Annotated in this window: 57 protein-coding genes (2 of these 57 cut by a window edge); 24 read left to right on the top strand and 33 right to left on the bottom strand. The window is 73.7% G+C overall.

Annotated elements, in window-relative coordinates; translation table 11 throughout:
• The 4 genes from AQJ11_RS03555 to AQJ11_RS03540 all read left to right on the top strand — a co-directional run.
• Positions 1 to 623, top strand: the final stretch of a protein-coding gene (locus tag AQJ11_RS03555) for a beta-galactosidase (protein ID WP_059261809.1). 2332 nt of this gene lie to the left of the window's left edge; 623 of the gene's 2955 nt are visible here — the last part of the coding sequence; its start codon lies off the left edge, out of view; its stop codon occupies positions 621 to 623.
• A gap of 178 nt (positions 624 to 801) precedes the next feature.
• On the top strand, positions 802 to 1434 hold the full coding sequence (locus tag AQJ11_RS03550; RefSeq protein WP_175252138.1) for a toxin-antitoxin system, toxin component family protein: 633 nt from the start codon (positions 802 to 804) through the stop codon (positions 1432 to 1434).
• A complete protein-coding gene (locus tag AQJ11_RS03545; RefSeq protein WP_059261808.1) occupies positions 1431 to 2660 on the top strand; it encodes an MAB_1171c family putative transporter in 1230 nt (409 codons plus the stop codon). The genes AQJ11_RS03550 and AQJ11_RS03545 overlap by 4 nt, the downstream gene beginning before the upstream one ends.
• On the top strand, positions 2653 to 4047 hold the full coding sequence (locus AQJ11_RS03540) for an FAD-dependent oxidoreductase (RefSeq protein ID WP_208616426.1): 1395 nt from the start codon (positions 2653 to 2655) through the stop codon (positions 4045 to 4047). Before AQJ11_RS03545 ends, AQJ11_RS03540 begins: the two co-directional genes overlap by 8 nt.
• Positions 4048 to 4263: 216 nt before the next feature.
• On the opposite strand, the gene AQJ11_RS03535 is transcribed toward AQJ11_RS03540, so the two are convergent.
• A complete protein-coding gene (locus AQJ11_RS03535) occupies positions 4264 to 5109 on the bottom strand; it encodes an SMP-30/gluconolactonase/LRE family protein (protein ID WP_014672513.1) in 846 nt (281 codons plus the stop codon).
• Positions 5106 to 5879: an IclR family transcriptional regulator gene (locus AQJ11_RS03530; protein ID WP_014672514.1), complete on the bottom strand. Its 774-nt coding sequence runs from the start codon at positions 5877 to 5879 to the stop codon at positions 5106 to 5108. The genes AQJ11_RS03535 and AQJ11_RS03530 overlap by 4 nt, the downstream gene beginning before the upstream one ends.
• Positions 5880 to 5975: 96 nt before the next feature.
• Here AQJ11_RS03530 and AQJ11_RS03525 point away from each other — a divergent pair, with 96 nt between their 5' ends.
• Positions 5976 to 6575 (top strand): hypothetical protein, encoded by a 600-nt coding sequence (locus AQJ11_RS03525; protein WP_059261806.1) that lies wholly within the window; start codon positions 5976 to 5978, stop codon positions 6573 to 6575.
• 17 nt (positions 6576 to 6592) lie between these two features.
• Here the strand turns inward: AQJ11_RS03525 and AQJ11_RS49110 are convergent, their stop codons facing one another.
• On the bottom strand, positions 6593 to 7492 hold the full coding sequence (locus tag AQJ11_RS49110) for an ATP-grasp domain-containing protein (RefSeq protein ID WP_059261805.1): 900 nt from the start codon (positions 7490 to 7492) through the stop codon (positions 6593 to 6595).
• Positions 7493 to 7637: 145 nt separating this feature from the next.
• On the opposite strand from AQJ11_RS49110, the gene AQJ11_RS03515 reads away from it, so the two are divergent.
• The 4 genes from AQJ11_RS03515 (at position 7638) to AQJ11_RS03500 (ending at position 12310) form a co-directional block, all read left to right on the top strand.
• The gene (locus AQJ11_RS03515) at positions 7638 to 8738 is read left to right on the top strand and encodes a MerR family transcriptional regulator (RefSeq protein ID WP_208616436.1); all 1101 of its coding nucleotides are present in this window, start codon (positions 7638 to 7640) and stop codon (positions 8736 to 8738) included.
• 10 nt (positions 8739 to 8748) lie between these two features.
• Positions 8749 to 9354 (top strand): O-methyltransferase, encoded by a 606-nt coding sequence (locus tag AQJ11_RS03510; RefSeq protein WP_059261803.1) that lies wholly within the window; start codon positions 8749 to 8751, stop codon positions 9352 to 9354.
• A gap of 78 nt (positions 9355 to 9432) precedes the next feature.
• A complete protein-coding gene (locus AQJ11_RS03505; protein WP_059261802.1) occupies positions 9433 to 10917 on the top strand; it encodes an acyl-CoA synthetase in 1485 nt (494 codons plus the stop codon).
• Positions 10910 to 12310, top strand: a complete 1401-nt coding sequence (locus tag AQJ11_RS03500) for a carboxyl transferase domain-containing protein (RefSeq protein ID WP_208616425.1) — start codon at positions 10910 to 10912, stop codon at positions 12308 to 12310. The genes AQJ11_RS03505 and AQJ11_RS03500 overlap by 8 nt, the downstream gene beginning before the upstream one ends.
• Here the strand turns inward: AQJ11_RS03500 and AQJ11_RS03495 are convergent.
• Positions 12285 to 15896: a S8 family serine peptidase gene (locus tag AQJ11_RS03495; RefSeq protein ID WP_059261800.1), complete on the bottom strand. Its 3612-nt coding sequence runs from the start codon at positions 15894 to 15896 to the stop codon at positions 12285 to 12287. The two genes, AQJ11_RS03500 and AQJ11_RS03495, sit on opposite strands and share 26 nt — an antisense overlap.
• Before the next feature lie 207 nt (positions 15897 to 16103).
• On the opposite strand from AQJ11_RS03495, the gene AQJ11_RS03490 reads away from it, so the two are divergent.
• From AQJ11_RS03490 to AQJ11_RS03470, 5 genes are all read left to right on the top strand, one after another.
• The gene (locus tag AQJ11_RS03490; protein WP_107120780.1) at positions 16104 to 16601 is read left to right on the top strand and encodes a CU044_2847 family protein; all 498 of its coding nucleotides are present in this window, start codon (positions 16104 to 16106) and stop codon (positions 16599 to 16601) included.
• Positions 16601 to 18343 (top strand): VMAP-C domain-containing protein, encoded by a 1743-nt coding sequence (locus AQJ11_RS03485; RefSeq protein WP_175252141.1) that lies wholly within the window; start codon positions 16601 to 16603, stop codon positions 18341 to 18343. Before AQJ11_RS03490 ends, AQJ11_RS03485 begins: the two co-directional genes overlap by 1 nt.
• Positions 18344 to 18386: 43 nt before the next feature.
• A complete protein-coding gene (locus AQJ11_RS03480; protein WP_014672524.1) occupies positions 18387 to 19421 on the top strand; it encodes an AAA family ATPase in 1035 nt (344 codons plus the stop codon).
• On the top strand, positions 19421 to 23356 hold the full coding sequence (locus tag AQJ11_RS03475; protein ID WP_059261798.1) for an SAV_2336 N-terminal domain-related protein: 3936 nt from the start codon (positions 19421 to 19423) through the stop codon (positions 23354 to 23356). Before AQJ11_RS03480 ends, AQJ11_RS03475 begins: the two co-directional genes overlap by 1 nt.
• Positions 23357 to 23512: 156 nt before the next feature.
• Positions 23513 to 24550, top strand: coding sequence for a rod shape-determining protein (locus tag AQJ11_RS03470; RefSeq protein WP_014672526.1), 1038 nt, complete (start codon positions 23513 to 23515; stop codon positions 24548 to 24550).
• Positions 24551 to 24569: 19 nt separating this feature from the next.
• Here the strand turns inward: AQJ11_RS03470 and AQJ11_RS03465 are convergent, their stop codons facing one another.
• Both AQJ11_RS03465 and AQJ11_RS03460 read right to left on the bottom strand, forming a co-directional pair.
• Complete coding sequence (locus AQJ11_RS03465) at positions 24570 to 25532, bottom strand: sensor histidine kinase (protein WP_059261797.1); 963 nt, start codon at positions 25530 to 25532, stop codon at positions 24570 to 24572.
• The gene (locus AQJ11_RS03460; RefSeq protein WP_398780058.1) at positions 25529 to 25870 is read right to left on the bottom strand and encodes an STAS domain-containing protein; all 342 of its coding nucleotides are present in this window, start codon (positions 25868 to 25870) and stop codon (positions 25529 to 25531) included. Before AQJ11_RS03460 ends, AQJ11_RS03465 begins: the two co-directional genes overlap by 4 nt.
• A 166-nt stretch (positions 25871 to 26036) precedes the next feature.
• Between AQJ11_RS03460 and AQJ11_RS03455 the strand changes: the two genes are divergently transcribed.
• A complete protein-coding gene (locus AQJ11_RS03455; RefSeq protein WP_059261796.1) occupies positions 26037 to 26801 on the top strand; it encodes an ANTAR domain-containing response regulator in 765 nt (254 codons plus the stop codon).
• Positions 26802 to 26959: 158 nt separating this feature from the next.
• Here AQJ11_RS03455 and AQJ11_RS03450 read toward each other — a convergent pair whose 3' ends face one another.
• The 6 genes from AQJ11_RS03450 to AQJ11_RS03425 form a co-directional block, all read right to left on the bottom strand.
• A complete protein-coding gene (locus AQJ11_RS03450; RefSeq protein WP_059261795.1) occupies positions 26960 to 28234 on the bottom strand; it encodes a serine/threonine-protein kinase in 1275 nt (424 codons plus the stop codon).
• Between the two features lie 66 nt (positions 28235 to 28300).
• Complete coding sequence (gene asnB / locus AQJ11_RS03445) at positions 28301 to 30136, bottom strand: asparagine synthase (glutamine-hydrolyzing) (RefSeq protein ID WP_058080421.1); 1836 nt, start codon at positions 30134 to 30136, stop codon at positions 28301 to 28303.
• 69 nt (positions 30137 to 30205) lie between these two features.
• The gene (locus tag AQJ11_RS03440; protein ID WP_059261794.1) at positions 30206 to 31465 is read right to left on the bottom strand and encodes a nucleotide sugar dehydrogenase; all 1260 of its coding nucleotides are present in this window, start codon (positions 31463 to 31465) and stop codon (positions 30206 to 30208) included.
• Positions 31466 to 31522: 57 nt separating this feature from the next.
• A complete protein-coding gene (locus AQJ11_RS03435; RefSeq protein WP_014672533.1) occupies positions 31523 to 32929 on the bottom strand; it encodes an MFS transporter in 1407 nt (468 codons plus the stop codon).
• A 2-nt stretch (positions 32930 to 32931) separates the two neighbouring features.
• Entirely contained in the window at positions 32932 to 34815 is a 1884-nt protein-coding gene (locus AQJ11_RS03430; protein WP_059261793.1) for an NAD-dependent epimerase/dehydratase family protein, read from the bottom strand.
• Positions 34816 to 34917: 102 nt separating this feature from the next.
• The gene (locus AQJ11_RS03425) at positions 34918 to 35703 is read right to left on the bottom strand and encodes a phytanoyl-CoA dioxygenase family protein (RefSeq protein WP_078611742.1); all 786 of its coding nucleotides are present in this window, start codon (positions 35701 to 35703) and stop codon (positions 34918 to 34920) included.
• Between the two features lie 261 nt (positions 35704 to 35964).
• Between AQJ11_RS03425 and AQJ11_RS03420 the strand changes: the two genes are divergently transcribed.
• A complete protein-coding gene (locus tag AQJ11_RS03420) occupies positions 35965 to 36588 on the top strand; it encodes a hypothetical protein (protein ID WP_014672537.1) in 624 nt (207 codons plus the stop codon).
• A 43-nt stretch (positions 36589 to 36631) separates the two neighbouring features.
• Here AQJ11_RS03420 and AQJ11_RS03415 read toward each other — a convergent pair whose 3' ends face one another.
• On the bottom strand, positions 36632 to 36961 hold the full coding sequence (locus tag AQJ11_RS03415) for a hypothetical protein (protein ID WP_014672538.1): 330 nt from the start codon (positions 36959 to 36961) through the stop codon (positions 36632 to 36634).
• A gap of 145 nt (positions 36962 to 37106) precedes the next feature.
• Here AQJ11_RS03415 and AQJ11_RS03410 point away from each other — a divergent pair, with 145 nt between their 5' ends.
• From AQJ11_RS03410 to AQJ11_RS03395, 4 genes are all read left to right on the top strand, one after another.
• Positions 37107 to 37535, top strand: a complete 429-nt coding sequence (locus tag AQJ11_RS03410) for a hypothetical protein (RefSeq protein WP_059261792.1) — start codon at positions 37107 to 37109, stop codon at positions 37533 to 37535.
• Between the two features lie 254 nt (positions 37536 to 37789).
• Entirely contained in the window at positions 37790 to 40207 is a 2418-nt protein-coding gene (locus AQJ11_RS03405) for a helicase-associated domain-containing protein (RefSeq protein ID WP_059261791.1), read from the top strand.
• A 177-nt stretch (positions 40208 to 40384) separates the two neighbouring features.
• A complete protein-coding gene (locus AQJ11_RS03400; RefSeq protein ID WP_014672540.1) occupies positions 40385 to 40600 on the top strand; it encodes a type II toxin-antitoxin system VapB family antitoxin in 216 nt (71 codons plus the stop codon).
• Entirely contained in the window at positions 40597 to 41010 is a 414-nt protein-coding gene (locus tag AQJ11_RS03395) for a PIN domain nuclease (RefSeq protein WP_014672541.1), read from the top strand. Before AQJ11_RS03400 ends, AQJ11_RS03395 begins: the two co-directional genes overlap by 4 nt.
• A 524-nt stretch (positions 41011 to 41534) precedes the next feature.
• Here AQJ11_RS03395 and AQJ11_RS03385 read toward each other — a convergent pair.
• A complete protein-coding gene (locus tag AQJ11_RS03385; protein ID WP_059261790.1) occupies positions 41535 to 43163 on the bottom strand; it encodes a site-specific integrase in 1629 nt (542 codons plus the stop codon).
• Positions 43164 to 43370: 207 nt separating this feature from the next.
• On the opposite strand from AQJ11_RS03385, the gene AQJ11_RS03380 reads away from it, so the two are divergent.
• The gene (locus AQJ11_RS03380; protein WP_059261789.1) at positions 43371 to 43607 is read left to right on the top strand and encodes a helix-turn-helix transcriptional regulator; all 237 of its coding nucleotides are present in this window, start codon (positions 43371 to 43373) and stop codon (positions 43605 to 43607) included.
• 66 nt (positions 43608 to 43673) lie between these two features.
• Here the strand turns inward: AQJ11_RS03380 and AQJ11_RS03375 are convergent, their stop codons facing one another.
• On the bottom strand, positions 43674 to 44333 hold the full coding sequence (locus AQJ11_RS03375; RefSeq protein WP_059261788.1) for a class I SAM-dependent methyltransferase: 660 nt from the start codon (positions 44331 to 44333) through the stop codon (positions 43674 to 43676).
• A gap of 77 nt (positions 44334 to 44410) precedes the next feature.
• The gene (locus AQJ11_RS03370; protein WP_059261787.1) at positions 44411 to 44911 is read right to left on the bottom strand and encodes a glycine-rich domain-containing protein; all 501 of its coding nucleotides are present in this window, start codon (positions 44909 to 44911) and stop codon (positions 44411 to 44413) included.
• Between the two features lie 348 nt (positions 44912 to 45259).
• Between AQJ11_RS03370 and AQJ11_RS50710 the strand changes: the two genes are divergently transcribed.
• Positions 45260 to 45496 (top strand): hypothetical protein, encoded by a 237-nt coding sequence (locus AQJ11_RS50710; RefSeq protein WP_244218080.1) that lies wholly within the window; start codon positions 45260 to 45262, stop codon positions 45494 to 45496.
• Here AQJ11_RS50710 and AQJ11_RS50705 read toward each other — a convergent pair.
• From AQJ11_RS50705 to AQJ11_RS03315, 10 genes are all read right to left on the bottom strand, one after another.
• Positions 45493 to 46071 (bottom strand): hypothetical protein, encoded by a 579-nt coding sequence (locus AQJ11_RS50705; RefSeq protein WP_059261785.1) that lies wholly within the window; start codon positions 46069 to 46071, stop codon positions 45493 to 45495. The genes AQJ11_RS50710 and AQJ11_RS50705 overlap by 4 nt on opposite strands.
• A gap of 107 nt (positions 46072 to 46178) precedes the next feature.
• Complete coding sequence (locus AQJ11_RS03355; protein WP_059261784.1) at positions 46179 to 46379, bottom strand: hypothetical protein; 201 nt, start codon at positions 46377 to 46379, stop codon at positions 46179 to 46181.
• A complete protein-coding gene (locus tag AQJ11_RS03350; RefSeq protein ID WP_059261783.1) occupies positions 46369 to 46785 on the bottom strand; it encodes a DUF6302 family protein in 417 nt (138 codons plus the stop codon). Before AQJ11_RS03350 ends, AQJ11_RS03355 begins: the two co-directional genes overlap by 11 nt.
• A complete protein-coding gene (locus AQJ11_RS03345) occupies positions 46782 to 47513 on the bottom strand; it encodes a hypothetical protein (protein ID WP_159061640.1) in 732 nt (243 codons plus the stop codon). Before AQJ11_RS03345 ends, AQJ11_RS03350 begins: the two co-directional genes overlap by 4 nt.
• Before the next feature lie 281 nt (positions 47514 to 47794).
• Complete coding sequence (locus AQJ11_RS03340; RefSeq protein ID WP_059261781.1) at positions 47795 to 47989, bottom strand: hypothetical protein; 195 nt, start codon at positions 47987 to 47989, stop codon at positions 47795 to 47797.
• A gap of 2 nt (positions 47990 to 47991) precedes the next feature.
• Positions 47992 to 48408 carry a hypothetical protein gene (locus AQJ11_RS03335; RefSeq protein WP_059261780.1) on the bottom strand — a complete coding sequence of 139 codons (417 nt, stop codon included), beginning with the start codon at positions 48406 to 48408 and terminating at the stop codon, positions 47992 to 47994.
• Positions 48398 to 49018, bottom strand: a complete 621-nt coding sequence (locus tag AQJ11_RS03330; RefSeq protein WP_059261779.1) for a hypothetical protein — start codon at positions 49016 to 49018, stop codon at positions 48398 to 48400. Before AQJ11_RS03330 ends, AQJ11_RS03335 begins: the two co-directional genes overlap by 11 nt.
• Positions 49015 to 49251 (bottom strand): hypothetical protein, encoded by a 237-nt coding sequence (locus AQJ11_RS03325; protein ID WP_059261778.1) that lies wholly within the window; start codon positions 49249 to 49251, stop codon positions 49015 to 49017. Before AQJ11_RS03325 ends, AQJ11_RS03330 begins: the two co-directional genes overlap by 4 nt.
• A 297-nt stretch (positions 49252 to 49548) precedes the next feature.
• A complete protein-coding gene (locus AQJ11_RS03320; protein ID WP_244218079.1) occupies positions 49549 to 50787 on the bottom strand; it encodes a helix-turn-helix domain-containing protein in 1239 nt (412 codons plus the stop codon).
• An 81-nt stretch (positions 50788 to 50868) separates the two neighbouring features.
• Complete coding sequence (locus AQJ11_RS03315; RefSeq protein WP_059261776.1) at positions 50869 to 51069, bottom strand: hypothetical protein; 201 nt, start codon at positions 51067 to 51069, stop codon at positions 50869 to 50871.
• Positions 51070 to 51174: 105 nt separating this feature from the next.
• Here AQJ11_RS03315 and AQJ11_RS49105 point away from each other — a divergent pair, with 105 nt between their 5' ends.
• Positions 51175 to 51348 carry a hypothetical protein gene (locus AQJ11_RS49105; protein ID WP_159061639.1) on the top strand — a complete coding sequence of 58 codons (174 nt, stop codon included), beginning with the start codon at positions 51175 to 51177 and terminating at the stop codon, positions 51346 to 51348.
• A 120-nt stretch (positions 51349 to 51468) separates the two neighbouring features.
• Here AQJ11_RS49105 and AQJ11_RS03310 read toward each other — a convergent pair whose 3' ends face one another.
• The 7 genes from AQJ11_RS03310 to AQJ11_RS03280 form a co-directional block, all read right to left on the bottom strand.
• The gene (locus tag AQJ11_RS03310; protein WP_059261775.1) at positions 51469 to 51858 is read right to left on the bottom strand and encodes a hypothetical protein; all 390 of its coding nucleotides are present in this window, start codon (positions 51856 to 51858) and stop codon (positions 51469 to 51471) included.
• Between the two features lie 66 nt (positions 51859 to 51924).
• Entirely contained in the window at positions 51925 to 52248 is a 324-nt protein-coding gene (locus AQJ11_RS03305; protein WP_059261774.1) for a hypothetical protein, read from the bottom strand.
• A complete protein-coding gene (locus tag AQJ11_RS03300) occupies positions 52245 to 52553 on the bottom strand; it encodes a hypothetical protein (protein WP_244218078.1) in 309 nt (102 codons plus the stop codon). Before AQJ11_RS03300 ends, AQJ11_RS03305 begins: the two co-directional genes overlap by 4 nt.
• Positions 52541 to 53509, bottom strand: a complete 969-nt coding sequence (locus tag AQJ11_RS50700) for an N-acetylmuramoyl-L-alanine amidase (RefSeq protein ID WP_059261772.1) — start codon at positions 53507 to 53509, stop codon at positions 52541 to 52543. The genes AQJ11_RS03300 and AQJ11_RS50700 overlap by 13 nt, the downstream gene beginning before the upstream one ends.
• Positions 53509 to 53805, bottom strand: coding sequence for a hypothetical protein (locus AQJ11_RS03290; RefSeq protein ID WP_059261771.1), 297 nt, complete (start codon positions 53803 to 53805; stop codon positions 53509 to 53511). Before AQJ11_RS03290 ends, AQJ11_RS50700 begins: the two co-directional genes overlap by 1 nt.
• Positions 53806 to 53814: 9 nt before the next feature.
• A complete protein-coding gene (locus AQJ11_RS03285; protein ID WP_059261770.1) occupies positions 53815 to 54645 on the bottom strand; it encodes a hypothetical protein in 831 nt (276 codons plus the stop codon).
• A gap of 95 nt (positions 54646 to 54740) precedes the next feature.
• Positions 54741 to 55475 (bottom strand): glycine-rich domain-containing protein, encoded by a 735-nt coding sequence (locus AQJ11_RS03280; protein WP_244218077.1) that lies wholly within the window; start codon positions 55473 to 55475, stop codon positions 54741 to 54743.
• A gap of 335 nt (positions 55476 to 55810) precedes the next feature.
• Here AQJ11_RS03280 and AQJ11_RS03275 point away from each other — a divergent pair, with 335 nt between their 5' ends.
• Positions 55811 to 55841 carry the beginning of a hypothetical protein gene (locus AQJ11_RS03275; RefSeq protein WP_159061638.1) on the top strand. 269 nt of this gene lie beyond the right edge of the window, so the window shows 31 of its 300 coding nt (coding positions 1-31); it begins with the start codon at positions 55811 to 55813; its stop codon lies beyond the right edge, outside the window.

Raw genomic sequence — 55841 nt, 5'->3', positions numbered from 1 at the left:
TGCGTGAGCGGCTGCGCTCCCCCGGCCGGCACGTGCTGTCGGTCCTGGTCCGGCGCATGCAGCACGACCAGGACGGCAAGGCGCTCGACACCCACAAGGCGGCGCGGGGCCTGACGGCGGTCACCTTCAAGGGCGCCTCGCCGAAGGTGCGCTGGCGCATCCAGGGCGCGGGCGCCGCCGACCCCGTGCGCGGGCCGATGAACAACGGCGGTCTGTACGGCGAGCGGGAGGGCTGGCACCTGCCCGGCTTCCGGGACGGGGACTGGGAGAAGGCGACCTTCCCGCGCGCGGCGCGGTACCAGGGCGTGACCTGGTACCGGACGGCGTTCCGGCTGTCGGTGCCCGCCGGCGTCGACGCGTCGGTCGGCCTGACCCTGGACGACGACCCGTACCGCGCCTACCGCGCGCAGATCTTCCTCAACGGCTGGAACCTGGGCCAGTACATCAACAACGTCGGCCCGCAGCACACCTTCGTCCTGCCGAACGGCATCCTGCGCTCCCGGGGCACCAACACCCTCGCGCTGGCGGTCCTCTCGGAGTTCACCACGCTGTCGGGCCCCGGATCGGTGCGGCTGACGCTGCTCGGCAAGGCGGCGGGGGGCGTGCCGGTCACGCCGGTCTGATCACGTTCCAGGACAGCGGCTCCAGTACGGCGGTGACGAAGCGCTTTTCGCGTCACCGGGTCGCACACGAGCTCATAGGTTGTTCCTCGTTGAACAACGGTCGCCGGATCGCATGACGCGGACACATCCAGGCGCGTACGCTCGGACCAGCCGCAATCGTCGGTGGGAAGGGAGACAGATGAGTTTCGGGGGCGCGCGGAAGCAGGTGGCACGCCTGGCCTCACGACTGCGACGCTCCCGCTCCGGCCCGGCCCGCACACGGCGCTCCGGTCCCGGCTCGGCGATGCGCGCCCTGGCCGGCGACCTCGCCGCCGCCATCCGCGCCCGGCCCGAACCACCCCACGGCACGAGGGCGTTGTGCCGCGCGCTGTGCGAGGAGATGAGCGCGCTGCGGGGCGGACGGCCGGTGGAGCTGCGCTTCGAACGCTTCCCGGACGAGATCGAGGTCACCGGCCTGTGGGTCGAGTTCGCCGACTTCGACCTGGTCATCGTGGAGGAGCGGGCCGAGGCCGTGCAGCAACTGGTCATCCTCGGGCACGAACTGTGGCACCTGCACGCCGGGCACCGGCACCACCACCTGGCCGGGGCCGCCGCCGCCCGGGCCCTGACCGCCACGCCCGGCTGGCGGGAGGCGGCCCTCACCGTGGCCGCCCGTGACGGCTCCCGGGAGACCGACGAGGCCGAGGCCGACGACTTCGGGCACCGCCTGGCCACCCTGTTCCGGGGCCACCTCGACGGGACCCGCACCACCCCGCCGGGCCCGGTGCAGCGTTCCCTCGGATACCGGGGGCGTGGAGGAACGGCCCGGTGATCCGGCTGGCGCTGAACCCCTCGGGATTCCTCAGCGAGTTCTACATCTCCTTCTGGATCCCCACGGCCGTGCTCACCGCCGCCCTGGTGATCAAGCTGCCCACCATCATCCGGCTGTGGCGGGACCCGCTGCTGCGCGCGGTCGGCGGACTGCTGCTGCTCGCCTGCGCGGTGTTCGTGTTCTGCACCCCGTCCACCATCGCCTGGGTCAACCGGCTGACCGGCGTGCCCAACATCTCGGCGCCCTGGTGCTATTCGCTGATCACCGCGTTCTGCGGCTCCTGTCTGCTGCTCATCATCACCTGGCGCAACGGCCTGTCCGACCGCTCGGCCGCCACCCGCCGCGCCATGCGCTGGGTGATCTCGGTGTACTCGGGGGTGATCGTCGCCCTGTGGGTGCTGTTCCTGCTCGCCGACGCCCCCGAGGAGCGGCTGCGGGACCTGGACACCCACTACGCCACCACCCCGTTCATGCGCGAGGAGATCCTGCTCTACCTCGTCGCGCACGCCGTGGCCTGCCTGATCACCTCCCGGCTCATCTGGAACTGGGTGCGCACCGAGGGCCTGGACGCCTGGCTGCGCTGGGGCCTGAAGCTGCTGGGCGCCGGCTACGTGCTGAACCTGATCTTCGACGCGGTGAAGCTGATCGCCGTCGTCGCCCGCTGGGCCGGCCAGGACCTGGACTGGCTGAGCACCAATCTGGCCCCGCCCGTGGCCGCGCTCTCCGCCATCCTCATCGCCGTCGGCTTCATCCTGCCGCACGCCGGCCAGTACCTGCACGACCGCTGGCGGGTCCGGCTCGCCCACCGCGAACTGCGGCCCCTGTACCAGCTGATGCGCACCGCGAGCGGCGAAGGGGTGCCGTTCGTGCTGCGCGCCACGCCCGAACTGCGGCTCACCCGGCGCGAGACGTTCATCCGGGACGTGCTGCTGCCGCTGGCCCGGCACATCGACACCGGGCTCGGCCGGCGCGCGTACGGCGCCGCGCTCGGCCTCGGCCACCCACCGGAGCGGGCCCGCGCGCTGGCGGCGGCGGTGAGCATCCTCGACGCCGTCGAGACCAAGGCCCGTACGCCGGAGTCGCCCGAGCCGGCCGCCGGGCCGGACACCACGAACCTGCTCCAGGAGATCGGGGCCGTCTCCCGAGCCCTGCGCCGTCCCGACGACATCGCGGCGGTGCGCGCGCGTGCGGCCGTCCCGGCAGAGAGCGTTGCCGTTCATGACTGAGCACAGACCCAGCGCCGTCGTCCTCGGCGGCTCCCTCGCCGGCCTGCTCACGGCCCGTGCCCTGGCGGCGGGCGGCGCCCGGGTGACGGTGGTCGAGCGGGACGCGCTGCCTGACGGGCCCGCGCCCCGCAAGGGACTGCCGCAGGCCCGGCACGTGCACCAGCTGTGGTCGGGCGGGGCGCGGGCGCTGGAGGAACTGCTGCCCGGGGCGATCGGGCGGTTGCGCGCGGCCGGGGTGAGCCGGGTGCCGATGACCACGGACATGGTGGCGCTGTCCCCGTACGGCTGGTACCGGCGCTGGGCCGAGTCCGCGTTCATGCTGCCGGCGAGCCGGGACCTGCTGGACTGGGTGGTACGGGGGCTGGTGCTGGCCGACGGGCGGATCGCGCTGGTGGAGCGGGCCGAGGCGACGGGGCTCACCGGCACGGGCGGCGCGGTGACGGGGGTGCGCATCCGCGCCCACGACAGCGCCGAGCGGACGCTGACGGCCGACCTCGTCGTGGACGCGACCGGGCGCGGCTCTCGGGCGGCGGGCTGGCTGACCGGGCTGGGGCTGCCCGCCGTCGAGCGGCGGGAGGTCGACTCCGGGCTGGTGTACGCCAGCCGGCCGTACCGGGCGCCGGAGGCGGCGCGGGCCGGCTTCCCGGTCGTCAACATCGAGCCCGATCCGCGGGGTTCCGGGACCGGGCGCGGGGGCGTGCTGATGCCGGTGGAGGACGGCAAGTGGATCGTCACGCTGTTCGGGCGGCGCGGTGACGAACCACCGTCCTCCGCCGGGGAGTTCGAGCGCTACGCCCGTGACGGGCTGCGGCATCCGCTGATCGGGGAGCTGTTGGGCGGGGGCGCGGAGCCGCTCGGCGAGGTCGCGGTCACGCGGACGACGGCGAACCGGCGGCACTTCTTCGAGCGGATGCCGGTGTGGCCGGAGAACCTCGTGGTCGTCGGCGACGCGGTGTGCGCGCTGAACCCGGTGTACGGGCACGGCATGGCGGTGGCCGCGCGATCGGCGCTGGCCGTGCGGGACGTGGTACGGCGTCGGGGGCTGCGGAGCCGGGGACTGGCCCGGGAGGCGCAGCAGGCGGTCGGGCGGACGGTCCGGGCGGCATGGGACCTCGCCGTCGGGGCGGACGTGTTCTACCCCGGCGCGACCGAGGAGGGGCCGACGCTGCGGGACCGGGTGCTGGCCGCGTACGTCGGCCGCCTGCTGCGGACCGCCATGGGGAACGGGCGCGTGGCCCGGCTGGTGACCGACGTGACGGCGCTGGAGCGGGGCGCGGAGGCGTTGCTGGCGCCGAGTGTGGTGGTGGCGGCGGTGGCGGGACCACTGAAGCCGACGCTCGCGGCTCCGCCGTTGACCTTGGAGGAGCGTCGGTCTGCGGGGTTGTAGGGGGCCGTGGGGGTGGGAGCGGTGAGGGTGGGGGCGGTGAGGGTGGGGGGCGGTCTCTGCCGTCCGCCGGCCGCGGCGCCGTCGTGGCCGGTCGCGCAGTTCCCCGCGCCCCCTCCGGGGCGCCGTCGGGGTGGTCTCTGCCGTCCGCCGGCCGCGGCGCCGTCGTGGCCCGTCGCGCAGTTCCCCGCGCCCCTGGGGAACTGCGCTTCGGTGAGGTCAGCCCTCGAACGCCGGCTGGGGCAGGCCCTGTCCGGCGCCGGGCACCACGAGCAGGGAGCCCGACAGGGGGTCGGACGGCGGCAGGCCGGTGCGGGCCGTGGTGATGTAGAGGTCGGTCAGGGCGGGGCCGCCGAACGCGCAGGCCGTGGTGCGGGGGGTCGGCAAGGTGATCACCCGGTCCAGCTCGCCGGCAGGCGTGTAGCGGCGGACCGCTCCCCCGTCCCACAGCGCCACCCACACACAGCCCTCCGCGTCGACGGTCAGCCCGTCCGGGAAGCCCGCGCCCTCCTCGATCTCCACCAGCGTGCGGCGATCACGGATGCCGTCCTCGTCGTGGTCGAAGACGTCGACGCGCCGGGTGGGGCTGTCGACGTAGTACATCAGGCGGCCGTCGGGGCTCCAGCCCGTGCCGTTGCTGACCGTGACGTCCGGCAGGACCGTGCGCACGGCGCCGTCCCCCGTCAGCCGGGACAGCGTGCCCCCGCCGGGCGCCTCGTCGTACCGCATCGTGCCCGCCCACAGCGACCCGTCGGGCGCCACCGCCGCGTCGTTCGCGCGGCGCCCCGCGACCGGCTCGTGGTGCAGCCAGCGGAACGTGTCGTCGGGGTCCAGCAGGCCCACGCCGTCCCGCAGGTTGAGCACCAGGCCGCCGCCCGCCCGGGGCTTGGCCGCGCCGACGTGCTGCGGTGTCGTACGGATCGTGCGCCGGCCGGAGGAGGGGTCGTAGGTGTGCAGCCGCGCGCCCAGGATGTCCAGCCAGAGCAGCCGGCCCGTCGCCGGGTCCCAGGTGGGCCCCTCGCCGAGCGCGGCCTCCGCCCGCACCGCGACCTCGTACGCCGTCATACCGCGCTCCGGTGGCCCAGCCGCTCCGACAGTTCCGCCGCGCCCTTCGCGGCCAGTTGCTCCAGCTCGGCCCGGCGCTCTTCGCTCCAGCGGATCATCGGGACCGAGATGGACAGCGCGGCCACGACCTGTCCGGCGCGGTCGCGGACCGGCGCGGCCACGCAGGAGACGTCCGGGTTGGACTCGCGGTTCTCCACGGCGATCCCGCGCTGCCGGATGTCCGCGAGGACCTCGCGCAGGGCGGCCGGGTCGGTGATGCTGTTCGGGGTCATCGCGGCCAGTTCGGTCCCGTCGGGGATCCGCGCGGTCAGCTCCGGCTCGGGCAGCGAGGCCAGCAGCATCTTGCCGACGGAGGTGCAGTGGGCGGGCAGGCGGCGGCCGGCGGCCGAGACCATGCGGACCGCGTGCGTGGAGTCGACCTTGGCGATGTAGATGACGTCGGTGCCCTCCAGGATGGCGACGTGCACCGTCTCGTCGCAGGTCTCGGCGACGGAGCGGGCCACCTGCTGGCCCTCGGCGGCGAGGTCGAGCTGCTCGGCGTAGCGGCTGCCGAGCTGGTACGGGCGTACGCCGAGCCGGTACCGTCCGGGCTGGCCGGGCACCTGCACGATGTACGACCGGGCGGCGAGCGTGGTGACCAGCTCGTGCACGGTGGTGCGGGGCAGCTGGAGCTTGCGCACGATGTCGGGGGCGGAGAGCGTCCCGTCCCCGTCGAGGAACAGCTCAAGAATGTCGAGAGCCCGGGTCACGGCAGGCACGAGGCGTCCCACGTCCGGCCCCCTCCCTTGGTCTAGCGTCTGCGTTCGAGATTTCAACAGACGATCGGCATGACGAACACAGGCTAGTCATGGTGGGTGGCGCGGGCAATGGCCGGGAACGACCCCGTGGTCACAGGCACCATGGACACCATGGATCTCGACTTCCAGCTGGTCCTGCTGCGCCGCATGGCCGACCACAACCCGGACCTCGTGGCGGACGCCCGGCGGCGGCTGGGCGCCTCGATCGCGGACATGCGGGAGGCCAACAAGCGGTGGCAGGCCATGGTCCGCTCACCCCGGTCCCGGGGCGCCGCCGCCCGGTACCGCTCCGTCCTCGGCGAACCGGAGTCCGTGGTGCCGCGCCGGCTGGGCGACGTCGACTGCGAGGCCCGGCGGTGGGCCCTGCCGCTCTGGCCCGCCCTGCGCTTCGAGGTGCTCGTCGGGCCCGACGGCGGGGTCTGGAACGAGTGGCTGGTGCGGGCGCCGGGCGCGCCGGCGCCACAGCTGCGCACGCTGGAGGATCTGACCCCGTGGTCCTGCACGGTGGACGAGGCCGCCCGCGCCTTCGCCCCCGCCCGTCCGCTGGAGGGCACCGCCCCCACCCGGTGGGGGCTGGCCCTCACCGCGCCCGACCACGACGGCGTACGGCGGCAGGTGGTCGCCGAGTTCACCTGGGGGCTGCTCCAGCGGACGGCCGTCCTCACCTGAGCGCCGAATGCGCGGGGTCAGGTGACCGCCGGGTCGGCCGGGGCCGCGTCCTCGGCCGCCGCGAGGATCGCCTCCGTCACGCGCGGCAGCGAGTCCGGGTGCAGCCACAGGAACAAGTTCGGCTCGACCAGCTCCAGTTCCATCAGGCGGGGCTCGCCGTCCTCGCCGTCCACCAGGTCCACGCGCGCGTACAGCAGTCCGGGCACACCGGGCACGGCCGCCAACGCCTTCTCTGCGACGGCCAGTTCGGCGTCCGTGGGCTGCCAGCGCTCCAGATCGGGGTGGGCCACCTTGTCGGCGTCGTACGGGGTGCCGGGTGAGAGCACGGCTCCCTTGCGGCTGGCGTGCAGCAGCCGCCCGCCGAAGAACTGCAACGCCCGCTCACCGCGCACGTCGATGCCCGGCATGTACGGCTGCACCATCGCGGTGAAGCCCTCCGCGTGCATGCGCGCCAGGTGCCGTACCGCCGTGTCGTGCTCGGCGGGCGTGTACCGGGCGGCGAACCGGGCGCCCGCGCCCGAGGTCGGCTTGATCACGAACTCGTGCCCGGCCGGCAGGTCGGCCGGCTCGCCGGGGGCCAGGTAGCGGGTGGGGACGGTGGGCACACCGGCCGCCGCCAGCTCCCCGAGGTACCGCTTGTCGGCGTTCCAGCGCACCACCGGGGCCGGGTTGGCGAGCCGGGTCAGCGCGCCGACCCGGTCCACCCAGGCGGCGAACTCCGTGGCCCGCCAGCTGTAGTCCCAGGTCGAGCGGATGACGACGAGGTCGTAGCCGCCCCAGTCCACCGCCGGGTCGTCCCAGTAGCGGGCCTCCGCCCCGGCACCGGCGTCCGTGAGCGCCCGCACCAGCGCCGGCAGGTCCGCGTCCCTGCTCGGTCCGGCTCCGGGGTCGTAGGTGGCGAGGGCTATGCGGGGCACGGCGGACTCCCTGTCGTACGCGGGCTCGACGGTCGGTGCGGCTGTGAGGCTAACAAGCGCCGGGGGAACCGGGACAGCCCCGTTGACCTTCCCCTTCGGTCAGGCCCCAGCATCGGTGGCGGACGACGAGACGCGCGAGGTGCGCATGGAACTGCTGACCATCGGGGCGTTCGCGAAGGCGAGCCGGCTCTCACCGAAGGCCCTGCGCCTGTACGACGAGCTGGACCTGCTGCCGCCCGCCCGGGTCGACCCGGACACCGGTTACCGCTACTACGCCCTCGCCCAGTTGGAACGGGCCCGGCTCGTGGCCTGGCTGCGCCGCCTGGGCATGCCCCTGGCGGAGATCCGGGCGGTGTGCGCCCTGGACGCGGCGGACGCGGCCCGGGAGATCCGGGCGTACTGGGCGCGGGTGGAGGCGGAGACGGCCGTACGGCGGGACCTGGCCGCGTTCCTCGTCGAGGAGCTGACCGGCGAGTCGAGAGGGAGACACACCACCATGCTGGAACTGCGTCACGCGGCGCGTTCGGACCGCGGGCACGTCCGCCCGGCCAACCAGGACACGGTGTACGCGGGCCGCAGGCTGCTCGCCGTCGCCGACGGCTGTGGCCCGGCGGGGGCGCCCGCGAGCCAGGCCGCCGTGGCGGCGCTGAGGTTCCTGGACGAGCGGGAGGAACCGGCCACGGGCAGTGTGCTGAACCTGCTGGAGGAGGCGGTGCGCGGGGCGAACGAGGCCGTGCGGGACCTCGCGAGGGCCGCGGGCGGGGGCGGCGAGGAGAGCGGGACGACGCTCACCGCGCTGCTGTGGACGGGGTCGAGGCTGGCCCTGGTGCACATCGGGGACTCGCGGGCGTATCTGCTGCGGGACGGCGGGCTGTTCCGCATCACCCACGACCACAGCGTGGTCCAGTCGCTGATCGACGAGGGGCGGCTGTCGCCGGAGGAGGCCGAGAGCCATCCGCAGCGGGCCTTGCTGCTGAAGGCGCTGGGCACCTCCGGTGCGCCGCCGGTGCCGGACCTGCGGGTGCGGGAGGCCCGGGACGGGGACCGGTACCTGGTCTGCTCGGACGGGCTGACCCGGGTCGTTCCCGACGCGCTGATCAAGGAGCTGCTGGCCGCCGGGTCCGACCCGGAGGCCGTCGTGCGGTCCCTGATCGGCGCGGCCAACGCGGCGGGCGGTCCGGACAACGTCAGCTGTGCGGTGGCCGATGTGGTGGGATCCGCCCGCACCTCCGCCGTCGTCGGCTAGAACGGGCCGCATGACACAGGACGGCACCGACGCGTACACCGGTGCGGACGGGCTGCCGCCGCTCGTGCGGCACGCCCTGGCCGCCGCCCGCGCGCACGGCTTCCCCTTCTCCTGCCGGCCCGAACAGGGCCGCCTGCTGCGCGTGTTGGCGGGCGGCGCCCGGCTCCGGATCGGGGAGACCGGCACCGGGCTCGGCGTGGGCCTGGCCTGGCTCGCGTCGGGGGCCGCGCCCGGGGTGGGGCTGGTCAGCGTGGAGCGGGAGCCGGAGCGGGCGCGGCGCGCCGCCGAGGTATTCGCCGGCCGCCGCGAGGTCGCCGTGCTGACCGGCGACTGGCGGCGGATCGAGGAGCACGGCCCCTTCGACCTGCTCGTCCTCGACGGGGGCGGGCAGGGAAAGGCTCCCGGGGACGCGCTCGCCGACGTGGAGCGGCTGCTGACGCCCGGCGGCACGGTCGTCGTGGACGACTTCACGCCCGCGGCCGGATGGCCGCCGCTGCACGAGGGCCGGGTCGACCGGGCCCGGCTGCACTGGCTGGAGCATCCGGCGCTGCGGACGGTCGAGTTGCGGCTCGCGGCCGATCTGAGCGCGGTCGTCGGGACGCGGGTCCTGGTGTAGGAAGGGTGCTGTCGTCCCCGGCAGTCGGCACCGCCCGACCGTGCAGTCGGCACCGTCCGACAGTAAGGAGTGCGCCGCGTGTCCTCCCTCTTTCCCGCTCTGACGGACGGTCCAGGTGAGCGCAGCGAGACGGGGGTCCCCCCGGACGAGGTCCGGGGGAGGGTCGCCCTACGGTTCGGGCCGCGGACCCTGACGTACGGCGGGCTGGCGGGCGCCGCCGGTGCCCTCGCCGCGCGGATCGAGGGCACCGGCCGGGTCGCCGTGTGGGCCACCGCGGAGCTGGAGACCGCCGTCGCGGTGACCGGCGCGCTGCTCGCCGGGGTGGCGGCGGTGCCGCTCAACCCGAAGTCGGGCGAGAAGGAGCTGGCGCACATCCTGTCCGACAGCGCGCCGTCGCTCGTGCTCGCCGCGCCCGGCACGGAACTGCCGTCCGTGTTCGGCGGCTTGGCGCGGATCGACGTCGACGTGTCCGCCACCGGTGCCGTCCCGCCGGAGCGGGCCTCGGACGGCGACCCGGCGCTGGTCGTCTACACCTCCGGCACCACCGGCCCGCCCAAGGGCGCGGTCCTGCCCCGCCGGGCCCTGGCCACCACCCTGGACGCGCTCGCCGACGCCTGGGAGTGGACCGGCGACGACGTGCTGGTGCACGGGCTGCCGCTGTTCCATGTGCACGGCCTGGTGCTGGGCGTCCTGGGGCCGCTGCGGCGCGGCGGCTCGGTGCGGCACCTGGGGCGGTTCTCCCCCCAGGGCGTGGCCCGGGAGCTGAAGGCGGGCGCGACCATGGTGTTCGGGGTGCCGACGATGTATCACCGGATCGCGGAGGCGCTGCCCGGCGACCCGGAGCTGGCCGAGGCGCTCGCCGGGGCCCGGCTGCTGGTCTCGGGCTCGGCCGCGCTGCCGGTCCACGACCACGAGCGGATCGCGGCGGCGACCGGACGCCGGGTGATCGAGCGGTACGGCATGACCGAGACCCTCATGAACACGAGCGTGCGGGCCGACGGCCAGGCCCGGGCCGGGACGGTCGGGGTGCCGCTGCCGGGCGTGGAGCTGCGACTGGTGGAGGAGGACGGCACGGAGATCACCGCGTACGACGGGGAGAGCGTCGGGGAGATCCAGGTGCGCGGGCCGAACCTGTTCACCGAGTACCTGAACCGGCCCGACGCCACCGCCGCCGCGTTCACCGCCGACGGCTGGTTCCGCACCGGGGACATGGCCGTGCGCGAGAGCGACGGCTACGTCCGCATCGTCGGCCGCAAGGCCACCGACCTGATCAAGAGCGGGGGGTACAAGATCGGGGCCGGTGAGATCGAGAACGCGCTGCTGGAGCACCCGGGGGTGCGGGAGGCGGCGGTCACCGGGGAGCCGGACGCCGATCTGGGCGAGCGGGTCGTGGCCTGGATCGTCCCGGCGGACGCGGCGAGTCCGCCGGGAGCCGAGGAGTTGGCGGACCACGTGGCCCGGCGGCTGGCCCCGCACAAGCGCCCCCGGGTCGTCCGCTACCTCCAGGCGCTCCCGCGCAACGACATGGGGAAGATCATGAAGCGGGCCCTGGCCGATGCCTGAGCGGCTTGCGGCACGGGAGACGGTGGCGCTGGTCGCGGACGCGGACAGTTTCCGCGAGTTCGCCGCGCCCCCCAGGAGGTCGCCGCCGGACGGGCCCCTCGGCTGGCAGGGCTACGACGCCTCCCGCGCCCGTGCCGCCGCACGTACCGGCGAGCAGGAGTCGGTCGTCTGCGGCACCGCGCGCGTCGAGGGCACCCGGGCCGTCCTGATCGCCTTCGAGTTCGGCTTCCTGGGCGGCTCGCTGGGCGAGCGCACCGGGGACCTGCTGGAGGCGGCGTACACCCATGCCCGCGAACACCGGCTGCCCGTCGTGCCGTTGATCGCGACCGGGGGCAGCCGGATGCAGGAGGGCATGCTCGCGCTCACCCAGCTCCAGCGGGTGGCCCGGCAGTCCGCGCTCACCCGCGAGGCGGGGCTGCCGCAGATCGCGGTCCTGCGGGACCCGACGACCGGCGGCGGCTGGGCCACCCTCGGCGCGGGCGCGGACATCGTCCTGGCCCTCCCCGGCGCCCAGGTCGGCTTCGCCGGCTCCCGGGTCCGCCCGCCGGACGCCGACCCGGCCGCGTACACGGCGGAGTCCCAGCTCGCGGTGGGCTCGGCGGACGCGATCGTGACGCCGGCCGAACTGAAGGGGGTGCTGGGGCGGTGGCTGCGGCTGCTGGCCGGGCACGGGGCGGGGATCACGCCGGGTGTCACGCCGGCCGCCGCCCCCGTGCCGGGTGCGCTGGGCCGGGGCGGGGCGAGCGGGAGCGGGTGGGAGGCCGTCGAGCGGGCGCGGGCGGTCGGGCGGCCTCGGGCGCACGCCTACCTGGACGCCTACTTCGACGACCGGCTGCCGATCAGCGGCGACCGGTGCGGCGGCGCCGATCCCGGCGGGATGCTGTGCGGGTTCGGCGAGCGGGACGGCCGTACCGTGGCCTACGCGGCGCAGACCGGCACGGCGACCCGCCCCGCCGGGTACCGCACCGCCGCCCGGCTGATCCGGCTGGCGGACCGGCTCGGCGTCCCCGTGCTGACGCTGGTGGACACCCCGGGTGCCGCGAACGACGCGGAGGCCGAGCGGCAGGGCGTCGGCGCGGCCGTCGCCGAGGTGTTCGGCGCGGTGGCCGCCGCCCGCGTGCCGATCACCACCCTCGTCATCGGCGAGGGCGGCTCCGGCGGCGCCCTCGCGCTGGCCGCGCCCGGCAACACCTGGGCGACGCCGGACAGTTACTTCTCGGTGATCGCGCCGGAGCTGGCGGCCGCCATCCTGAAACGCCCGCCGGAGGAGGTCCGGCCGACAGCGGACCAGCTCCGCATCCGCCCCCGGGACCTGGTGGAGCTGGGCGTGGTCCAGGGCGTCGTCGCGGCGTCCGCGCCCCGGAGCGTCACCGGACCGCCACCGCCCGGATGATCTCCTGCGTCACCGCTCCCCCCTTGTCGTCCCGGGCCGAGGTCCGCAGCGACACGGAGGACGCGCCGCGCGGCACGGTCAGCGTGCCGCGCCAGGAGGTGTCCCGGCCGGTGCTCAGGGGAACCGTCCGCCAGGTCGTGCCGGCGTCGTACGACACCTCCAGCCGGCCCCCGCCGAGCCTGCCGGTGCCCGCGGCGTGCGCCACGTACGCGGCGCCGATGGCGACCGGTACCCGCTGCCCGCCGCGCACGGCACCGGCGAGGTCGGTGTCGAGGTCGTAGGCGAGGTTGATCAGCGGCAGGTACGTCCAGTGGTCCCCGGGGGTGGCCGCCGAGCGGAAGGTCCACTCGGTGTGGCCCCGGGTGGCGAGCGGCCACCGGCCGGCGTCGAGGGCGGTGTCGGTGACGACCTGGTAGGTGTGCTCGTCGGCGGGCGCGTCCCAGACGTAGGCGGCGGAGCCGGTGTTCTGGTCGACCAGGGTGCCGTCGAGCCGGACGGAGGTGGTCTGGCGCATCCCGCTGTCCTCGCTCCACACGTCGCCGAAGCCGGTGTGGTCGGGGCCGGAGTCGCCCCAGCCGGGCACGTTCATCTGGATCTGGTTCCCGGCCCGCTGCTGGCCCCAGCCGAGCCCGGTGCCCAGCCACGGGTGCCACACCGGCCGGAACCAGTGCAGCGCCGGCCGGGTCCCGCCGTCGTAGCGGACGAGCCCGCCGCGCTCCTCCAGCGCGCCGTCGCCGGCGGTGACGGACTCGTGCCACAGCTGGCCGGGGCCGGTGGAGACGTAGTCGGTGCGGTGGGCGGGCAGGGAGACGCGCTCCTGGAAGCCGAGGCCGATCGGGAAGGTGTCGGTGATCGAGTACCGGAACTCGCCGCCGCCCTGGGGCCGTGCGGCGTGGAACGTGACGCGCACGGCGGCCAGGTCCCGGGCGCCGGGCGCGTACGTGAGGTCCCGGTCCGGGATGGCTCCGCGGTGTCCCTCGGAGAGGTCGTACACGTACGGCGAGTCGGTGGTGCCGGTCATGTCGGCCCGGCCCAGCGCCCTGAGGCGTGCCGCGTCCGCCCGGTTCACGGTGGCGATCAGCAGCGGCCGGTCGGCGTTGTCGTCGGTGCCCCACCAGGCCATCAGCCGGCCGGGCGCGTCGTCCGTGACGAACAGGGCCTCGGCGCCCGCGTCCTGCGCGGCCCGCGCGAGCGCGGCCGGGTCGGCGCCGGGGGCGAGGCGGGCGAGCACGGCTTTGCCGGACACCCCGGTGACGGGCCCGTCGCCGACGTCCACCAGGGGCAGTCGCGTGCGGCCCGGGGGGAGGGTGCCGCCCGGCTGGACGGTGGCCTCGCCGACGCCCTCGACCTCCAGCCGCGGCTTGGCCAGCCGCCATACGGTGCGGTACTCGAAGGTGCCCCGCGTGACCTCGGGGGTGGGAGCGGCGAAGACGCTGTCGTAGGCGAGGGGCACCTGGACCGCGCCGAACAGGTCGGCTCCGTTCGCCTTCCGGTCGTACTCCATCACGAGCTGGTGGGTCTCGGTGCGCCGGTCCACGGCCGCGCGGACCTCGCGCAGCGTGCGGCCGTCCAGGGTGATGTCGCGGTCCCGGTCGAGGGTGATCTCGGGGGCGGCGAGGAAGCCGAGGCCGAGGGAGTCGGCGCCGTGGCTGCCGGGCACGTCGAGGAAGGTGGTGAGGGAGTAGGTGCCGGGTGCCAGGCGCAGCCGGAGCGTGCCCGAGCCGCCGACGTGGACGGGCTCGGCGTCCGCGCCCTCGGCGAGCCGCTGCACGGTGAGGTCGGCGGCGGCGGGCGCGCCCGACCGGTCCTTGACGTGGACGGTGAGCGTGTACCGCTCCTCCTCCTTGACCAGCCCGAACACGGTGTGCGCGACCGTGGCGCCGGCCGGGTCGGTGGCCACGATCTGCCCGCTGGTGTCGCCGACCGGTGCCTGGGCCGCGTCGCCGGTGACGGTGGTGGAGGCCGTGCCGTGGGCGGGCACGGTGAGACGGTCGTCGGCGAGGCGGGCGACGCCCTCCGGGGCGCCCCGCACCGACAGCCGCAGGTCGACCGGGGTGCCGGTGGAGTTGGTGTAAGTGACGGTCCGGGTGACCGGCTCGTCCGCCTCGTACGGCCAGGCGTGGAAACCGAGGTCGGCGCTGCCGGTGGCGGTGACCGTCGCGCGCACCGCGTCCGGCACGCTCACCCGGCCCGCGCCCAGTGTGTAGGCGGAGGCGTCGAGCTGTTTCGAGCTGGACATCAGCGCGTCCTTCAGCCGCGCGCCACTCCAGTCCGGATGCCGCTCCGCGAGCAGCGCCGCGACCCCCGCGACCTGCGGGGTCGCCATGGAGGTACCGCTCATGGAGGTGTAGGGGCCGGTGCCGCCGGTGAGCTGGGAGCGGGCGGCGAGGACGTCCACGCCGGGGGCGGCGAGGTCGGGTTTGAGGGCGTTGTCGCCGTACCGGGGTCCGGCGGAGCTGAACCAGGCGGCCTGGTCGGCGGAGTCGACGGCGCCGACGGTGAGGGCGGCGTCGGCGGCGCCCGGTGAGCCGATGGAGGAGGGGGCCCCGGTGTTGCCGGCGGCGACGACGAACAGCGCGCCGGTCTCCTTGGAGAGGGTGTCCACCGCCTGTGCCATGGGGTCGGTGCCGTCGCTCGCCTCGGTGGAGCCCAGGCTCATGGAGACGATCCGGGCGTGCACGTCCCGTGCCGCCCATTCCATTCCGGCGATGATCTGGGACTCGCTGCCCGAGCCCTGGTCGCCGAGCACCTTGCCGACGGCGAGGGTCGCGCCCGGCGCCACCCCCTTCTCCTTGCCGTCGGAGGCGGCGCCGCTGCCGCCGACGGTGGAGGTGACGTGGGTGCCGTGGCCGTTGCGGTCGGCGACCTCCTGCCCGTCGACGAAGCTCTTGGTGGCGCTCACCCGGTCCACGAGGTCGGGGTGGCCGAGGTCGGCGCCGGTGTCCAGGACGGCGACGGTGACGCCCTTGCCGGTCAGCCCCGCGTCCCAGCCCGCCGCTGTGCCGATCTGGGCGTTGCTCTCGGCGAGTTCGGCCCGCACGCGCCCGTCGAGCCACACCTTGTCGATGCCGGGCGTCCGGGTGAACGACCGCCAGAAGGCGCGCCCCTTGCCGGCCTGCACGGCGGCCCCGCGCAGACTGGGCAGCGCACGGGTCCGCTCGGCACCGGCCGGGGTCGCGGTCCGCGCGCTCCTGTCGTAGGTGACGATCAGCGGCAGGGCGTCGGCCTCGGCGTCGGTGAGTTTCTGCCGGATCAGCCCGGTGACGTCGAACAGCCGCCGGTCCAGGGTGCCGGCCCGCAGATACGGCAGCGCCTCGTCCGGTACGACGGTGAGGTGCCCGTCGCCGCGCTGCGTCCGTACGGCACCGGTGGCGCCGACGGGCCGTCGTACGGTGACCGTCTGTCTGCCGTGCCCGAGGTCGGTGACGGTCACCTTGTCGCCGGTGACGAGGGTGACGGTGGTGGCGCCGCTCGCGCCGGGGCCCTGGGGACGCGGTGCCGCGACCGCCGGGCCGGCCGGGAGCAGGGCGCTCACCAGCCCCGCGGCGAGCAGGGCGGCCCCGCGTCTGACTGGTCCTGTGCTCATCCACGCCTCTTCTCGTGTGGGGCGGGTCGTGTCGTCGGGTCGTGCCGTGCGGAGTGCGTCGCGTGCTGGGACGAGTGTGATGTGCCGTTCGCCGTCCGGGAGTTGACCGGTGCTGACGGAAAGACGCCCTGGCGGGTTCTCGCCGGCCCCGGAACACGTCCCGCCCCTCGGCGCCGTGTGTGTGACTCCCGCGGCACCGTCCGTAACATGGGGTGGTCACTGGTCGGGTACGACGGGGGAGCGGGCGTCAGCGTGGACGAGTTGGTGGAGTTCAGGACCGAGGACGGCGCGCTCGTCGTGGTGGAGGGTGCCGCCGGCACCCGGTCGGGAGCCCGCCTCGTCTCGCGCGGCGAGGGACCGGCGCAGGCCGCGCGCACCTTCGAGGGAGCACTCGACGGCGTACGGGCGGCCGCGGCGTCCGCGCTGCGGGTCTTCCGGGACGGCAGCCTGTGCCCGGACGCGGTGGAGATCGAGTTCGGCGTGCGGCTGACCGCGGAGGCCGGTGCCGTCATCGCGAAGGGGTCGGCGGAGGGCCACCTGGTCGTCAAGCTCAGCTGGTCCCCGGGGCAGGCGCCGGACCAGGCCGCCCCGGGGCAGAACCCGCCCGCGTGGGCCGCGTCCGCGCAGCACGCGTCACCGCCGGCGGTGCCCGGCCAGGCCGCGCCCGACCGGAGCGTGCCGGGCCCGGAGGCCGCCGACCGGTGATGCGCGGCGCTGCCTGGCAGGCCCGGATCGCCTGTGGCGACGCGGTCGGGGCGGGATTCCTGGTCACCGGCCGCCGGCTGCTCACCTGCGCCCACGTGGTCAGGTGGAGCGACCGGGCGGCGGTGACCGTCACCTTCCCGCACGCACGCGAACTGGGCGCGCTGTCGGCCTCGGTGGTCGCCCACGGCGGCTGGGCGGGCGGGGTCACCGACCCCGGCGATGTCGCCGTGCTCGAACTGGACCGTGACGTCCCGCTCGCCCCGGCCGGTTTCGCCCCGCCGGACACCGCGTACACCGAGCCGTACCCCCGGCTGGTCGCGTACGGCTTCCCCGAGGGCTACGACGAGGGCACGCTCGCCGAGTGCCAGCCCGTCTCCGGCCAGTTGATCGCCGGGGAGTGGCTGGAGCTGGTGGCGTGGCAGGGGCACGGGCAGCCGCTCGTGGACGGGTTCAGCGGGGCGGCGGCGACGCTCCCGGACGGCAGGGTGGCGGGCATGGTCACCGCGGCCGTGGGGTCGTCGCCGGACGTGCGCAAGGGCCGGATGCTGCCGCTGGACGTGCTGGCCCGGTACTGGCCGGAGCTGGGCGAACTGGTGCCCACCCCGGGCCACCGGGACGACGCCCGCCGGCGGCTGTACGCCCTGCTGCGCCGGGCCGCGGCCGCCGCCGGCCCGGTGGGCGACCCGAACCGGCTGTACGTGGACGCGGTGGGCGCCTTCGGGCCGCCCCTGCCCCCGGGTGGCTTCCCCTCCCTGTGGGACGCCGCCGCCTATGTGCAGTGGGAGGTCCCCGATCCGCAGGCGGTGAGCCGGTTCGCCGACCGGCTGCTGGAACTGCTGGACCCCGAGGCGGTGTCACGGGCCCCGGCGGCCCCGGACACCCCGGCCCCGGCCGGCACGCCGGCGGCTCCCGCCTGGTCCCCGGTGGTCGTGGAGATCGATCACAGCGGTGCCGGTCCCGACCAGGTGACCGTGGAGGTGTCCGCCTACCGCGACGGCCGGCGCCGGCCGGTGGGCGCCCGCCGGCTGCCGCGCACCGGGGTGCGGGCCTACGTCCAGAGCCGCATCGACGAAGCCGTCGCCCACCTCGCCCCCGACGCGGACGAGCTGGTGACGTTCGTCCTGCCGCGCGAGTGGCTCAACGAGGCGGTGGCGCACTGGGAGTGCGGCGCGGACGACAGCACGCCGCTCGGCTGCGCCTACCCCCTCGTGGTGACCGACCGGGCGCGCCACCACAGCGGCCGGCTGCGCCACCAGCTGCGCAAGAAGTGGCAGAAGCTGGACTCCGGCGGCGGGGTCGAGGTGCACCGGGTCGAGTGCGGCACCCGGGAACGGCCGCCGAGCCTGCGCAAACGGCTCTGGGACGGCGACGCCGGGGTGGCGGGCTACGCGGCCCCGCCGGCGGCGGCACGGCAGCACTTCGAGGTCGGTCTCACCGTGCCCGTCCCGGTCCTGCTGTGGCCGCGCACCGGCTCCCCCTGCGCCGGGCACGAGGAGGCGTCCGGCACGGACACCGCCCCCGGGGAACCGCCCTGTCCCGGCGCCGCGTTCCTCGACCAGCTCGCCGCCTCGGTCGCCGGCGTGCCGCCCGCCGAACTCCCGCGCCACGTCCTGTCGTTGCGGCTGACCGCGGACGCCGCCGAGGAGCCGGACCGGCACTGGGCGAGAGACCTCCAGCTGCTGTGGGACGACCCGCGCTGCTTCCCCGAGACCACCGCGAGCCTGCACTCGCCCGTCGCCTGACCCACCGCACGACCGAACCGCCCCCCACGGAGAAGAAGAGCCCATGCCCCTGTGGCCCGTCTACACCGGTACGAACGAGCCGCACGACGGCATCACCGAGCTGCCCCCGCCGCCGCCCTGGCGGGACTTCGACGGCGGGCCGGTGCTCCCGGCACCGGACGCGTCCGCCGACGCCTCCGCCGTCTCCCCCGACCGCACGCACCGCGCCGAGACGTACCAGGCCACGGAGGAGACGGTCCAGCTCGTCAACGCGGCCCTGTACCTGCGCCGCCCGCTGCTGGTCACCGGCCCGCCCGGCACCGGCAAGTCCTCGCTCGTGTACGCGGTCGCCCGTGAGCTGCGGCTCGGCCCGGTGCTGCGCTGGAACATCACCAGCCGCAGCACGCTCCACGACGGCCTCTACCAGTACGACCCGCTCTCGCGGCTGTACGCGGCCCGGCAGGAGGCCGCCCGGCAGGGCGGGGCCGAGGGCGCGGACGACCGGTCGGGCATCGAGCACCATCTGCGCCTGGGCCCGCTCGGCACCGCCCTCCTGCCGTACGCCCGGCCCCGCGCGCTGCTCATCGACGAGATCGACAAGAGCGACCTGGACCTGCCCAACGACCTGCTGAACGTGCTGGAGGAGGGCCAGTACGAGATCCCCGAGCTGGTGCGTGCCGCGCGGCTCGCGCCGGACGGCGTCGCCGAGGTGCTGGCCGACGGCACCGACGAGCGGGTCCCGGTGGCCCGCGGGCGGGTCCGCTGCCGGGCCTTCCCCTTCGTCGTCCTCACCAGCAACGGCGAGCGCGAGTTCCCGCCCGCCTTCCTGCGCCGCTGCGTCACCCTGCACCTGCGCCAGCCCGACGACCGCCAGCTCGCCGGGATCGTCCGCGCCCACCTGGGCGAACCCGACGCCCACGCGCGCACCCTGATCGACCGGTTCCTGTCCCGGGCGGGCACCGGCGACCTGGCCACGGACCAGCTCCTCAACGCGATCTACCTGGCCCGCTCCGCCGACCTGGACGCCGACTCCCTCGACCGGCTGGCCGAACAGCTGATGCCGTACCTGGGGCAGACCGCGCGGTCCGATGTCTTCTGATGTCCGCTGAGTCCTCCGGGGCCACCCCGCACCCCCGCTCCTCCCCGGACCCGCTGGTCCGGCTGGCCGACATCCTGGCCGAGGCGGCCCACGGGGTGCGCCCGACCCCGCTGGAACTGGCCGAAGTGCTCTGGCTGGCCCGGCAGATGACTCCCGACGCGCATGACGACGCCCCTGCCGCCCCTGCCCCCGCCGCCCCCGCTCCCGCCGGGCCCGGGGCCCCGGAGCGGGTCGCCCCGGCCCCGCCCCCGCCGCCGAGGGAGCCGGCAGGGGAACCGGAGCCCGCCGCCGGGCCGCCCTCCCGCGTCCCCCTGCACCTGCCCGCCCGCCGTCCCGCCCCGGCCGCGGACCGGTCCCACACCCCGCTGCTGGCCCCGGCGCCCCCGATGCTGCGCCACCCGCTCGCGCTGCAACGCGCGCTGCGCCCCCTGGGACGCCGTGTCGAGGCGCCCGTGGACCTGGAGCTGGACGAGCCGGCGACCGCCGACCGCATCGCCCGCCTCGGCGCCGACCCCGCCTGGTGGCTGCCGGTGCTGCGTCCCGCACGGGAGCGCTGGCTGCGCCTGAACCTGGTGTACGACGCCGGCCCCACCATGCCGGTCTGGCGGCCCCTGATCCGCGAACTGCACACGGTCCTGGCCCAGTCGGGCATCTTCCGCACGGTCGCCCTCCACCGCGCCGCCGCCGACGGCACCGTGCGCGGCCCCGCCCCGCACACCCCCGCCGACGGCCGTACCGTCACCCTCCTGATCAGCGACTGCATGGGCCCGCAGTGGCGGGAGGGCCCCGCCGGCACCCGCTGGTTCGCCACCCTGCACCGCTGGGCGCGCCACACGCCCCTGGCCGTCGTCCAACCGCTCCCGGAACACCTGTGGCGGGACACCGCCCTGCCCACCACCCCGGGCACCCTGTCGGCCCCGCACCCCGCCGCCCCCACGGCGACGCTCACGTTCACCCCGTACGAGCCGCCCGAGTCCGCCCCGACCGGCGGTGCGGTCCCGCTCCCCGTGCTGGAGCCGGAGCCGCGGTGGCTCGCGCACTGGGCCGGGCTGCTCGCCACCCCGGGCGGCGGGGGGTTCCCGGGCGCGGTCGCCCGGCTGGGGCGCCCGCTGCCGGCGGACGCCGAGGACCGTACGGACGTCGGGCTGCTGTCCGCCGAGGAGCTGGTCCTGCGGTTCCGGGCCACCGCCTCCCCGGAGGCGGTCCGGCTGGCCGGCCACCTCGCGGTGGGCCGTCCCGACCTGCCGGTGATGCGCCTGGTCCAGGCCGCCGTCGAACCCGATCCGCGCCCCCAGCACCTGGCCGAGGTGATCGTCAGCGGGATGCTCACCACCGCCCCGGGCGGTCCGCCCGGCTCCTACGCCTTCCGGGACGGCGTGCGCGAGCTGCTGCTGCTCGGCCTGCCCCGCACCGACCGCCACCGCACCACCGGATTCCTCGACCGCATGGGCGAGTTCATCGACCGCAGGGCGGGCCGGGCACCGGGCGAGTTCCGGGCGTCGGTCCCGGCCGCGCGGGGCACGGGGACGGCCACGGAGGGCGATCCGTTCGCCACGGTCAGCGAGGACAGCGTCCGCCGGCTGACGGCGGACGGTGCCGGGGAGCCGTTCGCGGGGCGGTACCGGCTGCTGCGGCAGGCCGAGGGCGCGGGCCGCACGGGCTGGCTCGCCCGGGACACCCGGGACGGTGACGCGCTCGTCGTGTTGCACCGGTATCCGCCGGGACACTCCCCCGCCGCCTTCCAGGACCTCGGCCGGCGCCTCGGCGAGCTGCGCCACCCCGGGATCGCACCGGTCCGCGACCACGGCGTCGCCGACGGATCCCCTTACCTGGTACGGGAGTTCGTCCCCGGCTCCACCCTGCGCCGGCGCCTCCGGGACGCTCCGGACGGCCTGCCCGCCGAGGAGGTCCGCGCGCTGCTCCCGCCGCTGGCCGAGGCGGTCCTCGCGCTGCACGCGCAGGACGGGCCGCGCGGTGTGCTGGACACGCACGCCGTCGTGCTCGGCCCGGACGGGCCGGTCCTGACCTGCCTGGACTCCGCGCCGGTGGTCCACGGGAGCCGGGAGAAGGCCCTCCAGGCGCTCGGGGGCATCGCGCGCGCCCTGCACCCCGACGACTCCGACGCGCTCGGGACGGAGCTGGCCCCGGCCGTCGCGGCGCTCCTCTCCGACAGCCCGGAGGCCCAGCGGCGCGGCGCCGAGCGGCTCGTGCGGCTGGGGCGGCTGGGGCGGGGGCGGCAGGACGGCCCCGCCGGTGCGGCTGCCGACCGGGCCGAGATCCGCTTCACGGCCGACGGACTCACCGGCCGCCCGGAAGCCCGCATCACGCTCGAAGCCACCGTGCACGAGATCCTCGCGCGCGGCTCCCTCGGCCCCCGGCAGTACGAGGCGGAGGTCCGTCCGGACGGCTACCTGGTGCGCACCGCGCCCGGCGCCTACCTCCTGCCCGTCCTCGTCGCCGTGCTGCGCGAACTCCCCCAGGCGCTCGCCCGGCTGAGCGACCCGCCGCGGCTGCGGGTGACGTTCGGCCGGCCGCCCGTGCGGCCGCCGGAGGAGGCCGCGGACGTGCTGGTCGTCGTACCACCCGCCCTGTACGACGACTTCGCCGCCAGCTCCGCCGCCCGGCGCTCGCAGCGGTTCCGGCCGCTGTTCGGCGACAGCGCCCCGGACAGCCCGCCGGCCGCCTGGTACTGCCCGCTCGGGCCGGGGTCCGCCGAACCCGGGGAGCGGGATCTGGTGCGGGGCCCGTTCATCACGCCCGACCTGCGCGAGCTGGGCGTCCCCGCACCGGGGCGCACGGCCGTCGTCCACACGCGGCCCGACGGCCCGCTGACGCTGCTCGACCCGATCCACCCCTACGGCACGCGTCCGCCCCGCCCGGAGACGTACTACACGGTCGACCTCACCCCGCACGAGACCCGGAGGATCGTGTCCCTGCCGAGTTCCGGCAAGGGCGCGTTCACCGCCGCCGTGAAGCTGTCCTGGCGGGTCGACGATCCGGTGGCGTTCGTCCGCGCCGAGGCCACCGGTGTCTGTGGGCTCCTGCTGGAGCATCTGCGCGGCGCGGCGGCCCCCGTCACCCGCCGCTATCCGCCGCGCCGGGCGGGCGCGGCCCAGCGGGCGGTGAACGCCGGGGTGGACGACTGGCCGGTCCCGGGACTGACGGTGTCGTACGCCGTGCAGCTGGTCCCCGAGTGGGCGCCCGCGCCGGCGGCGGAGCCACCGGTCCCGTCCCGCCGCCGTCTGACCGCGCTCCTCACGGGCGCCGAGACGGTGCTGGTCGGCTTCGACGGGCCCCTCGCCCGGCTGTTCCCGGCGCAGACGGCCCGGGAGGCCGTCCTCGACCTGCTGTCCGTCGTCGCCGACCACCGCGACCCGCAGGACGCGCTCACGGGCCGGCCGCTGCCCGTCGCGGGCGCCCCGGGCCGGGAGGCGTTCACCCACCCGCTGGACCTGCTGCGCGCCTTCGCCCACGACGGGCTCGGCCCGCTGCTGCGGGCGCGGCTCGACGAGCTGGAACTGCGGGCCGTACCGGACGCGCCCACGACGCACCGCTCCCTCGCGCTCGTCCGCGCCCTGCACCGCTCCGGCCGCCGGGTCAGCGTGGTGACGGACGTGTCCACCCAGGCCGTCCACCGCTACCTGGAGCCCTACCGGCTGCCCCTCGCGGGCATCCACGGCCGCCGCGCCGACCTCAGCCTGCTGACGCCCCACCCCGACTGCCTGGTGCGCGCCCTGACCACCGCCGGCACACCGGCCCGTTCCTGCGTGCTGATCAGCTCCTCGGTCGCCGAACTCACCGCGGCCCAGCAGCTCGGCCTGCGCTTCGTCGGCTACGCGCCCACCACCGCCGGCCGGCGCGTGCTGCGCGAGGGCGGCAGCGAGGTCACGGTCTCCTCCCTCGAACCGCTCGTGGAGGCCCTTCGCGCCCGCTGACCCGCCGACACTCCGGTACGGCCGGAAAATACGCCCGTTCGGCGGCACCCCGCCCGGCGGCCCAGGAAAGGCGCCCGCTCCCGGGCCCGCGCAGGATTCCAGTGAGCCCGCCGGAAGGCGGGGGACCCAAGGCCCGCGCACTCGGGAGGATCCGCCGTGACCGTCAGCCTGGAGCGGCTGCGCCGCTGTCACTTCGCCGTCGACCTGGGGGCGGCCCGCACCCGCGTGTACGTGAAGGGCTCCGGTCTGGTCGTGGACCAGCCCTCGGTCGCCGCCGTGAACACCCGTACCGGCGCGCTGATCGCGGTGGGCGAGTTCGCGGAGAAGATGACGGGGCGCACCCCGGACTACATCAGGGTCGTACGGCCCATCGCCGGAGGCACGGTGGTGGACATCGAGATGGCCCAGCGGATGCTGCGGCATCTGCTCGGCGACAGGATGCGCCGGGCGCTGCGCCGCAAGCCCCGGCTGCGGGCGGCGGCCTGTGCCCCGCACGACGCCGATCCGCTGGCCCAGCGCGCCACGATAGAGACGCTGGTCGGGCTGGGGGCCAGACGGGTGGAGCTGGTCGACACGCTGATCGCCGCCGCCGTGGGGTGCGGGCTGCCGGTGGAGCGGCCCGAGGCCACCATGGTCATGGTGTGCGGGGCGGCGGCGACCCAGGTCGCGGTGCTCTCGCTGGGCTCCATCGTCACCGCCGAGCGGATCCCGGTGGGCGGCGAGGCCGTGGACCACGCGATCGTGCAGCACCTGCGGCACGCGCACGCGCTGATGCTGCCCAGCCAGGCGGTACGGCCGCTGCAACTGGCCCTGTCCGGCAACGGGCTGACCCCGCACGGTCCGGCGTCGACCGAGATCCACGGCCGGGACGTGGCGACGGGGCTGGCGCGCAGTGTGCGGGTGGACACCGCCGCCGTGCGCGACGCGATCCAGACTCCGCTGACGGCCGTCCTGGACGCCATCGGCAAGGTGCTGCGGGAGTGCCCGCCGGACCTGGTGGCCGACCTCGCCGACCGCGGGATCATGATGGTCGGCGGCTCGGCGCTGCTGCCCGGGTTCGACCAGATGCTGCGGCAGGCCACCGGGATGCCGGTGCACATCGCCGAGCGGCCCGACGTGTGCGCGGCGCAGGGCCTGGGCGCCATGCTGGAGGGCCGGATCGAACCGCTGGTCCTGAACCCGCTCGCCACCTGAGCCCGCCCGGGCGGTGCCGTCAGCGGCGCAGGTAGGAGCGGATCGTCGTCCCCTCCGGGCCGGTGTGCGTGCGGACCAGGTCCGACACCAGGTTGACCAGCAGCAGTCCGCGTCCGCCCCGCTGGTCGCGAGCGGCGGGGCGGCGGCCGGCCAGCGGGTCGGCGAGGCGGCCCTTGTCGCGGACCTCGCACAGCACGTACCCGTCCTCGGGCCACACCGTGAGGGCGCCGGTGCCCCCGCCGTGGACGACGCTGTTCGTGGTCAGCTCGGCGGTGATCAGCGTCAGGTTCTCCAGGGCCAGGCCGGTCAGGCCCAGCCGGGCGCCGTGGTCGGTGGCCTGGTGCCGGACGGCGGACAGGGAGTCCTCGTCGAAGGAGAGGCGCAGCAGGCCGGGGCCGGCGCCGGGGGCGGGCGGCAGCGGCTCGTTGTAGCGGGAGACCACGCCGTCGGGGTCGTAGGCCGCGCTGGTCCGTTCGGCGCCGGAGCCGGCCGGGATGACGACCGGGTGGGTGGCGTACGCGTCGGTGAGCGCCCGCTCGTCCAGGCGGGCGGTGTCGTACGGGCACAGGATGGTGACCTCGCGGCCCTGGAACGCCGCGTTGATGAGCGCCTCGTGCTGGGCGCAGGCCGGGTACTCGGCCGGGCTGCGGCCCGCCCAGACCGGCTCGCCGATGATGTGGACCCGGCGGCCGGGCGGCTGGGCGTCGGCGAAGGCGCGCAGCACACCGGGGATGATCCGGCCGGGGTTGCGTCCGGCCTCCCGCATGTCCAGGAAGCGCACGGCGGCGCCGTCGGCGCCCAGCTCGTCCTGGATCAGCCGCAGGTTCTCGCCGGGGACGGCGACCGCGACCGGCTCGCCGGCCGTCAGCGCCGCCCGGACGAACGGCACGGTGCCGGCGACGTACTCCCGCGCGTCGGCGTAGAAGAGCGCGGGGTGTACGAACGGGCCCGGGGCCCGCACGGATTCGGAGGTCGCGGTCATGACGTCCGCACCTCGATCCCCGGCAGACCGGGCCACAGCAGGTCCAGTATCCGTGGCAGGGCGTCCGGGGGCCGGTACAGCACCAGACGCCGCCGCCCGCCGAGGTCGCGGGCGGCGTCCGCCAGTGCGCCGGCGCCCGCGACGTCGACGAAGGTCAGCGCGGAAAGCTCCAAGTGATACACGTCCTCGCCCTCGCGAACGGCCCGCTCCAGCGCGCGCTCCCAGATGCCGCGCGTGCCCAGGCTCACCTCGCCCGCCGCCCGGAATCCGGTCCGCCCGGCCAACGGGGACACATCGAGCCGTGGCGCCGAGGGCGCCGGCACCGCCGGCCTCGGCACGACGGCCGGCCGGGGCCGCGCCGGTTCAGCTGCGTTCACGCCGTCTCCCAGCCGCACGGGTACATGAGTGCCCAGTATGCGCCCCGGCTCCCCCGGACGGTGTGTAGGTCCGGGCGCCCGGGGCAGGCGAGCTGGGAACGACCGACGGCGGAGCGAGACGAGAGACATGATGTCAGCTGCACGCGCACCGCACACCGGGCGGCTGGACACCCTGGCCGTCGACGGCGCCGCGGAGGGCGACCGGGTGGTGCTGACCGCGCGCGGTGAGCTGGTCCACGGCTGTACGCAGCCCCTCCCCAGGGCGCTGGCGGCCCTGCCGGCGGGCGTGGCCGGGGTCGACCTGGACGCGTCCGGGGTGACCTTCCTGGACACGGCGGGGCTGGCGGCCCTGGACACGCTGAGCGCGTACGGCCGCCGGCACCGGGTGCCGGTACGGGCCACCGGCTGGCGGGGGCAGCCGCGCCGGGTGCTGGAACTGGTGGGCCTGGACCCCGTGGACCCGCTGGGCGCCGCCCTGCCGGCGGGGCTTCCCGCCCGTACCGCCTCGGCGGTGGCCCGTGAGCACGCCGAGCAGTCCGAGCAACTGCACGTGCTGCGCCTGGAGGTCGAGCAGCTGCGTCGTGCCATGGACTCCCGGCCGGTGATCGACCAGGCCCGGGGCATCCTGATGGCGGCGCACGCGTGCACCCCGGACCAGGCGTGGGAGATCCTGCGGGAGGCGTCCCAGCGGTCCAACACCAAGCTGCGGCAGGTGGCGTCGGCTCTCACGGCGAGCGCGGCGCCGGACGGCCCGGTCCCGCCGGAGCCGCTCCGGACGGCTCTGGCCGCCGCGGTCCACCGGGCCGGTGCGGCCGTCAGTACGGCAGGACGCGCCCCGAGGGGGTCCTGCGGTCGATCTCCTGCCCGCGCGGCGCGGCGGGCCGCCGGCTGACACGTACCCGGATCCGACGGTCCATGACGCCCTCCTGCTGCCGACACCAGCCGGCTGCACGCCGGTAGGAGGTCCGTGCCCAGGAGCCGGGCGGTTCAAGCCTGGACCGCTCAAGTCTTCTGTGCGGCGCGGTGGTTGGCGGTGGCCGGACGGACCCGCTAGCGGGTCAGGTACCGGGCGAGGACCGGGTCGAGCTGGGCCAGCCAGGCGGTCAGCCGGGCCCTGCGGCGGGCGTTCAGCTCGCAGGAGTACACCCCGCCGTCCCACAGCCGCACGGTGAGGGTGAGGCGGTTGCCGCGCCAGTGGCGTACGACGTGCGCGATCTCGGCCCAGGGGAAGTCCGCGGTGACTCCCGCCACTTCGAAGAGCACGCCGGTGGCGTTGACGACCGCGCCGGACTGCGCGTCGGCGAGCACGACCTCCGGGGTGCCGTAGGGCAGGGGCGGCCCGAAGCCGTAGGGGGGCGGCGGGGTGGCGGGCTGCGCGGGCAGGTGCGGTGGCGTGGCGGTCTGGACGGGGTGCTGGTACAGGGGCGCCGCGGCCTGCGGGGGTGTCGCGGGCGGCGGGGGCGGGGTGAACGCCGGCGGCGGGGTGGCCGGTACCGGGGACGCGGTGAGCGTGGGCGGGTACGGCGGGGCCGTCGGCCGCGCCGGGTCCGGTGCCGGGTCCGTCAGCCGGTCCAGCAGTGCGGCGGGCGTCGGCCGGTCCGCGGGCTCCTTGGCCAGGCACGCCGAGACCAGGTCCGCCAGGCCGGCGGGTACGGCGGACAGGTCGGGCGGCTCGTGCACGGAGCGGTACATCAGCCCCATCGGCGTGCCCTCGCCCCAGGCGCTGCCGCCGGCCGCCGCGACCAGCACGGCGCCGAGGGCGAACACGTCGGCGGCGCCGGTCACATCGTGGCCGAGGGCCTGTTCGGGCGCGAGGAAGCCGGGGGTGCCGAAGGCGGTGCCGGTGGCGGTGAGCCGGGTGGACTCGGCGGCCCGGGCTATGCCGAAGTCGAGGACGCGCGGCCCGTCGACGGCCATGATGATGTTGCCGGGCTTGAGGTCCCGGTGCACCAGGCCGCAGGCGTGGATGGACTCCAGCGCCTCGGCGAGCGCGGCGCCCAGGGACCGCAGCCCGGGCTCGTCCATGGCGCCCTCGGCGGCGAGCCGGGCCGCGAGGGTGGGTCCGGGGATGTAGGCGGTGGCCAGCCACAGCGGGTCGCCGTCGACGTCGGCGTCCACCACCGGTGCCGTGTGGAAGCCGCCGACCGCGCGGGCCGCCTCGACCTCGCTGCGGAACCGCTCGCGGAACACCGGGTCGGCGGCCAGTTCGGCCTTGGCGACCTTCAGGGCGACGGCCCGTCCGCCGCGCGTCCGTGCGAGATAGACCGTGCCCATGCCGCCCTCGCCGAGCCGGCGCTCGACGAGGTATCCCCCGATGCGTTCCATGCGGTCCAGTATGGCCGCCGGACCCGGCCCGTCCGTGTCCGGCCCGGATCCGGCGGCCGGTGCGGCTCAGAGCACGACGTCCACGTCGTACGCCCGCAGCCACGCGTCCAGTTGGAGGGTGGTCTCCAGGGCGGCCCGGCTCATGCCCGCCTCCAGTGCCGCGGCTCCGTCCCGCCGTACCCGCGTCTTGAGGTCGGGCGAGAAGAAGGGGTCGAGCGGGCCGGTGCCGGTGCGGACGAGGTCGGCGAGGCGCTCGCGCAGGGTCCGGTTGTAGGCTTCGGCCCGGATGGAGGGGTAGGGCGTCTTGACGCGCTGGGCGACGGCCGTGGGCAGCAGGTCCTTCATGGCCGCGCGCAGCAGGCTCTTCTCCCGGCCGTCGAAGCTCTTCATCGCCCAGGGGACGTTGAAGGTGTACTCGACCAGCCGGTGGTCGGCGAAGGGCACGCGGACCTCCAGTCCGCAGGCCATGCTCATGCGGTCCTTGCGGTCGAAGAGGACCTGGGCGTGGCGGGTGAGGGCGAGGTAGGTGACCTCGCGGTAGCGGGCCTCGGCGGGGTCGTCGAGGTGCCGGCGGGCGTCGATCTCGGCGACGGCGGCGCTGTGGCAGTCGCGTTCGTAGGTGTCGAGGTCGAGCTTGGCGAGCAGGTCGGGGGTGAAGACGACGTCGTTGCCCTGGTAGTTGTGGCGTCCTTCGTGGACCCAGGGGAACGTGGTGGAGAACACCGCGTCGGGGTCGCGCTGCCAGCGGTAGCCGCCGAACACCTCGTCGCCGCACTCGCCGGACAGGGCGACGGTGGAGTGCTGCCGGACGATGCTGAACAGCAGGTGCAGGGAGGCGTGTTCGTCGCCCTTGGCGATGGGCAGGTCGTAGGCGCGCAGCACGGAGGCGCGCAGTGCCGGGTCGAGCAGGTCGGGGGCCTTGAGCGGGAGTTCGCTGTGGTCGGAGCCGACGTGTTCGGCGAGCAGCCGGGCGTAGACGTGGTCCTCGTTGGCGTCGGGGCCGGCGGTGCCGTCGAGGTCGGGGTCGCTGACCGAGCAGGAGCGGATGCGGCCGAGCCCCTTGGTGCGGGTGGCGTGCGCGGCGAGCGCGGTGAGCGAGCTGGAGTCGAGGCCGCCGGAGAGCAGGGTGCACAGCGGTACGTCGGAGACCATCTGCTGTTCCACGGTGGACGCGAGGAGTTCGCGCACGGTGCGGATGGTGTCGTCCAGGGAGTCGGTGTGCTCGGCGACCCTGAGCTGCCAGTAGCGTTCCTCGGTGAGGCCGGTGCGGTTCACGCGGACCAGGCAGCCGGCCGGGACCTCGCGCATGCCGCGGAAGATCGCGTGTCCGGGCACCTTGGCGACGGAGAGGATGTCCCGCAGGCCGTCGGCGTCGAGCACGGGCCGGAACGCCGGGTGGGCGAGGACGGCCTTGGGTTCGGAGCCGAAGAGGACGCCCGTGGGGGTCGGCGCGTAGTAGAGGGGTTTGACGCCCATGCGGTCGCGGACGAGCAGCAGTTCGTCGCGGTCGCGGTCCCAGATCGCGAAGGCGTAGATGCCTTCGAGCCGGTCGACGAACCCGGCGCCCCACTCCAGGTAGGCGCGCAGGACGACCTCGGTGTCGCTGCGGGTGGTGAAGCGGTGGCCGAGGCCGGTCAGCTGGGTGCGCAGTTCCTGGAAGTTGTACGTCTCGCCGCTGTAGGTGAGCGTGGCGCGGGCGCCGGGGCCCTCGTCGGCGGCCATGGGCTGGCAGCCGCCTTCGAGGTCGATGACGGACAGCCGCCGGTGGCCGAGGGCGACGTGGTCGTCGGTCCAGAGCCCTTCCGCGTCGGGGCCGCGCCGGGCCATCGTGTCCGTCATGGCGCGCGCGATGTCGTGGTCGACGGGGCGGGCGTAGTCGACCCACCCGGCGATACCGCACATGGAAGCACTCCTGGGGTGTGCGGGGCGTCATGCCCCGGGGCGAGGGAACGGGGAAGAGCGGGGCCGGTGTCAGAGGCGTTCGACGTGCGGCTGCGGGCGGGCCGCGCCGCGCGTGTCGAGGAGCAGCGGGGCGCGCCGCTGGATCTCGTCCAGGTCGAACACCCGGTGCCGCTGGAGGAGGATGGCGAGGTCGGCGGTCTCCAGGGCGGCGGACAGGTCGGCGGCGGGCGGGACGGCCGTACCGTCGACGGACCACCCGGGTACGTACGGGTCGTGGTAGGAGACGTCGGCGCCGCGGGCCCGGAGCCGTTTGACGACGTCACGGGCGGAGGTCTCCCGCTGGTCGGCGATGTCCGCCTTGTAGGTGACGCCGAGCAGCAGTACGCGGGCGCCGCCGAGGGTCTTGCCGGCCCGGTCCAGGAGGTGCTGGGCGCGCTCCACGACGTAGCGCGGCATGCGTGTGTTGATCTCCTGGGCGAGTTCGACCATGCGGAAGGGGTAGCCGAGCGTACGGACCTTGTGGGCGAGGTAGTTGGGGTCGATCGGGATGCAGTGGCCGCCGACGCCGGGGCCGGGCCGGAACGCCTGGTAGCCGAAGGGCTTGGTGGCGGCGCAGGAGATGGCGTCCCACAGGTCGATGCCGAGTTCGTTGCAGAAGATGGCCATCTCGTTGACCAGCGCGATGTTGACGTGCCGGTAGGTGTTCTCGATGAGCTTGGCCATCTCGGCCTCGCGGGTGCCGGTGGCCTGTACGACGGTGTCGACGATCTTGCCGTAGAAGGCCGCGGCGGCGGTGGCGCAGGCGGGGGTGTGGCCGCCGACGACCTTGGGGGTGTTGCGGATGCCGTAGACCTGGTTGCCGGGGTCGACGCGTTCCGGTGAGAAGGCGAGGTGGAAGTCACGGCCGGCGGTGAGTCCGGAGCGTTCGAGGAGCGGCCGGACGACCTCGTCGGTGGTGCCGGGGTAGGTGGTCGACTCCAGGACGACCAGGGTGCCGGGCCGCAGGTGGCGGCTGATCGCCGCGCAGGCGCTCTCGACCATGGTCAGGTCGGGTCCGCCGTGTTCGGACAGCGGGGTGGGGACGCAGATCACGACGGTGTCCGCGCCGGCGACGGCGCTCTCGTCGGTGGTCGCGGTGAAGCCCTGGGCGCGGACGCCGGCGACGGCGGCGTCGTCGATGTCGTCGACGTGCGAGACACCGGCGTTGAGCCGGGTGACGATCTCGGCGTTCTTGTCGAGGCCGACGACGGTCATCCCGGAGCGGGTGGCTTCCACCGCGAGGGGCAGGCCCACGTATCCGAGGCCTATGACGACAAGGTCACTGCGCACAACGGTCCCTTTCGGATGGGAGGGTGCGGAAAAGAGGAAGGGAGGAAGAGGGGGAGGTCAGTCGCCGCGGGCGCGGACGGCGAGCAGGGCGACCAGCAGGGTCGGCAGGAGCAGCAGCGCGAACGCCACGCGGTAGCCGTCGAGCGGGCCGGCGCCGGCGGCCAGGCAGGCGTTGAGGACTCCGGAGGCCAGGGCCAGGACGACGACCTGGCCGAGGTTCATGTTGGTCTGCATGGCGCTGGTGGTGTGGCCCTGCCGGTGCGGCTCGCTGTGCTTCAGGGAGAGCACGGTGACGCAGGGGTCGAGCAGCCCCATGCCGATGGCGGACAGCGGCATCGCGGCGGCGGCCGTGACCGCGGGCAGGCCGCCGGAGCAGCCGGCCGCCGCGAGGGCGGCGGAGGCCGTCATGACGAGGGCGCCCACGGTGACGAGGCGGTGCCGGGCCACGTGCTGGAGCGCCTTGCCCTGCACCCAGGAGGCGCCCGCCCACAGCACCGCGGAGGCGGTGAACGCCACGCCGACCACGACGGCGGCGACCCGGCGTTCGGTGATCAGCATCAGCGGCACCAGCGCCTCGATGGTGAAGTAGGTGCCGGAGGTCAGGCCGCGCAGCAGTACCGCGGTCGGCAGGCCCCGGGCGCTGCGCCAGGTCCCCCGCGGCAGGAGCCTCGGGGCGAAGGCGACGAGCAGGACCAGGCCGGCGGCGACGAAGGCGAGGTGGCGCGGGTCCCAGTCGGAGACGCCGTACTGGCCGAGCGCCGCGCCGAGGCTGAGCATGGCCGCGACCAGCAGCGGGGGGCGGGCGGCCCGTTCCGCCGCGGGGGGCACGCCGGCCGGGTCGCCGTCCGCGGGTCTGCGCAGGACGACGACGAGGGCGACGGCGGGCAGCGCCGTCAGGGCGGCCAGGCCGTAGAAGACCGCGCGCCAGGACCACCACTGGACGACCACACCGGCGAGCGGCGGCCCGAGCAGCGACGGGATGACCCAGCTGGCGCTCATCATGGCGAGCATCCGGGGCCGCAGATGCTCGGGGTAGGCCTGGCCGATGGCGGTGGTCACCGACACGGCGACCATGCCGGCGGCCAGGCCGTCCACGAACCGGCCGGCGGCGAGCTGCCAGACGGACACGCTGGAGGCGGACACCAGCAGGGTGAGCACCGACAGGACCATGCCGAGCGCCAGGGGCCGCCGGGCGCCCGCCCGGTCGGCCCAGTGTCCGCCGAGCACCCCGCCGAACAGGCTGGCGGCGACGAAGCAGCCCGCCACGACCGGGAACAGGGACACGCCGTCCAGTTCCCGGGCCGCGGTCGGCAGGGTGGGCACGACGGCGAGCGCGGCGAACCCGGTCAGGAACATCACCACGGCGAACGTCAGGGTGGCGGCGAGGTACGGCGGCGAGAAGATCCCGCCCTCCGTGCCGCCGCCCGTCTCGGGCGCCGCCCGGTTCTCCGCCTTCTCCGTCATCGTCAGGCCCGCCGTACGCCGGTGTCGTCGCCGGGGTCCGGGGTCCGCCACAGCCCGACGAGGTCGTCATGGGTGTCGCAGGCCAGCCACTGCGCCTGCGCCCGGGCGCCATTGTGCACCGGTGCCGCGGGCCGCCAGCCGGTTTCGGCGGTGATCAGGGCGGTGGACATGAGCGGGGTGTGCGGTCCGGGGGCGTCGGCCCGCTCCCAGGGGGTGCGGCGGGCCGTCTCCGTGACCAGTTCGGCGAACGCGGTCTCGTCGTAGCCGGCGGACGCGACGTTGCAGATCTCGGGGCCGGCCGGGCGGGCGAGCAGCGCGGCGAGCGCGTCGGCCATGTCGCGGTAGTCCACGATCTGGTGCCGGCGGCCCTCGACCAGGGTCATGGGGCGCCGGGTCCAGGCCCGCAGCATCCAGTCGGCGAGGACCCCGTCCAGCGGGGCGTGCGGGCCCACGGGCTCGGCGAAGCGCACGATCTGCACGGGCGTACCGGTCTGCCGGCCCCAGGCCCGGCACTGCTCCTCCGCGTCCCACCACAGCCGGGCCTCGGCGTCCTCGGGCCGTTCGCGCAGGGAGTCCTCGGCGCGGTCCTCGGCGGCGCCGCCCCGGTAGACGGCCGCCGAACTCGCGTGCACCAGCCGCCGCGCGCCGAGCTTCTCGGCGTCGGCGAGCAGGTCCGCCAGCGGGTACCCGGTGTCGTGCGGGCTGCCGAGGTGGATCACGGCGTCCGGCGCCCCGGGCACCGCGTGCGCCGCCTGGTCGAGCCGCTCGGCGTGCACGGCGGTGCGGCCCGCGTCGGTCAGCAGCCGCGCGAGCTGGGCACCGAAGGCGGGGTCGCCGCCGGTGACGACGACGCCGGGCGCGGGGGCGGGGCGGGGGGTGCCGGCGGTGGCGCGGTGGGCGGCCCGGCCGGCGTCGAGGGCGGCCAGGGCGAGGTCGCGGACGAGCGGGATCATCGGCACGAGTTCGGCGCCGGTGTACTCCTCGCACAGGCCGCCGGGGCCGAGGGACTCCATCACCGCCGCCGCCACGGCGGGCTCGGGGTCACGGTCCGTCAGGGCGGCGACGGCGACGCCGGTGGCGAAGGCGGTGAGCCACACCTGCCGGCACACGGTGTCGGGCAGGTCGGGCCGGTCCGCCGCGGCGAGGCCGTCCTCGCACGTGCCGAGCAGGCCGATGCGCCGCAGGTACCGGTCGGTGTCCAGGTATTCCCAGCGGTCCTCCTGCCGTACCGCGCATTTCGACTCGCCGTACTGGTAGAAGGGCACCAGGGAGAATGCGGCGCACGCGGTGTTGTCGTCGGGGGAAAACGCGGCCCGGTCGGTGAAGAATGTGGCGCGGCGCCATCCGTGGGTGCTGTTTCCGGCGATGCTCGGCACGTCGTCGTGGTCGACCGTACTGGGCACGGCGATCCGCACCGGAATGTCCAGCGCCTTGAGATACCGCTGGATCACCACGTCGTACGGCCAGCCATTGCCGTGTTCCGCCGCGAATCGCTCATATCCGCGGGCGGCGTCGGCGGGCAGCATCAGGGCCAGCGACGGCACGTGTTCGTCGATGGCATAGGCCCACTGCGCCCCCGTGAGGGCCCCGAGGCGTACGACACCGCTGTTCCTTCCTTCCCAGCCCTCGTAAAAGGCGACGGCCTCATCGGGAACGGCGGCGGCGACCTTTTCGACACAGGGGAAGAAATCCTCGGCGATGAGGACGTCGTCCTGGAAGACCACGTGGTGGGTGGCGTCCGCACCGACACAGCTCCAGGACGGGTTCGCGGTGCGCAGCGCGGTGGGCGGGCCGGAGGGGTCCGGGTCGGTGACGACGCGGACGCGGCCCCGCGGGTCCTTCGCCGCGATGGCCTCGGCCGCCGCGCGGCGTCGCGGGTGGGTCATGACGGCACCAGTCAGAATGACAGCGTTCACGGCTTTCCCATCTGGCTGTTGGGGCCGGGCCGGCGGTGGCCGGCCCGGCGGTTGCGGGGTGGTGCCGGGCGGTCAGTCCTCGGCGGCGCCGGAGTTGCGGACCTGCCGTACGTTCTCGTTGAGTCCGTGGTCCGCGCCCTGCGCCCGTTCGTGCCGGATCATCGCGGCGGGGCGGTAGTTGAGGATGTACGCGCGGCGTGTGCCGTCCGTGGTGTTGCCCCGCGAGTAGTGCAGCGTGAAGCCGGAGTGGGCCACTGCTTCCCCCGCCCGCAGTGGCACCGCGGTGGCTCCCGGCTCGTCCTCGGAGCAGTCGCACTCGATGTTCTTGCCGTCGCTGGTGGGCCGGTGCGGGCGCAGCGGCTGTTCGTGCGAGCCGCGCACGTACCACATGCAGCCGTTGTCGACGTCGGCGTCGTCCAGCGCCACCCAGATCGAGACCGCCCGGTGGTCGGGCATGTCGATCCAGTAGGCCGCGTCCTGGTGCCAGGGTGTGGGGACGGCGGTGTGCGGATCCTTGTGGATCATCATGTCGAAGTCGAGTTCCGCGTCGGCGCCGATGAGTTCCCGGGCGACGGCGAGCGCCTTGTGGTGGAGAGGGAGTTCGCGCAGCGGCGGGTGGAGGGCCGAGGGCCACATGATCTGTGTGATGTTCTCGCGTATGCCGTCCTTGCGGGGAACGTGGGAACCGAGATCGGACCGCTTGTCGCCCGCTTCGATGTCACCGCTCAGGAAACGGTCGTAGATGTCCCGGTAAACAGCGAGTTCACCGGGGGAAACAAGTTCTCCGACGGTGGCGAATCCGTCGGCTGTGAACTTCTGCGCAAGGTCCGTAAGCACCTGCGTCGTCAAGACAAACATCCCCTTCGCCCCTTCTCCCAGCAGCCTGAGAGCACAGCGCACCCCGAGAAGGGGGATCGTCGAATGGAAAGCCCAGCGAGCCTTTGGAGAGCTGGTCTGGACCATTGATCAAGACGGGACGGAAATCTACGGGGCGGTACGCCGCAAGGTCAACAGTGATCAGAAAAATGGTCCAGACCTATGGCCCGCGGATGATCAAGCCGCTACGGTGTGCCGGGCCGCGCCACCGGGTGCGGACAGCGCAGCAAGGAGGAGACAGGCGTGACGAGCACGGCCGGCACACTCCGCGTCGAGGCGGCGGTACGCCGCAACCCCTACACGTACATGCTCACCGACGGGGAACTGACCACCCTGCTGGCGGACCTCGGCCGCCGCCGGGCCGAGAGCATCCTGCGCAACCACACCGCCCCCGAGGGCAAGGCGCCGCGCGGGCCCTACCCGCGTCCCGCGATGGGCTTCGTCGTCCTCGACCCGACGGCGGAGGCGGGCGCCGCACCCGCCGACGCGGTCCTGGGCGCGATCACGGTCGGGGACGAGGCGCGCCGCTTCCTCCCCAAGGCCGCGGCCAAGGCGGCGGCACACCGGCGCCTCGGCGGCGACAACGGCACACCGGTGCACACCGACCCGCACCTGCTCGGCACCGGCGCCTTCCGCTACGGCCACTCGGCCGAGGTGCGCGGGCTGATCGTCGCCGCCAGCTCCCAGACCACCGACCAGGACCTCTACGAGGCCTCCCGGCTGGCCGCCGAACTCGTCGAGGAACTCGGCGCCCGCCACCGCGCCTACGAGTGGAGCCAGGGCGAGACCGACTGGCTCAACGGCACCGGGGAAGTCCCGGACGTGTACGCGGAGATGGTGTCCTGGTTCCCGGGGCCGGCGGCGTAGCGACGCGGGTGACGGCCGTTCGCCCCCCCCTGTCCGTCGGGACTCAGCAGTACCTGTCCTCGGCGCGCGAGTACCCGGCGGAATAGCCGTCGTCGTAGCCGTTCGCGTAGGAGTTGTTGCTCCGGTTGAAGTTGTTGTTGTTGTTCCTGCTCATCCGGCAGTCGTCCTTGGCGTCGGCCCACCCGGCACGGTACCCGGCCTTGAAGCCCTGCCTGTAGCTGTTGTCGCGCTGGACCGTGGTGGTCGCGCTCGTGTGCGTTCCGCTCGGCGTCGCCGCGGACGCCTGCTGGAGGCCGACAGGGCTCAGGGCGAGGGTGGCGGCGATGAGGGTCGTACCCAGGACGGCGGATCGCTTGCAGTGGCTGGCACGCATGACCTGCCCCCTTTGACATATAGGTCACTTTCTGTCACTTCCACCCTAATCACCCTGGTAACTCTCGCAACTGGCCGCACTCCAGTTGCAGGGGGGCGACCTTGACGCATGATGGCCACTCAGCCACACCGGACCAGGGGGGAACATGCGCACCCGTACCAACATCACCGCCGTCATGGCGGCGCTCGCCGTCTCGCTCGTCGGCTGTAGCGGCAGCGACAGCGACAGCGGCGAGGACGCGAAGCCCGGGGCGGCCAAGACCACGGCGGCGAGCAGTGCGCCCAGCACCGGCGCCGGCGCCACCGAGAAGGCCGCCGGCATCCCGCCGGAGCCGACCGTCGCCCAGCGCGAAGAGCTGCTCCGCGCCCTCGCCGCGGCGAACCCGGGCATCGTGAAGTACGAGGACAAGGCCATCGACGCCGCACGCAACCAGTGCTCCGCCATCAACGGCGGCAGCGCCAAGGCCGACTGGGCCGCATCCCAGCGCTTCACCTACGAGGACGTCACCACGACCGAGGCACAGGGCAAGCAGATCAACGAAGCCCTCAAGGGACTCGGCTTCTGCAAGCCCTGACCCGGAGGCCCTGACGGGACCGCCGCCACCGGGCCAAGGATCTTCAGAAGTTGCCGTAACCCCCTCCGCCCGGAGGGGGTTAACGCTGCGCGGCAGCCGAGAACGTTCCTGCGCCGAGGCGCCTCGGCGGGGCGGCTGGGACTCGAACCCACGGCCGACGGATGCGCCATGCTTGGAGACCGTACGGCACAGCGCGTCTCGCCCGGCCTGTCGGCGCGAAGCGTGGCGTTTCCCTCAACGAGGTGCACTGATCAGTGAAGTCCGGTAAGTCGACCCTCGCGGCATGGCTCCACCGCCTCGACGCCGAAGACTTGAAGCAGGTACTCGCGGCGCGGCCGGATGCGATGTCCCCGCCGGAGCCCCGCTCGTTGAGCGAACTGGCCGAACGTCTGCAACGCCCGGGCTCGGTCGCCCTCGCGCTGCCCCGGCTCACGCTGCCCGCCCTGCAGGCAGCCGAGGCACTGGCGACACTGAGTGTGCCGGCCTCTCGGCAGGTCCTGACGGACCTGCTGGATGCGACGGAGGACGAGACCGCCCGCGGCCTGGAAGCGGCGCTCCAGACGCTGTCCGCGTATGCGCTGGTCTGGCCGGACAGCGAGGGAACGCTGCGCATGGCCACGCCCCTGCGGCAGGCGTGGGAAACGCCGCTCGGACTGGATCAGCCGCTGGCGACGCTGTTGAAGGACACGACCTCCGAGGAGTTGCGCCGCATGCTCACGGCTGTGGGCGTGCGGCCTCCCGGCACCAAACCGCTGCGCCTCGCGACGCTCGTGGAGCACCACAGCGACCCGGCACGCGTCGCCGCGATGGTCGAACAGGCACCGGCCGAGACCCGGAAACTGCTGGGACGCAAGGCGGACCCCGCGTACCGACCGCAGGCATTCGTCCTCTTCGGGGGGCAGTCCGTCCCCGAACCGGGTGCACGCTGGGCGTTGGAGCGGGGACTGCTGGTCCAGGGCCGGCACGGCTACGGCCCGGTACGCATGCCCGCCGAGGTGGCGCTCGCGCTGCGCGGGCCAGACTGGCATGCCCCGTTCGACCCCGTGCCGCCCGTCGTACCTCTGGTACCCGTCTCCCCGGCGGAGGTCGACAGGGAGGCGTCCGCCGCAGCCACGGCCTTCGCCGCCCACGCCGCCTCGGTCCTGTCGGTGTGTGCGACCACTCCGCCCGCCCGGTTGAAGTCCGGCGGCGTCGGTACCCGCGAACTGGCCAGGATCGGCAAGGCGGCGCGATGCGGGGAGCCCGTCGTACGCCTCACCCTTGAGACGGCGTACAAGGCCGGTCTCATGGCCCGTGACGGGGACCGGGTCGCGACGACGGACGCCTACGACTCCTGGGCCGGGTCAGAGCCCGCAGAGCGACTACCGGTGTTGCTGCACGCTTGGTGGACGCTTGGACTCACCCCCTCGCAGGCCCGCGACGACGACAACAAGGCGCTGCCCGCCCTGACCGGAGCACCGTCCTGCGCCGGCTGCCTCCATGCCCGGAAGGGGCTGCTCACCGCCGCTTCCAGGCTCCCGGCCGGGCAGGGCGCGAAGAACGCGGCCGAACTGGGTCCTCTTGCCCACTGGTCACGGCCCCTCGCCGAGGTGCTGCCACAGGACGCGACGCCGTTCGCCACCGGGATCCGCGAGGCGGAGCTGCTCGGTGTCCTCGCTCGCGGTGCGCTGTCCCCGATCGGCGCCGCCCTGCTGGCCGAAAGCACCGAGGAACTGGCCGCCGCCTGCCAGCGCCTCCTTCCCGCCGCCACCCCCACGGCCCGTTTCGGCAGCGACCTGACCGCCGTGGTCACCGGCACACCCGCCGCACGGCTGGTCACGCTGCTGGACTCGGTCGCCGACCGGGAGACCAGCGGCACGGCCTCACTGTGGCGGTTCAACCCGGCGAGCGTCCGCCGCGCCCTGGATGCCGGCCGTAGCCCGCACTCCATCGAGGCCGACTTGGCTGCCATCGCCGCGGGCCCGCTGCCCCAGCCCCTGTCCTACCTGATCACGGACACGGCACGCAGCCACGGCCGGATCCGTGTCGCCTCGGCCGCCTGCGTCATCCACGGCGAGGAACCCGCCCTCCTCACCGAGATCGCCGCCCACCGCAAACTCTCCGGACTGGGCCTGCGGCACCTTGCCCCGACCGTCCTCGTCAGCCGCACCCCGCTGGAGAAAACCCTCGCCGCACTGCGGGCCGAGGGATACGCGCCGGTCGCGGAGGCAGCCGACGGAACCGTGCGCGTCGAACGACCCGGCAGCCCCCGGGCGACCGCGCCGGTACCAGCCCCGCGCAGAGCGGTCAGCAGGCCCAGCACCCCGCTCCGTACGACTGCCGCCCCGAAGCACGTCGACCTGGCCGCGCTGGCCGCCCGACTCGCGGGCGCCCCGCCGGCCGATCCCGCCCCCGACCCCTGCAACGGCGTCCCCTTCACCACCGACACCGAAGAAGTCATCGCCGGACACGCGACCCAGATCCCCCACGCCGATGTCCGTCAACTCGCCCACGCCGTCGACAGTGGGACGGCGGTCACCATCGAGTACGTCGCCACGACAGGCAGCCGCACGATCCGCACCATCAGCGGCCTCGACCTCGACCCTCCGTATCTGTACGCCTGGTGTCATCTACGCGATGCGGAGCGGGTGTTCACCCTGTCGCGGATCCACGGGGTGATGCCCCCGGCATAACGCCCGGGCGGTGGGCCGGGGCGTGCGAGGCGGCCGTACCCGTCCCGGAGGGTCGTCGGCACTCTCGTTCGGCTGTCCGGCCGGGACACCGAATGAGCGGTTCGCTGGAGACCCCCGACTCCTTATATAAGGGATCAGGTATACTGATATACGCCGTCGTATACACAGGGAGTCACCGTGAGCCGAACTGTCATCGACCTGGACGACGAGGCACTGGAAGCCGCCGCCAGGGAACTCGGCACCACCACCAAGCGCGACACGATCAACACCGCCCTGCGCGAGGTCACCGCTCGCTACCGGCGCCTGCGCGCACTCGAAGACGCCCGGCAACTGGTGGCCGACGGAGCCCTGGACATCGACGTCCTCCTGGACAAGAGCCAGTACCGGCCGTGACCGTCGCCGACTACCTCATCGACACCTCCGCCCTCGCCCGCGTCCTTCTCGCCCAGAACACGGCCGAGTGGGACGACAGGATCGCTGCCGGCCTCGTCGCGATCTGCGACATCACGGAACTTGAGGTCCTCTACTCCGCCCGCTCTTCCGCGGACCGCGCACGACTGAAGGCGGCACTCGACGCCCACTACGTGTGGTGTCCGATGCCGGACGGCACCTATCGCCGCTCCCGCGTGGTCCAGGAGCAGCTCACCGCGAAGGGCGAACACCGCAGCGCGGGCCCGGTCGACCTCCTGGTCGCAGCCGCCGCCGAAGAAGCGGGCCTCACCCTGCTCCACTACGACCGCGACTTCGAAACCATCGCCCGGACCACGGGACAGCCGGTACGCACGATCGACCTCAGACAGTGATCCTTTTCCCACCTCACATCGAGGCTTGGCAGGGGACGAGGACGGCCTCGACGATCGCGGTGACGCGGTCGGCTCTGCGGCAGACTTTCCGCAGCGGGCAGCAGCCCTTGCGGGTGGCGCCTGACCGCCGACACAGTGAATCCTGGCGCGAGCGCCGCCGCACGGGCGGCCGCACGCAGCCGGGCCCAATCAGCCCGGCCCGTCGGCAGGTTGGAGAGAATCCACTGGATCTTGCCATTCGTGTGCGTTGCTGGTGGGGCGGGTGGGACTCGAACCCACGGCCGACGGATTATGAGTCCGGGGTTCACTCACTCCCGCTCGTGACGCCTAATGACGCCTCGTGTCGCACACTGCCGAACAGTGCAGGTCAGAGGCCCTATGGGAGGCATCAGCGTACCGCGTTCGTGATGGCCCGTGACGCGGAATGCCGCCGCGTTACGGCGCGTTCGGGCGAGCACGGGGCGAGCAGAAGGGGCCCGCCACCTGCGGTGACGGACCCCTTCGACATGCGCTCGCTCGGCAGCTTACGCCGCCTCGCCGGGCTCGTCGCCATCGTCGGCGGCCTCGTCCTGGTCCTGCCCGGCGGGCGCACTCTCAGCGCTGCGCCGGGCGCGCGGCACCAGACCGGCGGCCTTCTCCGCGATGTCCCGGTCGACGTCTTCCAGTAGCTCGGTGTACGTGTCCGACGTCAGCTGCCCCGAGGCGTGCCGAAGCGTCTTCTGCACGGCGAAGATGTCGCCACCGCCGGCGTGCACGAGCGTCGCCGCGAGGTGGCGCAGGTCGCGCAGGTTGATGGGCGGCAGCCCGGCGCGCGCCACGATCCGACGGAACTCGTCGCTGACCTTCTCCGGGTGCAGCCACGACCCGTCGATGTCGGTGAACACCTTCCCTGTGTCCTGCCAGTCCGGGACGTCCTTTCCAGCCGCGCGCTGCTCTGCGGCGCGCCGGTTCCACTCGTCGCGCTCGGCAAGCTGCCGCTGCCGGTGCTCGCGCAGAACCTCGACATTCAGCGAGTCGAGCGCGATAGTCGACGCCGACTCCTCGGTCTTCGGGGCGTCCTCGAAGACCTCCCAGTTGTCCACGATCAAGTTCTTCGCCGGGGTGATGAGCCCGGCGTCGAGGTCGACGTGCAGCCAGTCTTGACCCACGCCCTCGCCGCGGCGCAGTCCGCGGAACGCGATCAGGTGGAAGAAGGCGTACAACCTGGACGGCTCGGCTTCGTCCAGGAAGTGACCGAGCTGCTCGGGAGTCCACACCATGACCGGTGACGGCTTCTCGCCCGTACGCCGCCAGTACTCGACGTTCTGCGCCGTCCACAGCCGGGCCTTGGGCCGCTTGCCCGAGTCGAGCTCCACCCACTGCGCCGGGTTGAACGTGATCAACTGCCGTCGGATCGCGCCGTTCAGCGCGGCTCGCAGCGTCGCCCTGATCCGCTGCTTCGTCGCCGGCCCCGTGATGTACCGATACGGCGGCATCGCCGCGAGCTTCTCCCGCTCGACCGCCAGTCGCGCCGAGACGTCCGGCGGCGGCGCCCCGGGCTTCCCCCACTTGCAGCGTGCTTCCTGCTCGCGGCGCGCCGTGTTCTCGGCTCGGATCACCTCGTTGCGCTCGTCGATGCCGTCGAAAAACGCCTGCACGTGGCCGATGTTCAGCCGGTCCAGGCGGTAGTGCCCCAGCCCCGGCCGCAGGTGCACGCGGATATGCGACTCATAGCTGGACGTCGTGCGGCGCTTCGTCTTCTTGGCCGCGAGCCAGGCGTCGAGCCACTCGCCGACCGTCATATCGCTGCTGAGCGCGACGCCACCGGCCAGGCGCCGCTTCACCTCGCCGGCGTCAGGGATGTCCGCGCGGTCGCTCTGCACCTTGGCGAGCAGGTCGCTGATCTGGTGGCCGTAGTGCTCGTCGTCGCCGATCAAGTCGAGGATCGCGCGCAGCTTGTCGAGGTCCGACTGCGCGTCACCGACCGCTGTGTACCCGGTGCGACGGAAGATGCGGCGCGTGCCGTCGGCGGCAGCCGGCAGTTCCTGCCGCAGCTGGTAAGTGCCGTGCGACCGCTTCCGCAAGGCGGGGCAGCTCTGTCCGAGTCGCTTCCCGTCCTCGCCTCGGCACTCGCACCTCTTCGTGATACTGCCGGCCCGTCTGGCTCCGGGCATGGTCCCTCCCCTGTGGCCCGCAGCGATCGCCACCGGGGGCCGATATGCGTCCACGCCGACGAGCGGCCGGCCACAGCCGTGCCGCGCGATCTCGTCGGATAGGTCAACGTAACTGCCGTGTTGTGCCGTGACAACTCATGCCGTACCGTGCGCAGTACTCCGCGCAGTGATGCGCAGTACGCAGTAGGAGACCACGGGAGCCACGCAGTGACCGCAACCGACGTCCAGGCCCTCACCACAGCCGACCTGCTCGACCTGCCTCCGACCATCGACGTCGAGACCGCAGCTCGGGCCTTCGGTATCGGCCGCACCCTCGCGTACCAGCTCGTCCGCAAGGGGCAGTTCCCCTGCCAGGTGATCCCGGCGGGCCGCGCCTACCGCGTCGTGACCGCCGACCTCCGCCGCGTGCTCCAGGTCACCGCGCCCGCAGACGACGCCGCCTGAGCCGAGCACACGACGGCCCCGGCGCCCACGCAGCAGCGGGCGGCCGGGGCCAGTGCCGTCCCACCGTCAGGCGGCGGACCAGGCCCGGACGAGCAACGTGCCAATGTGCCCAGGCGTCGGTGCGTCGACCACGTCGGCCTCCACCGACGTAAATCCAGCCCGACGCAGGTGACGCTCCCACACGGCGGGCTTGTAGCTGTATCGGTAGGTGAACATCGCCTTGCCCGCGAACCCGCCCTTGTACATGCCCTGCGGGCCGTACGCGCCGGGGATGGCCGGCGGCTGGGAGAAGACGAACACCCCGCCGGGATTCAGACGCGCCGCCACCAGGGGAAACAGCCGGGACGGATCGGTGAACCAGGCCGCGCCGAAGATGGAGTACACCGCGTCATAGGTGGTCTGGCAGTCGGCGAGCCACTCCAGTACCTCACCGCAGTCGAAGGTGGCGCCGGTGTCCGCCCAGCGCTCGCTGCACTTCTTCACCATGACCGGGGACAGGTCGACGCCGTGAGCCTCAACACCGCTGCGGGCGAGGAAGGCGAGGGCGCGGCCGGTGCCGCAACCGATCTCCAGCACGCTGCGCGGGTTGCCGAGCAGCTCGGGGCCGGGGCCGTGCCCGGCGTACTGGGTCCAGCAGAAGCTGGGTTCCGCATCGTCCTTGAAGGCGGACTCCGCGAAGGTGTCCCACAGTTCGGTCTCTGCCTCGATGTCGTGGGGTACGGGCACAGCGAGTTCCTCTGGTTCGAGTGGGCGGGGCCCCCGCCCTCCGGGCGGTAGCGAGGACGGGGGCGACTGTAGCGGGGTCAGTGGCTGTCGGGGACCTTGTCGTCACACGGCGAGCAGTCCGTGCCGTCGATGGCCCACAGCTCCTCGTCGATCGGCCAGCCCTGGGACCGCAGGAACTCCCCGGTGCGCAGGCACAGCCCGTCGCGTCGGCGCTCGATGAACGGGGCGTGGTGCTTGAACCGGCCGCCGTTGTACAGGCGGCAGATGCCCCACCAGACGGGCGTGTCGAGGATGAGCTGGTGCACGCCGATGTCGACGAGCTTGCCGACGCCGAGGTGGACGTCCGGGTTCTCGATGGAACCCATGACGTACATGACGGCGTTGCCGAGGATCCGTTCGGCCATGTCCCGGACCATCGTGTGGTCGCGCAGCAGCAGCGCGATCTCACGGTCCCAGAGGGACATCCCGGAGTCGAACACGTTCACGGTCAGCTCGGTGATGTGCGGTGCGACCGCGTTGAGCAGTTCCTTCGGGTCCCGCGTCGTCGTGCTCGCGGGCTGTTCCAGCGTGACGGTCATGACCTTCCCTTCGTCGGGTTCGTCGGTGCCGTGCTTGGTGGTGCGACCCGCCCCGGGGCTCGACTGTCCAGGTCCCGGTTCCGGGGCGGGGGTCTCTGAGGGGTCTTCTGGGAGAGGGAGCGACTGGCCCATGTCGGCTACCGTGCTAACCAGCAAGTGACGGGAGGCGATGCGGGGATGGCGGAGCAGGGCGAACCGTTCGCGCGGGACGGCCGGCCGGTGTGTGGCGTATGCCCGTCCCTACGCCTGCCCGGCGGCCGGTTCGACGTCGTCGAGCGCCCCTCACGAGACTGCCCTTTCGACCCCGCTACCGGCCACCGGTTCACCTCCGCCGGCGTCCCCGTATGCGTGCATCCCGAGCGCGTCGGGCTGCCCGCCGCTCCGTACGCGACGAACGGCCTGCCGCTGCCCTGGGAGACCCCGCCGCCGGTCCAGGCCGGCGAGGTCCCCGCCTGGGTACGCGCAGCGCTGGACGCGGCCCCGCCCGAAGCCTGCGACGACGTGATCCGTCAGGCGACGGACATCCTGCTCGCCGCAGACCCGGAGACCGACATCACGGCCGTTCTGCGCGCCGCGCTCGGCTAGGCCGCGGCCGGGGCGAAGGTGATGCCGTGCTCGCGCCCGGACCGGCCCATGCCGATGCTCTGGTACAGCCCGGCCAGCACGTCGCGGCGCCTGACGACTTCCTCGTGGTCGAGCCAGTACCGGGCCGGCGGCTCGCCCCACGCCGCGCGGTAGCAGTCGTGGGTGTACCCGCCCGCGCGGTAGTCGGTGTGCTCCTGGTCGGTCTGGTGGATGATGCTGACCCCGGAGCGGGCGGCGATCCGCGCGAGAAGCTGCGACTGGGCCAGCATCGCGTGCGTCATCTCGTCGACCGGGACGGCGATCGGGATTTCAGCCGCCTGGTCGTCGCCGGTGGCGCCCCAGACGGCGGCCTTGAGCGCCAGGGCCCGCAGGCCCTCCTCGAACAGCGGCGCCGAGTCCGCCTCCAGGTTCCACCGCTCGACGACGGGGAAACCCGTGAAACACTGCCAATCCTCCGAGTACTCCAGGCTGGCGGCCCGGAACGCCGGGAACTCGCGGTCGCTCTTGATGGTGTCCAGGATCTCCCGCGCGGCGCCGGCGACGGCGTCCACGGCGGGCATCTCGAACTGGGTCATTGCACTTCCCTTCATCGGTTGGGTGGTGCATGGTGCCTGCCCGACAGCCGGGGCTCAGTGGCATCCCGGCCGCCGGGCAGGGGTCTATGTGGCGGGGAGAGGCTCGTTCATTTGCCGCAGTCCTCACCCTCGTCCTCATCGGGGTCGTTGTCCTCTTCCGTCGGCGCACAGAGGCACCGCCAGCACCGGCCGGCGCCGTCGAGTTCAACGAACTGGTCGAACAGCCGGTGGAAGGCGCACACCGGCCGGTCGGTCGCCTGCGCCTGCCCGGCGTCGTCCCGCCCGGTCTCGCCCGGCTCACTGCTCACGGCCGTCCACCTCCTCCGCGTACTCGGCGATCGCCTCGTCGCTGTAGCCGTAGAACTTGCCGCGCACACGGTCATCGGGGGTGTTGGGCACTGGGTCGCCCCACTCGACGGCATGGCAGACGTCCGGGTCCGTCGACCAGCGCACTCGGACGTCCGGGAAGCGCGGCAGCGCGCGGAGCTGGTCGCACAGATGCCAGATGACCTCCGCGTCGTTGGCGCTCACATAGCCGCCGCGGCGCCGTCCGCAGCGCGGCACTACCAGGTATCCGGTGCCGTCGACCACGATCACCACCGCGTAGTCGAGCAGGGTCGGGTCAGCGAGCCGCTCCCGGTACCAGGACAGCTCCCATTCATCTCGCCGGTCCGGCTCCCGCACTTCCACGCGCAGGGTGGGGCGATGCTTCACGAGCCCTCCCCCGAGTGCACGACGAGCCGCCTCACATCGGCCGGCCTGGAGCCGTCGAGGACGTTGCGGTTCAGACGCTGGAGGAGACGGCCCGCCTGCGCCGGGGACAGGTACAGGGTCAGGCTCTCCCCTTCGTGGGCGCACCCCGGCTCGTAGACGTCGTCGACCAGGGAGCCCACGACGCCCGTGAGGAGGTACCGGAACCGCTCGGCGAGACGTCGCAGACCACGGGACCGCCCCAGCTCCAAGCCCTTAGCGATATGGGGAGCGCCGAACCGCTCCGCGAGAACCACCACCGCGCTCAGGTCGTCACCGCCGAGCCGCACGTCGATGACGTCCCGGCTCGCGTCCGTCACGCTGTCCACGCCGAGTTCGCCCAGTACGCGCCTGAGCCCGGCGGCGATCTTGTGCGCGCTGATCTGCGGCTCCAGCACCGTCATGAACTGGTATACCGCGGGCGCCTCATGGAGGTGGAGGACGACGATGCCCCCTTCATCCCACGTGGCGTCGCCCTGCACACCGGCCGTTCGCATCCACTCCTGGGCGGCCTCAGCTGTCGTCGGACACCACGGCACCCGGATGGTCAGGACGGACACCAGCAGGGAGTGACCGTCGACTGCGACGTCCGCTGCGAAATCCGCCTCCTCCAGGGCGCGCCTGAGGATCGGCTGCAAGGGAGCGGCCGGCCGCAGCGGGACCGGCGGCACAGCATCGGTGGGCGCGTTCACGAAGTTCTCTCCTGAGTAGCAAAACGAAGGGGGGGTGTGCCCGTGTCCGGGATCGGACCGGAGAGGCAGCCGACGCGGGCCGTAGGTATTCGCGACTCGGCTTCGCCGCACGGGCCCTCTGCCGGTCATTGGCTCGTCTCCCCCCACGTGAGGATCGCCCAACCTGAGAGCGACACCGGCAGAGCCGACGGCCCCGGCCCATCCACCTCGGGGGTTTAGCGGACGGGCCGGGCCGCCGTCCCGCACGGGGCAGGTCGCCGCCAAGCCCCGTGCGGGGGTCTTCATGCCCCGGCCGCGATACGCAGCCGGCTGAGCCAGTAGGCGCGGGCCTGGGCCATGAGCCGGGCCAGGCACGACGCGCACGACATGAACGGCGCGGTGTACCCGTCCCATTGGACCGGCCCCAGCCAGAGCACCCGGACGCCGGTCCGCCCGCAGCCGAGCCAGCAGTCCCCGATGACCCACGACCGTTCCACGGTCAGGTCCCCGCCCCGGCGGCGAGCCAGCCCGCAGCATCGGCCGAGCCGTTCTCGGCGTCCCCGCCGGCCGGCCGCTCCCCGCGGACCCGCCGACGTCCGAGGACGATCAGCTCGCTCAGCGCCCGCGCGACGACCGCGAGTTCGTGCAGCCGCAATTGCCCGTCCGTCAACGACGCGTCCGGGTGCAGCACCCTGTCAACGTGCCGCAGCACGAGGAGGGCCGTCTCACGGTCCTCGCCGCCCAGTTCCGGAACGAGCGCGGATACCTGCGGGCTGAGCGCCCGTACGTGCTCGTCGAGCTCCGCCAGCAGCTCCCGCGCCTCGTCGGCGCCGAAGGGCCTCATGTCCCACAGCACGCGGTGACACGCCGCCTTCACAGCCTGCTCGCTGCCCGGTTCGGCCTTCTCAGTGCCCACTTACGGCCTCCCGCGTGGTGAGCCGGTGCCGCCCGTGGGCGACAAACTGCGAGACGGCTTCCGGGTCGCACAGGTCCGCAGGGCCGTGCATCGGCACAGACCAGTAGCTGAAGTGGCCGGGGTGCGGCTCGTCCAGTCCGGGCCGGGGTACGCCGACGTAGCTGTCGCGCCCTCGGATCTCTGCATGCGGCGCGTGCCTCCGCTCGCGCCACTCGGCCCGGTTCGCGGTGCTCGCCGGAACCAGTGCGTAGTACCGGCCACTGTGCGTGTCGACGAAGACGGGGCCGCCGAACAGCGCGGCCGTCAGGACGTCGCGTACCTTCTCGGGCTCGTTAGAGCCGGCCGCCGCTTCGACCAGCTCGGCGGACATGCGCACCGTGGAGAAGAGGGCGCCGCAGCGCAGCAGAGCAATACCGTTCTCGTCCCAGTCGATACGCGAGGTGTCGGCGCTGGCGGCCGACAGCAGCAGCCACGAGCGGACGGCCGCCTCGCGCTCCAGCCGGGTGACGACCCGCGGTTCGGGCCGCTCGGCCAGCTCGTGCATCTCGCGCTTGATGAGGGCCCCGGCGTCTTCCGTCTTGCCGGGGAACATCTCGTCGACCTCGGTCACTTCACGACCTCCGGCCGGCGAACCGCGCTCTCGATGGACGCCGTCAGCGCGGGGCGGAGCTGCTCGAAGAACGTCTCGCCCTCCGTCCGCGACAGCACGAGGTCGACGTCCCTTATGCGCTCGTCGACGCTGAACAGCGTCAGCGGGATCCGGACCTCGCCGGTCTGGGCGTCGCTGTACGGCGCGGCGTCGCGCCGGGGGGACGCGTGCCAGGGGGCAGAGGGCGTGTCCACGATTGACCTCCGGTGACATACGGACGGTGCGAGGTCCGTCACCGTAGGGCGTCTACTGATCGGTAACGGGGCCGCACTGGGCCCCGGTCACAGTTTGGCCCCCTTCGTTTCAGACACCGTCAGTGACCGCTACTCCCCCGGCGCGTGACCAGCCAGCACGCGCCCCCTGCATCAGTCCTCAGCAGGTCGCCGACTTCCGCATATGCCAACGGCCGCCCCGTGGCCGCCTCCGCCCCGCCCTGCGACAGACCGGAACAATGGCGGAATGCGACTGCACGAAACGGCCGTCGGTGTGCTCTATCCGGCGTCAGCGACGACACCGACCTGCGCGGCGAGCTTCGCCGCCTGCGGCCTCAGCGCACGTGGCGCCTTCCGCCACAGGTCCGCCGCCACGGACCGGGCCGCCGGGGTGAACCGAACCGTCTCCGCGCCAGTCTCGTAGGCGAGTTGCATCACCATCAACGCCGCCGTCCGGTCACCGCGCTGGAGGTGGCCCCGCGCGACCTCAACCCACAGCCGGGCCCGCCGCTCGGTCGACGGCATTACATCGGGGTCGATCTCGTCGGCGAGCCCGAGGGCCTTCTGCGCCTTCTTCAGGTCGGTGTGCACGCTGACCTGGTGGAAGTCGACGTTGGCCCGGCCGAAGACCGTCGACGGGTGCACGTACGACACCGGCAGCGACTTCGCCACCTGGTGGCCCCTCTCCCAGCAGCGCCACGCGTCACCCTCGGCGCCCTCACGGGCGTGCGTCACCGCCGCGTGCAACTGAAGCGCGCCGTAGATGCCACGCCAGTCGTCGGGCGCCGACTCCAGATGCGGGCGGATCAGGTCGCTCGCTTCCACCACGACACGCAGCGCTTCCTCGGGGTACGAGGTCTCACGCAAGATGTTGCCCATGTTCCACGCCGAGGCGGCGATCGCGGCCGGGTCGTCGGCGTCCTGCGCTGCCGTCAGCGCCCGGTCGGCGACGACCCACGCGAGTTCAGCCGGCGCAATGTACGCCGTTGCCTGCCCGGTCAGCCGGTAAACGTCCGACAGGGCGACGAGCGCCGCGCGCCGCTGCTCGCCGTCGAGCACTCGCACGGTCGTCTCCGCGTCCCGGATCAGCCCAGGCAGCAGCGCCCCGACTTCAGTCCTGTTGTGCTCGCTGGAGTGCCACAGTTGCCAGGACTGATCCACGCGGCCCTGAAGCTGCGCCGGGTCCGGCGGCGTCGACGGCGTCCGGAAGACGAGCGGTCGGGTCATGACCGCATCCCAGATGCCCGGTAGTGCGGGATGGTTGAGCCGCCCGGTCGGGACCGTCGCCGCGACGTCGGTCGCGTTGCCGGTGATGACGGACAGGTCCGAAACGGCAAGCGCCGTCGCCAGCTTCAGCAACAGGGTGTGCGAGTTGAGTTCGCGCTCGCCTGTTTCGATCTTCTTGAGCCAGTCAGAGCCGCGGTTGCACATGCCGGCGAGGACGGCGCGGGACATGCCGCGCGATTCCCTCAGTGCCCGGATGCGCTCGCCCATGCTCAGTTCTTCGGGGAATTCCACGCTGCGCCCCTCACGTCCACGATGAGCCTTCGTGGCCAATGTACGGGCGCGGCGGCCGGGACGGCAGGCCGTCCGGAACGCTCAGGCGTTGTAACTCTTCTGCCGCACGCCGGGCCCCCACTGCGCGGCGACGGAGGCGAAGCAGTCCCGGCACAACGGGTTGCCGCCGCTGCCGTAGCGCTTGCACTTCGCCTGGCAACGCGAGCACGAGCCCGCTTCGGCCTCGGTCCAGATAGGCGCCGGGTAGCCGCTCAGCTCGATCTCTGGTGACGTCGTCGCCATCGGGGTGTCCTGTTCCACTCGCTCGCGGCTGAATCGGCCGCGTCGAACAAGAATAGGACAGCCCCGCCAGAACCGGATGTCGGTGGCCGCCTCTACCGTGCGGCCATGCCCACCACGTCCCGGCCCTGTGGCCCGCTGCGCGCTGCTCTCGAAGACGTCAACGCCCGTATCCGCCAGCTCATGGGCCAGCCGGCGGGCAAGGACCGGACGCAGGCGTACCACGAGCTGCTCGCCGAGTGGGCCGACCTCACGGCCGACGATGTCGAGCCCGCCGCGTGAAGCATGCCGCCCCCGCCCGGTAGCCGGGCGGGGGCGCAAAGTCCATCCAGAGCAACGCAGCCAGATGCACTTCTCGTACAGGACGCCACCACGCTACTCAGGGGGTCTGACATCGGCCGGTCAGCGGCCGGGGTGGGCCTGCTCGAAGTGGCTGGCGATCATCTGCTCGACGCGCGCCCGGAACGCTGCCGCGCGGGCGTTCGCCTGCTCGGTGAGGGCCTGGGAGATCCGGGCCGGGTCGACCGGCACGGCGAGGGGCTGCGCGGGGGCGTCGAGGTGCGACCGTTCGTCGTGGTACCAGCCGCAGCCGAGCGGGCACCAGAACCGGAGCGTGCCGGCGAGTGGGTGCCCCAGCGGGTACGGGTAGTCGGGCGCCGGGATCGTCGTCGGCTCGGGCGGCGGTGCCGAGGCGGCGGCCTCGCGCGCGGCGAGCAGCTCGGCGAGGGCCTCGCGCGGCGACGGCTTGGGCAGCCGGGCGAGCCACTCGTCGAGGTCGGATGCGTCGTCCATGCCGTCAGCATGGCAGAGCCCCGCCCCCTGGAGCGGGTGAGGGGGCGGGGCTCGGTCTCGGGACGGTCAGCGCATGAACAGGGCGGCGACGCCGGTCGCGACGCCGGCGAGTCCGGTCAGGGCGCCGAGCGCCGGCAGCGGCCACCGCCCGGACTCCAGCGAGGACAGCCGGGCGTCGTTGCGCTGCTGCCGCGGTGTCTCGCCTAGCTCCAGCGCACGGATACGGGCTTCGTGGTCGGACACGTCGCCCTTGATTTCCCGGCTCTCGGCGAGAATCCCGTCCAGCTTGCCGTCCATGCGGGAGACCAGGCGCGACACGTGCTGCACCTCCTGGTACATCTGCGGCAGCGAGATGTAGACGCCGGGATCGGGCGGTGGCTGTGTGGTCATGACCGGCTCTGGCGCACCAGCTCGGCGACGTCGTCGGTCGGCTTGTACCGGGGCGGCTGGGCCCAGCCGAGCAGCGCGCCGGCCGCGCCCTTGACCCAGGCGGGCCCGCCGAACTTCTCGACGGTCCGCTCGACGAGCCGGAACACCACGTAGTAGACGCCGGCCACCGCGAGCGTCACAGCCGCCTGGGCGGTGTTGCTGTCGAGGCTGAAGCCCAGATGGGTGAGGGCCACGATGATCCACCCGGCGACGAGCGGGACGACGGTACGCAGAAGCGAGATCAGCAGCACAGCTACTCCTTCCACACGAGCAGGGTTCCGACCGCGCTCGTGACTTTGACGGGCTTCGCGCCCTGGTTCAGCAGCCGGAAGCGGATGGTCCGGCCGGCCGCGATGCGCTTGGTGACTGGTACGACCGCGAACGTGTCGCCGTCGGTCCCGATCAGCTCGTCGATCGGGTGGTCCTGGACGTGCGTCTCCCCGGAGAACTCGCTCATGCGTGCCTGCACGACCTCGCCCTTGGCGAGGCCGGTGACGGTGAGGCTGAGCGTGCCGGTGAACCGGGCGCCGCCCCGGACGACGACGGCCCCGTTCGGCGTGTGGTCGCCGGTCTCGTCGGTCCACTCCTGCGTGAACTCGATCGAGTCCCAGACACCCGGCGCGAGCTGGTACGCCTTCGTGATGCCGAGGTTCACGTACTCGGGCATGTCATCCCCTCCTGTCTGCGGCGTCTGGCCGGTGACGCGCGCGATGATCCCGGGCAGCACGACTTCCTTGAACTGCGTCGCGCGGGCGTCGCCAGGGCACGAGTGGCCGTCCGGGTTCCACTCCCGGAACATGCGGTGATAGCCGAACCCCGGGTCGTCCGCCGAGCGGCACAGCCGCAGCGGGATGCCGTGCTCCTGGTGCACCCAGACACCGAGCCGGATCAGCGTCTCGACCTGCTCGGCCGTCCACGGGTCCGACGCCTCCAGGTTGGACGCGGACTCCAGCGAGATCGCGCCCGTGCCGTCCGGGCGCCGGTTGGCCGCCGCATTCGCATCGGCGCGGGTCTGCGTGCCGATGAACTGCCCCAGGCTGCCGTCGTAGCCCAGCCCGAAGTGCGACTCCAGGTTGGTCGAGTCGCGCCAGTACTCGTACGTACGCTCGGGCGTCCATGGCGCGACGATGCTGTGCGCGATGAACTGCGTGGGCCGGATCGCCGGCTGCGCGTCGCTCTCGGGCTGAAGCTCCAGCTTCTTCGCGAACGGGCACCAGGACATCAGTGACCCCCGTCCGGCTCGTGGTCCGCCGGCCGGTAGCCCGTCAGCCGCTGCACGACAGACGCCGGCAGGCCCAGCTGCGCCAGCGCGTCGTGCGCGGCCTTCGCCTCGGCCTGCTCCGCCGCCTGCGCGGCGGCCCTCTCCTGATCACGCGCGGCCTTGGCAGCCGCCTGCGCGGCCTCGTACGAGGCACGGTCGAGCGGCGTTGCGCCCTCTGGGGCCTCCAGGTGGACGCCGTCGCTCGCCTCCGCCTGCACGAGGCTGCCACCCGCGGTGCGGTAGTAGATCGTGGGCACGCCGACTCCTTAGAGGATGATCCCGAAGGCCCTGATGAGGGACTGGACCTTGTTGTACTGAGCGCCGCCGAAGCCGGTGCCGGCCTGCACATACAGGTGCTGGGTGAAGGTCTGACCAGGGCCGACCGTGAGGTGGAAGACCTTCGTCAGCTGCGCGTGCACGTCGAACTGCGTCGAACTGCCTGTGTTCGACAAGCGGCCCTGCTCGTCGCCGACGATGCCCCACGCAGCTCCGGAGCCCGGCGGCAGGTCGAAATCGATGTCCAGCTCCGTCTCGCAGATCACGAACATGTCCCGGCAGCTGTCGGGGTTCGTGAACGTCAGCGAGTGGTCCGCGATCTGCGTCGGATACACCGCCGGCACGGGGGTGTTCGGGTTGTTATCGGTCGTCGACTGCTGCTGGAAGAAGGTTCGGCCACGCGGCTCGGACCGCAGCACGCCCGTCGAGTCGCAGAACACCCGGCCCGCGTTCGCGTCCAGGTCACACGGGAAGTCCCACGTGCCCGTCCGCGCGCGCACGGGGCTGCTCGCCGAGCCGTCGCCGGTGAGACCGCAGCCCGTCGACACCGTGGCCGCGCCGGTCGGCACGAACAGACCGCCGCTCGGGTCCAGGACGAGGTTGTTACCCGCGTCCGGTGACAGATGCGCGCCGACGACGCCCGTGTTCGGGTCGTACGTCGCGCCTGGCCCCGCGGAGATGCAGGGCCGCACATCAGCACAGTCGACCTGCGCGTTGACGACGTACGGGTTCGCGGTGCTGCCGCCGCCCGTGACTGTCGTGTTCTCGCCGGCGACGATGACGCAGTTGCAGCCGCCGCCACCGCACTGACACCTGGCCAAGATGCTTCCCCTCTCGGGTGATCCTGGCCCGGCCCACAACCAGCGGCTCGCAGAAGTCTAGCCCGCACACCTGTACGAGCAGGTGCCCGCGAGGGCTACCCGTACAGCTCGACGATGACGATGCCGCCGCCGCCGTCCGCGCCGCTCTCGGCGGCGCCGTAGGAGACCGGGCCGCCCGCGCCACCACCCCAGCCACGCGACGTTGTTCCAGGGCCTTCGGTGGACCTGGCCAGCCCGCCGAAGCCAAGCCGGCTGTCTCCGCCGGCCCCTCCCAGCCCCTGTGTGGCGCTCAGCCGGATCGCTCCGCCGCCCGCGCCTCCACCCGACGCGATCACATTCCCCGTGTTCGCGACCGTCCCGGTCACGCCGGACACAGCGTCGAGGCTTGTCGCCGAGTTCTGGAATGCGGTACCGCCGTCTCCGCCGTTGGCTATGGCGAAGCCGCCGAAGGAGCTGCTGCCGCCGGCGCTGCCGGCCGCGTTGCCTGTCCCTGCCACACCGCCCGCGCCAACAACGATCGTCTCCGTCGCGCCGAGCGCTGACGCCTCGATCAGCGATTCAGCGTATCCGCCGGCTGCTCCACCCGGCCTGACGATGCACTGGCCGCTGGCTGCGTTCGCCCCGGCTGAGCCACCGCCCGCGCCCTGCACGATGACCCGGACACGCGAGAGCCACGGATAGTTCTCCTTCTTGAACGTGAACGTCCCCGGCGTCTTGAAGGTGAGGATCTGCCGCAGGCCCATCGACCCGGGCACCATGGTCAGCTCACCGTCGTCGTTGATCTCGAAGTAGTTTCCGTCTGCGCAGGCTCTCGACACGGAACGCCCCACATGTCCGATTCCGTAGTCTGGCCCTCAACCAACGACTTCCGGCTCCAGCGTAGCGAGCTACCAGGACGGCGAGGCCCGAGGAGAGACGCTGAGGACAGGCACCACCGGAGCGTCGAGCCGACCCACCCCACCGGGGGTGCCGCCCGCCCCGGCCGGCCCAGCCGCCCCACCCGCATCAGCACGACCCCATCGGCGAGACCGGATCGCGTCTTACCCGCTGACGGGCATGCGTGCCACCCTTGTGACCACCGAAGGAGAAGTCACGCGAAAGGTCCAAAAAGCCACAGATGACAGGGCGGTTCGACGCTACGTCGACTGCATGGGAGGGGAGAGCCGTGAGGACAGTCCGGCGCACTCTGGCCAGTG

The organism is Streptomyces corchorusii (genome assembly GCF_001514055.1).
In the GTDB taxonomy this organism is placed as follows: Bacteria; Actinomycetota; Actinomycetes; order Streptomycetales; family Streptomycetaceae; genus Streptomyces; species Streptomyces olivaceoviridis.
Note: the sequence above shows the minus strand (reverse complement) of the source record. Positions and strands in the feature narration are given on the sequence as shown.

Bases quoted from the DNA above. Each gene is read 5' to 3' on its own strand.
- AQJ11_RS03550 (WP_175252138.1), top strand. From the start codon at position 802: ATGAGTTTCGGGGGCGCGCGGAAGCAGGTGGCACGCCTGGCCTCACGA.
- AQJ11_RS03540 (WP_208616426.1), top strand. From the start codon at position 2,653: ATGACTGAGCACAGACCCAGCGCCGTCGTCCTCGGCGGCTCCCTCGCC.
- AQJ11_RS03535 (WP_014672513.1), bottom strand. From the start codon at position 5,109: ATGACGGCGTACGAGGTCGCGGTGCGGGCGGAGGCCGCGCTCGGCGAG.
- AQJ11_RS03525 (WP_059261806.1), top strand. From the start codon at position 5,976: ATGGCCGGGAACGACCCCGTGGTCACAGGCACCATGGACACCATGGAT.
- AQJ11_RS03515 (WP_208616436.1), top strand. From the start codon at position 7,638: ATGGAACTGCTGACCATCGGGGCGTTCGCGAAGGCGAGCCGGCTCTCA.
- AQJ11_RS03510 (WP_059261803.1), top strand. From the start codon at position 8,749: ATGACACAGGACGGCACCGACGCGTACACCGGTGCGGACGGGCTGCCG.
- AQJ11_RS03500 (WP_208616425.1), top strand. From the start codon at position 10,910: ATGCCTGAGCGGCTTGCGGCACGGGAGACGGTGGCGCTGGTCGCGGAC.
- AQJ11_RS03495 (WP_059261800.1), bottom strand. From the start codon at position 15,896: ATGAGCACAGGACCAGTCAGACGCGGGGCCGCCCTGCTCGCCGCGGGG.
- AQJ11_RS03490 (WP_107120780.1), top strand. From the start codon at position 16,104: ATGGGGTGGTCACTGGTCGGGTACGACGGGGGAGCGGGCGTCAGCGTG.
- AQJ11_RS03485 (WP_175252141.1), top strand. From the start codon at position 16,601: ATGCGCGGCGCTGCCTGGCAGGCCCGGATCGCCTGTGGCGACGCGGTC.
- AQJ11_RS03480 (WP_014672524.1), top strand. From the start codon at position 18,387: ATGCCCCTGTGGCCCGTCTACACCGGTACGAACGAGCCGCACGACGGC.
- AQJ11_RS03475 (WP_059261798.1), top strand. From the start codon at position 19,421: ATGTCCGCTGAGTCCTCCGGGGCCACCCCGCACCCCCGCTCCTCCCCG.
- AQJ11_RS03465 (WP_059261797.1), bottom strand. From the start codon at position 25,532: ATGACCGCGACCTCCGAATCCGTGCGGGCCCCGGGCCCGTTCGTACAC.
- AQJ11_RS03455 (WP_059261796.1), top strand. From the start codon at position 26,037: ATGATGTCAGCTGCACGCGCACCGCACACCGGGCGGCTGGACACCCTG.
- AQJ11_RS03450 (WP_059261795.1), bottom strand. From the start codon at position 28,234: ATGGAACGCATCGGGGGATACCTCGTCGAGCGCCGGCTCGGCGAGGGC.
- asnB (WP_058080421.1), bottom strand. From the start codon at position 30,136: ATGTGCGGTATCGCCGGGTGGGTCGACTACGCCCGCCCCGTCGACCAC.
- AQJ11_RS03435 (WP_014672533.1), bottom strand. From the start codon at position 32,929: ATGACGGAGAAGGCGGAGAACCGGGCGGCGCCCGAGACGGGCGGCGGC.
- AQJ11_RS03430 (WP_059261793.1), bottom strand. From the start codon at position 34,815: ATGACCCACCCGCGACGCCGCGCGGCGGCCGAGGCCATCGCGGCGAAG.
- AQJ11_RS03425 (WP_078611742.1), bottom strand. From the start codon at position 35,703: ATGTTTGTCTTGACGACGCAGGTGCTTACGGACCTTGCGCAGAAGTTC.
- AQJ11_RS03415 (WP_014672538.1), bottom strand. From the start codon at position 36,961: ATGCGTGCCAGCCACTGCAAGCGATCCGCCGTCCTGGGTACGACCCTC.
- AQJ11_RS03410 (WP_059261792.1), top strand. From the start codon at position 37,107: ATGCGCACCCGTACCAACATCACCGCCGTCATGGCGGCGCTCGCCGTC.
- AQJ11_RS03385 (WP_059261790.1), bottom strand. From the start codon at position 43,163: ATGCCCGGAGCCAGACGGGCCGGCAGTATCACGAAGAGGTGCGAGTGC.
- AQJ11_RS03370 (WP_059261787.1), bottom strand. From the start codon at position 44,911: ATGACCGTCACGCTGGAACAGCCCGCGAGCACGACGACGCGGGACCCG.
- AQJ11_RS50705 (WP_059261785.1), bottom strand. From the start codon at position 46,071: ATGACCCAGTTCGAGATGCCCGCCGTGGACGCCGTCGCCGGCGCCGCG.
- AQJ11_RS03315 (WP_059261776.1), bottom strand. From the start codon at position 51,069: ATGGCGACGACGTCACCAGAGATCGAGCTGAGCGGCTACCCGGCGCCT.
- AQJ11_RS49105 (WP_159061639.1), top strand. From the start codon at position 51,175: ATGCCCACCACGTCCCGGCCCTGTGGCCCGCTGCGCGCTGCTCTCGAA.
- AQJ11_RS03310 (WP_059261775.1), bottom strand. From the start codon at position 51,858: ATGGACGACGCATCCGACCTCGACGAGTGGCTCGCCCGGCTGCCCAAG.
- AQJ11_RS03305 (WP_059261774.1), bottom strand. From the start codon at position 52,248: ATGACCACACAGCCACCGCCCGATCCCGGCGTCTACATCTCGCTGCCG.
- AQJ11_RS50700 (WP_059261772.1), bottom strand. From the start codon at position 53,509: ATGTCCTGGTGCCCGTTCGCGAAGAAGCTGGAGCTTCAGCCCGAGAGC.